Here is a 57,671-nt window from a genome sequence, read left to right as displayed (position 1 = left end):
ATCTTCGCGAGCCGGTTGATCGCCTTGAAATCGATCCGCTCTCGTTCCATAAGCGCGTCGGTTGTGATCCGGATGTCCGTGGTGTGCGCGTTCTTGATGTTCGTCAGCACCGAACGCACTACGAAACCGACGCCGTTGGCCAGGCTGACCGCACCCGCGGTCAAGGCCGGGGTGAGCCCCATCGTGTATGCCGTGACACCAGCCGCCGCGGTGCTGGTCATCGCGGTCCAGCCCATGGTGGCGCGGCGACGCCACAACTGGTGAAGCCGGTTCATGGCGGCAGCGGATTCGTAGCGATCGCGCTCGGTGTTTTCCACATCGCGCAACACTCGCTCGATGAGTTCCTGCCGCTGCTCAGGCGTCATCCCTTCGGCGGCCTTCAACGCGTAATGCGCCGAGGCCAAGGCTTGCACGGTTTTCTCCATGCCCAGTTCCTCGGCTGTCTCCACCGGTCGCAGCCCGCCGCGTTCCTGCCGGTTCCGCCGGCCGGTGGCGGCCTTCTCCTGCCGCTGCCGCACGGAATCGGAGCGCTTGACCTTGGCGGCCTTGGCGAGTGTGAAGCCGCCGTACACGATCTGGTACGCCTTGATCGCGGACTCGATCTGCGGGTTACGTCGCCAGTCGCCACCCCATTCCCGTGGGCCCACGCCGGGGCCGAGAGCACGGGTGGGGTCGGGCTCGAAGGATTGCCGCAACCGCTGTGCCCGCTCGTGGAACGCCCGCTGGAACGACTCCGGGAATTCCGATATCAACTCCACCCACGCGTCGTGGTAATCGGAGAAGTACTCGTCGACAAACCGCTGACTGGTATCGCGCTCGGCGTCGTCCATCAGCCGCACATAATTCCCGCCGGTGATCTTGCGGACTATGTCCGCGCCGTCGGGATAGCGTTGAACGATGGTCACAAAGACCGGTTCCAACTCCGTGAAATGCCGCCACATCTGAGCACTGGGCATCATGCTGATGCCGTCCGAGCCGTACAGCAGCCGGTCCTGATGCTTGACCGCGAACTCGATGAACCGCTCGGCCACCGCCGGGTCGTCGTTGAGGTACTGCCCCAGCGGTGTCCACGAGTAGTCGTAGCGCAGCCCGGGGAAGAGGTCCAGCATCCGGTCCAGCCGGTTGATGTGGTCGACGGTCAGGTACGTCCAGTTGCCGACTCCCAGGTGTGCCCACACCAGCCGGTTGTTGCGGAACTCGGGGTGGTGCTTGAGCAGCGCCATCATCGGCATCAGGCCACGTTCATCCGGCGCCACGGACTCGAACAATCCGTTGAGCCCGACCTTTGCCCACCCGTTGTCGGAATGCAACAGCATGATCTGCCCAGTCTTCTCGTTAGCCCGCATCTTCTCCAGGAAATACGGGTTGAACATGTCCGGCACTTGTTCAGGCTGTTCAGGCAAGCTGTCGGCCAAATCGGAACGCCCCACCGATTCCAGCAATGCCCGCAGCGTCCGACCGTTGCCGACCAGGCGTTCGAAGAAATCGATCTGGCCCATTGCCGAGAGCCCGTCCGGGGCCACCACCAGGTCTCGCGCCCGTGCCGCCTCCTGCGGGTCGGTGAACCGTTTTGCCTCGAGGTCGGCCTTGATCTGCACCGCGGCGGCGACCGTGCGCTGGAGATGGGCGATCCAGTCCCGGTGGTAAATGGTGTTGGCCTGATCCCCGAGCAGTTGTCCGATGGCCTCCTTGTCGGCCGTCTGCTCCGCGCCCTTGGCGGCGCCTTCGAGCATCAGCATCAGCTGGTCGTAGCCGTGCGCGCCGGGGATGTCCCACCGCGTGCCGACCACTCCGGCGTCCGCCCGCCACCGCACGTCCTCCGGCAGCTCGCGAACCATCTTGAAGATCAACGCATCGGCCAGCTTGCCCTGCAGTTCCAGCAAGCCCTTCTTGTCGATCAAGCCCGCCCGCAGGCCATTGATCAGCCCGTAATAGGTCGCCCCACTGGCCGCCGCCAGGCCGAAGGCCCGCTCACGGATCGCCGAATACAGAATCCGGCCTTCGTCACCCAGTTCCTCCCGATACCGCAACTGCTTCTCGGCCAGGCTCTGCTTCGACCCGCCCTTGAACCACTTGAGGGCCTTCGCCACCCGAGACCACGAGCCCTCGTAACCGGCACCAAGGAACTGGAGGTCCAGCGCGTAGGACAGCAAATGATGGTGGATGTCGCTGAGGTCCTTGGTGGACAGGCGGCTGCGGAACAGCGCCGCGGCGGTGCCCCTCGTCACGCCCTTATCCACCAGCGCCTGCAACGAGTCCGGGTCGTTGGGATCAAGCGAGTCGAAGTAACGCATCAGTTCCGCGGCGTCGACACCGATCGCACGACCGAACGCGCGAATCCCGGAACGTCCCAGGAACGCCCGCGATTCCAGCACAGCGTCCACCACGGGCAACCGGTATCGCGGCGGTGTCTCCGACGTCCCCGGACTGGCCACCCGGCGAGTGATCTCCGTGACCTCGGTGTAGGTCAAGCCGGTACTCCGGGAGATCTCCCTCAACCGGGTGCCGTGATCGCTTGCCCGCACCACCGCTTCACGGACTTCCTCGACATAAACCTGATGGGCGACATCCCGATCCCGTTCGGCTACCAGGAAGCCGGTGATCGCCCGCCCCAACCGCGCCTCGTCGTCCTTGACCTGATTGGCGACTTCGCGCAGGCGCTCACCCAGGCTGCCACTCTTCGGCGGGGCGGTAGTGGTTTCCCCGGTCGCCCGGCGAGCGACCACATACCGGACCGGCAACTTCAGCGCCTTCGCCGCCGAGTCGGAGACCTCGACCCCGAGCGGTCCACGCAGCAAACCCGACGCCGCGCTCTTACGGCCGGCCAGTTTCAACCGCGCCAGCCGAAGCTCCGCCGCCGCGGCACGATATTCCCGCTCGGCACGCCGGCGCGAGGGTTCCGCGTCCTTGACCGCTTGCGCCAGCGCCCGCCGCGCCCCGACCAGGTTCCCGGCACTGTGGCCGGTCGAACCGAACGACTCCGCCAACTGGGGTTCATCCGGCTTCGGGTCGAATACCGGCCGGCTGCCCTCGTCCACGACCCGGTGTCGCGTATCCGTGACCACCCGGTCCACCGCCCACGGCACCAGACCGGCTTTGATCGCCCGGCGCTGCGCCTCATCGAGCTGCTGAAGAGCCTCGTCCCGAGCCGCGGTCCAGTCCCGTTCCGCCTCCTCCACCCGGCCGGCCGCCTCATCCGCGGCCGCCAAGAGTTGCGCCCGGTTCCCCGCGATCACGCCCAGGATGGTGTCGGCCGGCTTGCCGATGATCTGCCGGGCAACGCCCGGCGGCGGGACTGTCACAGCACGCTTCTGCAGCACATCCCGCGGTTCCAGGACCAGCGCAAGAACTTCCAGCGGGGTCATCTGATAGACCGTCGCGAGACTTGCCACGATCGGGTCGGCGTCGGCGGTAAAACCAGTGAGCGCACTCAGCTGCCGCGCTACCCACGGCAGGTGCGCCTCGTCCACATCGATCGCCCGCAAGGCCTCCGCGTAAGCGGCCCGGGCTTGTTCCATCGCTGCGCGGAGCTTGACTACACGCTCAGCGACCGCGTCGGCAACCTCCAGCAAGCCACGAGACTGCGGGAGAAGCACCTTCGCCTGCGCCGTGGCGTTCGCAACGGGTCGCTGGTCTGACGGTGGGCCCCGGCTCCGTTGGTCACTCGGCCGGACGCCGCCGGCTGCCCGGCCGCCACGGGCCGGGTCATCAGCCCGTGTCGGGGTCTGGCCGGGTTCATATGGGGGGAGAGCCGACGTGTCGGGACCGCGCGGCGTCCCGGTGGACAGGTCGCCACCCGCGGTCAACTCCGCGGTCGGCTGCTGCTCCACGGCCACGCCGGCGCGCTGGTCCACGACTCGCTGCACGGCACGGACCGCGTCGGAGACATCGCCATGACTGGCGCCGATTCCGTTGTCTGCCAGGAGCGCGTGCATCTGATCGCGAGCTTGAGCGAAGTCTCGGTTGTCCAGCGTGCCACGCTGACGCCGATCCAGACCAATGTCACCAATGGCGAAGAAGGCCTCGCGAGCCTGGTCGTTCAGTTTCCGCACCAGGTCGGTCACGTTGGACGGTGCCCGCGCCAACCACAGCACCGCGAGCGCGGCCGCGCTTGTGTACTGGTGCCTGGTCCGCTCCGCCTCATCGGTGACGCGCTGGGCCTCGATCGCGCGCACCGCCTTGAGCACCGCATCCCGGGTCGGCTTGTTCCAGCCGAGCCTGTGCACCCGGTTGAATGCCTTCATCGCGCCGGGTGCCTGCATCGACAGCAACGCCAGCCGCGACGTGGCATCCAGCTTGCCCGCCGACGCGACCACGTTCAGCGGCACACCGGCTTGCAGCAACCGCGACGGCACCGTCTCGGCTTCCCGCGCCTGCTCGGCCACGAACCGGTCTTGCGCGGTCCGCTCGCGACCCAACTGGCCAACTACAGCCAACGCCGCCTCGACGAGCACCGGGTCCCAGCCGTGCCTGACGACGAAGTCGTCCATCGCGGCGACCTGCTCGCCCTCCGGCAGCCCGCTGATTTCGAAGAACGCTCGACGGCCGATCTGGTCGAGACCATTCACGGCTCCGATCACGCCGTCCGGCGCCCCGACCCGGCGTAGCGTGTTCTCGGCCCACGCCGAGTCACCGTGATCGACATTACCGATGGGGTTGGCGTGACTGGCGGCGAGCGCCGCGGCCTCGGCGCGCAGTTGCGCGGCGCGGGCGTCCGCCTCGGCCCGCACAGCGTTTGCCTGCCGCCCGGCATTCGCGCGGATCGCGCTCGCGACAGCCTCGCCCTGCGCACGCGCCCGTGCCGCGTTGGTCCGCGCCGCAGCGGCTTGCTTGCGGCCCAGATACCATGGCTGCCCCTCGGGCTGCCGTGCCCGGGCGGCCTTCTCCGCCGCGTTCGCGCGGTCCTCGCCAAGTGTGCGCGCACGGGTCGCGCCGTTCTCACCATCCTCGGCCACCGCGTCGGCCTGGTCGTTGAGCAGTCGAGCACGTTCGGCGGACGAACCCGGGACGAACCGGCGCTGCGGGATGAGCCCTGCCACCCGCTCGGCGACGTCCCCGAGCGATGTGCCCGGAATCGCGTGCGTCAACGTCGCAATCGGGTCTGCGGCGTCGCCGCCGGTAAGCCCGTTGAGCATATGCGCCAACCGGTCTTGGGTTTCCGCGGTGACGCCCGGCACGACGACGTTCGGGTTCGTCATCGCCGCGACCGCCGAGGCCAGTTGCGCGGAGTCGATCCCGGCCAGGTTCGGACCCCAATCACCCGTCGCGATGGACGACCCGTCGTTACCGGACCGGCTCGACAGGTTGTACCAGGCACCACCGGGCTTGCGGTTCTTGCCCGGGTCCCACGGGCGCGGGTTGTCCTGCCGCCTGGTGAGCCGATCCGCCGCGGCCTTGACCAGAACGTCCGCGAACTTGGCCTCCTTACTGCCCGCGGTGATCGGGGCGAGCACGGCCTGCTCGGCCGGCCGGTCATAGCGCCAACCCTGGGCCACATCCCCGGTGAGCGAGATGTTTTGCCGCACACTTCCGTTGTCACCCTTGCGCGCCGACCGGCCACGGAACTGCTCCAGCAAGCGGGCGGAATACACGTTGTTGATCTCGGTGTGCAACCCGTCGGACACCTGCGGCTTGATGTCGAAGCCTCGCGCGGCCTGACCCGTCGCGATCGTCACCACACCCGGCTCGCCGGCCCGTTTCACCATGCCGGCCGCTTCCTCAGCCGTGGTGAAGTGGTCCATGCGCTGGATCTTCTCCGGCGACACGCCCGCATCGATCAGCCGTTGCTCATACTCGTAGAGCTCGGTGATGTACTTGATCCCGACCAGGACCGGGCGGCCGTCCTTCGCCATCTTGGCCACATCATTGGCCGAGTTCGCCAACTTGCTCGCGGTGTTCAGGTTTTCGACCGTGCCGTGGTCGGTCAGGCGTTCTTCGAAGTTGTCGAAATGCCGCTTTACCGCGACCGCACCCAGTTCGTCCCGTCCGCTGAGCTTCGCCGCCAGGCCCGCCCCGGTCGCGGTCATCCCAGCCACCTTCTCGTAACCGAGAATGTGCTGAGCGACCGTGAGACCTTCGTGTTTGGCCGGGTCCACCTGCACCAGATCCCACCGAGCCGCGTCCCCCTTGCCCGCCACGAAGTTCTGGTACTCCAGGTGGGTGTGCACCGAGTGGGCGCCGCCGGTCGAGCCCATCCAGCGCCGCCCGTTCAGCTCCACACCGGCCTCGTTGTCCAGGATGACGATCCTGCCGTCCTTGACCGCGTACTCCGGCTGGCTGTCGCGGTTCTCCTTGTTGAAGTCTTTCCAGTCCACAACGTGCTGCAGCTCGTGCCAGTCCACACCGTTCTTCAGCTTGGCCGACAGCGCGCTCTCGACCTCCGCCTTGAGCCTGCTGTCCGCGCCGAGCTCGATCCCCTCCTGGGCCCGCAGTACACGCAGATCCTCCGCGGTCAACACGGCGTGGCCGAGGTCCTTCCACTCCGACTTGGGCTCGATTCGGTTCGCGATGGCGTTGGCCTCGGCCAGCAACGCCTGATCCTGCGGGGTGGCCTTCCGGGTCAATTGATCTGACTTGAAGTGCATGGTGTGGAGGAGGTCGACCAGGGCGTTGTCGGCCTCGTCGAACAACGCGATGTCGGCCCAGCCCGACCTGGTCGCCGCCGCTGGCGTGTGCCGGTTGTTCCACGCGTCGAACATGAACCCACGGACGTCACCGACCTTCACAGACGCTTGGTGTGCCTGGAAGGTGTCCCACCACGAGGTGGTGCCCTCCCGGACCCGGCCGACCAGGAAGCGCAACCCGGTCAAGCTGTCCAGGTGGGCGAAGAAGTCTTCCAGCTCTTTGTGGAACTCGCGGGCGTTGACCTCGTTGTTGGTCCACAGCTCGATGTCCTTCGCACCGCCGCGCAACAGCCAGGTAGCGGTCGCGGCAAGCCCGTCGATCGTCTTGCCCTCACCGGTGACCACCTGCGCGATGCGGCCGTCCAGCAGCCCCTTGACACCAGCAATCTGTTCCGGCCAAACAGCGAAGTCCGGTTCTTTCCCGGTGGTGTGCTTCATGTGTTCAAGGACCTCGAACACCAGTGCCGCGACCTGATTTTCGGGCAGCTTGCTCAGGTAGTCCCGGGCGGCTTCACGCGCGGACTCCGCGTCCTCGGCGCGGTTCAGCACGTCCTGCAGCTTCCGCAGTGCACCGCTCTTCTCAGCGGTGATCTGCCCGATATCGTCGGCGTAGCGCTCGGTGGCCTCCGGCAGAACCTCGGCGCCATCCGGGCGAACCTCAGCGGGCCTAACCTCAACATCCGGGCGGACCTGAGCATCCGGGCGGACCTGAGCATCCGGGCGGACTTCAGCGCCATCCGATGGCTGGTGGTTGCCGGCGCTTTCGCCCGGGTGCCGAACCTCACTGTTCTCGCCGTCGCGACGGCGGCTGCGGCTGCTCTCGTGGTTGCCCGAGACGGACTCGTTCCGCGGCGGTGTATCCGGCAATGGCACGGGCCTGGTCCCACCGCCTTGCGGATCGACGGGCGCGTTGTTGCGTTTCGTCTTCCCGGTTGAGCCCGACTTGGTCTTTGTGCCGGTCTTGTTGCCGTTCTTCGTCTCCGCGATCTTGTTCTGGACCGCGACGTCAACGTGTTCGGGCAACCGACCGAACGCCGAGCGGCTCGCAAGGTCGTCGAGCAGGAGTCCGCGTGCCTCCCAGAGCAGGTCCAGCTCGCGTTTGACCATCTCCCACCCGCCGCGTCTCTCGGCGGCGGCCCTCAGTTGAGCCTCGTTCCGCTGTTCCTCCCGCGGGTAGTCATCGCGCTCCGCGAGTCCCCGGCGGGTGAACTCGGTCAGCTCCTTCTTCTCGAGAAGACTGTCCTGCGCGGCCTTGAAGGCTTCCTCCACCGCCGTCCTTGCCGCGAGGCCTCCCGCCGGCTTCAGCCCGCGTCGCTCGAAGACGTTCGGGGCGTCCATGCCAAGGCGGTTCTTCGCCTCCGCCAGGTCCCGGTTCTTCTTGTTCAGACCGGCAAGTCCCGAGTCGGCCTTGACCTCGTTGCGGACCGCGCGCCCGCGCAACCAGCCGGCGACCCCCCAGCGCTTGGTCAGGTTGTGCTGTTCCGCCAGGCCACCCTCGGCGGGAGCACGCCCCGGCCGGACAACACCAACATCAGCAGCCGGCCCCGCGGCATCACGCGGCCCCGCCACGCCACCCTCATCCAAGGCACGACCCGGCCGGACAACACCAACATCAGCAGCCGGCCCCGGCTCCTGCCGACTGCCATTGGCCGCCTGGATGCGCTGCTGGGAAGCCTGCACACCACGGTTTTCCACCGCCTCAGCGGCTTTCCTGTAACCGGCGGCCCGCACACCCGCAAGTGCGCGCGATACCTCGCTCGCGCCCTTGATCACCTGCTGAGAAAGACCCTCGTCGGCAAGCGTGGTGATCGTACGTCCAATAGGACCGCCGACGGCTTCGCCGGCTTCCCGCGCGAGCACCTTGCCGGCCGCGGTGAACGGCTTGAACGGAGCGGCGCCGATCCGCGCCGGCAGTTGCGCGGCTATCGCGGCCGCCTTACCGCCGTAGACCCCAACCTTCTGCCCGGCGTTCAACGCATGCTTGGCCAGCGTCGCCTGCCCCGCCGCCTTCGCCGCTGCCTCAGGCGTCTCCCACTTCGCCGAGTCCGCGATAACCTGCGCGGTCCCGTTACCGCCGACCTGGAACAAACGAACGCCCTCGCCGACCCCCTTACCGCGGCCCGCCCACTCGGCGGGCAGACCACGGTTCATCTCGGCCGGCTTCAGCGCACCGTCCGCGACACCGCGAGCGAACGTGGCCAGCGCGGAAGTGGCCGCACCCCGTGCACCGGCTTCGGCGCCGGCCCGCACCGCGGCCTCCGCACCGATCTTCAGTGCGCCGCCAACCGGGCCCGTGATCGGCAGTGCGTCGGCGAGCACGAAGATCGGGTGGGCGCTGAAGTCGGCCTTCGCCTTTTCCCAGTTCGTAATCCGGTCCCAGTCGTTCTTCAGCATGCTCGGCAATATCCCGGCAATCGGATACACCCGGGACGTGTACTCGAACCCGTCCTCACCGGCCCGCTTGGTCAGCCCCGGAGCGGCGTACTTTCCGCCGGAGATGTTGTAGGCCGCTTGACGGATCCCGTTGACCACGGTGTCCGCCGTCCCGGCGGTCAAGAAGGGAAAGACGTTACCGGCCGCGGTCGCGGCATCCTCGCCGGCGCGATGCACGAACCGAGCGCCGTTGGCGTACGTCGAGGTGTCGTGCTCGAGGTCGATACCAACCAGGTTGTTCAGGCCGACTCCGGCGTCCCACGCCAGGTTCACCGCCCCCATCAGCGGCAAGGTGAGCATCTCCCCGGATTTGTGCATCGCGTCTGCGAGGAGCGTGGGACTGTACTCGCGCTGGACCGTATTCAGGTGGTCGCGGAACTTCTCCGGCAGGAAAGCGGTGTTCTCCTCCCACCGATCCGGTTTGACCGCGCTCTGCCCGACCATGGCCTTGAGCGTGTCTTCCTTCTGCTTCGGTGTGCCGGTGATGCCGTACGCCCGCCAGAACTCGGCCTCGGTCGTCGGGTTCAGCAGCTTCGCCGTCGCGAGCGCGTTGTTCGCCTCGGTGCCCTTGGATGTCGTGGCGAAGGCGCTGGTCGCATACGCCGCGAAATTCGCCCGCTGGTCATCGGTGAGCATCGCGTTCTGCTGCAACCGCACCTCGTCCTGCGCCCGGACGGCGATGTCGAAATACTGCTTCTGGGTCTTGTCGTACCCGAGCTTCGCGGCCTCTTCATCCAGAATTCGGTCGCGATCCTTGGCCGGCGCGTTGAGGACCCGGACGACCGCCTGCTCGCGCGGGGTCAGGGACTTGACGCGCTTCCAGTCGACACCGTCGTAGTTGTCGAAGTTCGCCTTCTGCGCCTGGGACTCCAACGCCGCCGGCAGGTCGGGCAACAGCGTCGACGGCAACTTGAGCCCGTTCGCCGTGGCGTCCTTGGACAGGGTCGCCGACTCGTACTTCGCGCGCGCATAGATGTTGCCGGCGCCCACCGCCGCAGCGAGTGCGCGGTCCGCGGCGGTCTTCGGGTTGCGCACCTGCGGCAACTTCGCCAACCGATCAAAGGTGTCGATGGTCTTGCCCTCATCGACCAACTTGCGCAAGGCCGTCGAACTGTTCGGCGAGGTGCCGGTCGCCTTCGAGCCGTCGCTGGACCAGCTCTTCAGCATCTGGGCGTCGACCCCACGCAGATCATGCATTGCAGCGGCGAGTTTGCCGCGGTAAGCATCGGCCTTGCGCGGGTCCTTCGCCGCGGCCAACCCGGCCAGCGCGTCGACCTCCCGCTTCTGCATGGCCAGCACCTTGTTCTTGGCCGCGGTGACCTGCTGACTCGTCGGCGCTGTCTTCGGGTTGTAACCCGGAACGAGCGCGGCGATCAGTTGCCGGTCACCCGCCTTCGTCTGGTCGAACGCGTCGATGGGGGTGCCGGTGTAGGTGTTGCTCCGCACCTGCATCAGCGCGTTGTGCGCGGGCAAGCCGTCCTTCAAGAGATCGAACCCCTGCTTGTTGATCCGCGCTACCACGGGGGCGATCTTCTTGGCATTCTTCGCCGGGTCCTGCGCCAGCGTGGCCAGCGTCTTCAGGTCCTTGCCCAGCGGGCCCGACTGGGTGAACTCACGATCCTTCTTCTGGTCCTGCAGTTGCAGCGCGGCTGCCTTGGCTCGGTCGGCGAGGGTGATCGTCGGCAGCGATGCGTTGTACGCCTGCTTCTCCTGGTCGCTGAGGCCGGCGTACCGCCCATCGCTCATCAACGGCAGGAACGACTTGTTCCCGAGGCCATGCTCGTTCGCCGCGACCCGCTCGTCGACGGTGTAGGCGGGACGGGACTTGCCCGGCGCGTACCGCAGCGAACCATCCGGGTTCTTCGTCGCCAGCACCCCGTTGGTCGGCTCGACATAGTCGTAGACCTTTCCGCCGGGAGTCGCGCCCTTCTGCACACAGCTCGGGTTGCTACAGGCAACCAAACCGCCCTTGCCCTTGGCGTCCGGGAACACGACGGTGACACCGCCAAGCGTGTGGGTGTCCGTGCGAACCGTCTTCGCGTCACCGAAGTCGTCTGTGACCGTCTTGGCGACGGCGCCCTTGCCGCCCTTGGGCACGAACTGCCCGTCATGGATCACCGTGCCGTCGGACTCGGTCACCGTGATGTCGGCGGCATGCGCGGTCATCGACCCCGGTTGGTTCTTGTTCGGCCCGAACACCCACGCGGCGTAGCCGCCCTTGCCGGTGGAACCGTCCCGGCCGGTGACCACCTTGGCCTTGTTGCCGTAGGTATCGGCGATCTCGCCACGACCTTTGACGACCGCGGCGTCTTTCGCCCGGCCGTTGGCACCGATCGTCATTTGTACCGTGTCGGACTTGGTTTCGTCGGTACCGACCTTGACCTTCTGCCCGGCCTTGGCGGTAATACCGGTCTGCTTCCGGAAATTCGTGTATTCGTCCGCGGTCAACGTGATCCGGGTAGGGCCCTGGTCCCGCTTCGCCGGCGCATCAACCTTCAGCGAACCACCGCCCGGCACATTCGCCTCACCCAGCTTCGGATCCTTGTAACGAACCGTGCTGCCACTCACAGTGGTAGTCGTGCGACCACTCGGGCCAGGACGAATGGCGACCGTACGGTGGGTGATCGGTCCAGTCGTGTCGACCTTCGGCAGGTCCTTCCCGTGTACGGCGATGGCCCCATGCGCACCGTCGGTACTCGCGACCCGAACCGGTTTGCCCTTGTCCGTGGTGTCCACGACCTTGGTGGCCAGATTCTCCCCGTTGCTGCTGCTGGCCCGGGTCGCCGGCAGACGATTCTTACCCTTGCCGGATGCGGGGAGGTACGACGACGCCTTCCCACCAGGAAGAATTGACGCCTTCTGCTTGGTTCCGACCATCGCGTCGAGCGAGACTTTGCTCTTTGCGCACTCGGCCTGAGTCGTACAGGACACGAAGCTGACGGTGCCTTTGCCATCCGATGCCAACGCGTAGTAGCCGCCGGTCTTCAACTGACCCGTGGTGGAGATCTTCGGGTACTTCTTGCCCTTCGGGGTTACCCGCATCGAACCGGGATCGTCGAAGTTGACCGGCTTGTTGTTCGCGAACCTCGGAATCTTGGGCACAACCGTCAGACTCGACCTGCCACTGTTGATGACATCGTTGAAAGCGCGAAGATCCGGGTCCTTCCCCTTGGCCTGGTCCGCCTTCCGGGTGGCGTTTTTGCTCGCCTGTGCGCTTGCCTTCTTGGCTGCCGCGCTCTTCTGCTGCGACGCCTTCGCGACCGCTGCTTGCTTCTTGGCCGCGGCGTTGTAGGCCTTCGTGTAGTCCGCAGTCGACTTGTAACCAGCCTGCTTCGCCCGCTGCTTCACCACCTGCGGCGACAACACATACGGCGAATCCGACCCCGTCAACGCCTTCGACGACGCTTTCGGCAAGAGCGGCGAAGCAGCCGGAGCTTTCGTCGGCGTAACCGACGGCGTCTTCACCCCGGACGGCGACGACGACGGCTTCGCCTTTGACGTTGGCTTCGGCGAGGACGTCGGCTTAGGCGTAGACGTTGGCTTCGGCGACGACGTCGGCTTAGGCGTCGATGTTGGCTTAGGCGTCGATGTTGGCTTAGGCGTAGACGTCGGCTTAGGCGTAGACGTCGGCTTCGGCGTAGACGTCGGCTTCGGCGTAGACGTCGGCTTAGGCGAGGATGTCGGCTTCGGCGACGACGATGCCTTCACATCCGGCGCTTTCTTCTTGGCCGCGTCGTTGTATGCCTTCGTGTAGTCCGCAGTCGACTTGTAACCAGCCTGCTTCGCCCGCTCTTTCACCACCTGCGGCGACAACACATACGGCGAATCCGACGCCGTCAACGTCTTCGTCGGCGTAACCGACGGCGTCTTCGCCTTCGACGTTGGTTTAGGCGAGGCTGTCGGCTTCGGCGTAGACGTTGGCTTAGGCGTAGACGTCGACTTAGGCGACGATGTCGACTTCGGTGAGGATGTCGACTTCGGCGTAGACGTCGATTTAGGGGAGGATGTCGACTTGGACGACGACGTCGGCTTAGGCGTAGACGTCGACTTCGGTGAGGATGTCGACTTGGACGACGACGTCGGCTTCGGTGTCGATGTCGGCGTCGGCTTTGGCGACGGTGTCTTCGACGGCGACGACGATGGCTTGGAGGCAGACGACGAGCCGCCGTCAGCCGAAGCGTTGCTAACCGCCGACGCCGATGCGGTACCGAGTACCGAACACAAGACCCACAACACCAGCCCGCACGCCGCTCCCGCGGCGAACACCCACAGCATCCGACGCAACAACCGGGCAACGGTCATCAGACCGCCACCTGGCCGCACGCGGATCGGGGTACACGCCATCGGAAACTACGCTCCAAGAGGTCATAGCAGCGCCGGGCCGAATGGCCCATCGACCGCATCAGCAGAAGGAAGATCGAGCAGAATCCGGTCCCCGGTACATCGAGGACCACCAGGCTCTGTTGTGGCGAACTCACACAGCAGGAACCACACCGCACGACGCGCGTAAAACCAGCACGCCATCAGCGGACGCTCAACCGATCACAATCACCGCACGCGGGTCTTCAGCGCACCGTGAAATGACCTTGGGCGAGACCTTATCCACAGCAGGATCGCCCGTCAACCCCGCGCTACTGCACCGCCCCGGGTTCGATGCCAACCTCTGACGTGAGGAACAGTTGCAATGCCTATCAAGCACGTCGCGGCGCCGCCTCGAAGACAGGTGGTCTCCCACCGGCCTGCCCCGGCACCGGCGCGAGTGGGTTCTGTACCTTCCTGGTGGCCAGCTGTAGCTTGGTGGTCCAGCCGCCACCTACGACGAAGACCGATCTCAGATTCACCCCCATGATGGGCAGGTCGATGCCGGCTCGCTGGGCTAACCGGTGAAGCTACCGAGGGTTGGCGAGAACGTAGGCGCTAACCTCACCGCCGGAGTCAAGTTGTATGAGCTCGCGTGGATCACTGTCGAGTGGCGACAGATCTTCTGCACTTGTGGTAGTCATCTGGCCGGCACTCGCAATGCCGGCCCCTGACGCTTCGGGTTGGTGTTCCAGTGCGCGATGTAGTCCCGGATCTGCTTGATCAGCACCTTCACGCTGGAAAAGGCGCCCCGGCGAATCGACTGACGGGTGATGATCCCGAACCGGGTCTCGATCCGGTTGACCCGCGAGGCTCTCTTCGGGATGAAGTGAAACTGCACGCTCGGATGAGCATCCAGCCACGTCTGGGTCGGGGGTGGCGTGAATGAACAGGTTGTCCAGCACTACGAAAATCTACTTGCCCGCGTGGAATTTCACCGCTTTCGTCAAGAACACCAGAAAGTTCGCGCCGTTGCGGACCGGGTGACATTCGCCGAACACCTCACCGGCGCCGACGTCCAGCGCCACCGGGCGGCTCCAGATACAGTCCGACGATGTCGGCGACCTTGTCCGCGAATTCCGGATCGTTACTGATATTGAAGGTAGCCTGCCGGTGTGGCTGAATCACTTTGTCCCGCCACAGCTTCGCCACATAGTGATGCGACACGGACACACCCTCGGTGCGGGCGATGTAGCTGGCCATCCCCCGCGTCGACTTAACCGCGAATCGTCGCGCGACCTCGATGCCGCCGGGATCCGGCATCTGCAGGTTGAGCAGCGCCACGTCTGAGCGGCGCCACGTCGGGTCGTAGGCGCGGCGCCGCGGCGAGCGCCTCGTCGCCGGAGTCGGCCTGGCCGATGACCTCGAAAACGACCTTCAGGTCGAGCAGACCGGTGATCGCATCGCGGACGAGGTGCTCGTCGTCGGCGACGAGGATGCGGATCATCCGCGATCTCCTTCCGTGAGCGGGACGATGGCGTCGAGCAGGAACCAGTCGCCGTCGCGCCGCGTCTCGACCCGCCCCCGACTGCGTGGAGTCGTTCGGACATCGCGCGCAGTCCGGTGCCGACGTTCAGGTTGATCCCCCCGGCTACGTCTGCGACGCCGGCCATCGGAAAACCGGGCAGTGCCGGTGGGTGCCGGTGGCGCGCAACGCCACGCCCACTAAGCAATGGGGGTCTCGGTCACGACCAGGATCGGCTGTGGCCTGAGTTGACGCATGATCCCCCTGCGGATTAGGATCTTGCCCGAGGTCATCTCCTGGCACGCTGAAGACTCGCGTGCCGTGGGTGTGATCGGTTGAGCGTCCGCTGTTGATGTGCTGGTTTTCGCGCGTCGTGCGGTGTGGTTTCTGCTGTGTGAGTTGGCCGTGGCAGAGCCCGGTGGTTCTCGGTGTGTCGAGGGCCGGATTCGGTTCGTTTTCCCTTCTGTTGATGCGGTCGATGGCCGGCTGCTGATGACCTTTTGGAGCGTAGTTTCCGATGGCGTGTATCCCGATTCGCATGCGGCTGCTTCACCCTGGCGGTGGCGGTCTGATGACCGTTGCCCGGTTGTTGCGTCGGATGCTGTGGGTGTTCGCCGCGGGAGCGGCGTGCGGGCTGGTGTTGTGGGTCTTGTGTTCGGTACTCGGTACCGCATCAGCGTCGGCGGTTAGCAACGCTTCGGCTGACGGCGGCTCGTCGTCTACGTCCAAGCCGTCGCCATCGCCATCGCCGTCACCGAAGCCGAAGGCGACGTCGACACCCAAGCCGACGTCAGGGTCGAAGACGCCGTCGATCACACCAACGAAGACACCGACACCGACCAAGACACCATCACCGAAGCCAACGCCGACATCGACACCCAAGCCAACATCAGGGTCGAAGACGCCGTCGATCACACCAACGAAGACACCGACACCGACCAAGACACCATCACCGAAGCCAACGCCGACATCGACACCCAAGCCGACGTCAGGGTCGAAGACGCCGTCGGTTGCACCGACGAAGACGCCGGCCAAGACGAAGGCCGAGTCCAAGACACCGACGAAGACCAAGACATCGTCGAAGAAGTCGGAATCGGTCTCGCTCTCGGATCACTCCACGAAGAACGCGAAACAGCTCGCCGCGCTCAACCGGAAGATCCCGCACGCCACGTTGGACGACGTCCTTAAAGACACGAACCACAAGGCCAAGGCGACCAAGAACACGCCCGTCAAGGGCGCGGTCGGCTTCAAGTGGGACAAGAAGGACGGGAAGAGCAAGAAGTGGTACCCACAGGGAGTGACCGGTGACTGGGACACCAAGCCGGGCGCGACGGGCACCAATCACAAGTTCATCGCGGTCAGCTGGTACGACAAGTCGGGCAAAAGCAAGGCGGGCACTCGGGTCACGCTGGTCAACTACGACAACCCCAAAAAACCCGTTTACCGGCATGTGCTCTTGGTGGAGCCCACCAAGAACGGCAAAAACTTCAAACCGGTGAAGAGCCACGCGGGTGGGCTGACGGTGGCCGGCGACAAGCTTTATGTCGCCGATACCAAAAAGGGTGTCCGGGTGTTCAACCTGAACAACCTGTGGCGCACCGCGCCTGGCGCGACAAAGAAGGTCGGTCTGGACAGCAACGGCAAGGCACATGCAGCCGGGTACAAGTACGCGCTGCCACAGGTCGGGTCCTACACGCCGGTGAAGAAAGACATGCGGTTCTCCAGCATCAGCATCGACCACAGCACGAACTCGCTGGTCGCCGGCGAGTACCAGAAGAAACAAGCGGGCAAACCCGCCAACGAACGCGTCGTGCGCTGGCGTCTCAACGACGATGGCACCCTACACAGTGTTGGTGGGGTAGCGAAGTCGACCGATACGCGTCGCGTCTCCCACCCCGCCATGCAGGGCGTGCTCACTCAAGGTGACAAGTCCGTGATGACCACCAGCGCTGGTCAGAAGCAGCCTGGACATATCGTGCGGGAATCGGTGGGCAAGGCCGCCAAAAGCACGTCGCTTGGGGCGGCCGGTCCTGAGGATCTCAGCTACGACCCAGAGACCGACCGCGCCTGGACCCAAACCGAGTACCCGGGCAATCGGGCCGTGTTCGGGATTCCCCACGCTTTCCGCTAATGACCGCACCAGTGCTACGTCGAGGAACATTGAACAGGTAATTCTGCACTTACCTCGGACACAAGACTCGGTGGGTGCCGACCACCCGCCCGTGGCCGGGGCGGGAACTCGCGTGACTGGAGCGGGAACTCGCGTGACTGGAGCGGGAACTCGCGTGACTGGAGCGGGAACTCACGTGACTGGGGCGGGAACTCGCGTGACTGGGGCGGGAACTCGCGTGACTGGGGCGGGAACTCACGTGACTGGAGCGGGGACACGCGCACGCGCGAGGGGGTGAGGCGGGGCTGGCAGGATGGCGGCCATGTTTGCCCGCCACGTGATCGCAATTGTCGGGGCACTGGTGCTGGTCGCCGGTTGCTCACCGAAGGCGCCCCAGTCCTCGGCCGCCACCAGTTCCCCGACCGGCGCCGCGCCGGACGACTCCGGCTTCACCCTGGTGGCCACGGGAGACCTGCTGATCCATCCGGAGCTGACCGACCAGGCGACCGCCGACGGCGGCGGCAAACGGGACTACGACCAGATCCTCGCCGGAGTACGCCCGGCGATCAGCTCGGCCGACCTGGCCATCTGTCACCTCGAAACGCCGCTGGCCCCGGCCGCCGGCCCGTTCAAGGGCTACCCGGACTTCAGTGCCCCACCGGAGATCGCGACCGCGATCGCCGACACCGGTTACGACGACTGCTCCACCGCCTCCAACCACACACTCGACATGGGCGCGGACGGCATCACCCGCACGCTCGACACGCTGGACGCAGTCGGCATCCCGCACACCGGTTCAGCCCGCTCCGCCCAAGAGGCGAACACGCCGCTCCTGCTCGACGTAGGGGGCATCAAGGTCGGGCATGTGGCTTACACGTTCGGCTTCAACGGCCGGAAAGTGCCCGCCGGGCAACCATGGCTGGCGAACACACTCGACACGGATGCGGTGCTCGCGGCAGCGCGGAAGGCACGCGCCGCCGGCGCCCAGATCGTCGTCGCGAGCCTGCACTGGGGCACCGAATACAAGCAAGACGCCACCAGCGAGCAGCAGCGCATCGCAAAGGAGCTCCTTTCGGACCCGGCGATCGACCTGATCATCGGCCATCACGCGCACGTGGTGCAGCCCTTCGAGAAAATCAACGGGAAGTGGGTGGCCTACGGGCTGGGCAACCTGATCGCGCGGCACTCGGAACCCCGTGGCACCACCGAAGAAGGGGTCATCGCGCGTTTCCACTTCACCCGAACCGGTTCGAGCTGGACGGTGGACCGCGCCGAGTACCTGCCGACGTTGATCGACCTCGGCCCACCGATCCGGCTGCGCGACCTCACCACCGACCACGAGGCCGATCCGGCGCGCGCCCGGCAGGCGCTCGCTCGGACCGACCAGATCGTCCTCAGCCGCGGCGCCGCCGCTGAGGGACTCACCCGCCCCGGGCAGTGACGTCCTACCGGCAACTACGCCAGCGGTATAGCTCCGCAGGGCGCGTGCCCACAGCTGACGACTTTGGCGCGAGCGTGGTCTGGTCGGGTCATGACCGGCCGAATCGCAAAAGGGGGCCGGGGTCGCGGCCCGTGGTAATGGCGGCGACGGCCAGCACTGGAGCGGCTACCCGGCACCAGTCGGCCAGTCGTTCGCCGTCGAACCCGGTGAGGGCGACCAGGTCGTCGATTTTGCGCGACACCGGCTGGGCGCCGTCCAGCACCCAGTCAATGGCGTCGAAGCACGGCTCACCGATGCAGCTCTTCGGGTCGATAGCGACCAGGCCCCGATCCGGCCCGCAGTCGAGCAAATTGCCGTAGTGCAGGTCGCCGTGCAGCAGGACCGTCTCGGACTGGCTCGCTACCAGCCGGTCCCTTAGCCGGCGCGCTCTGGCGATGTCCTCGAGCAGCACCACGCCGGCGATACCGTCGAGCCCGAGCTTGGTTTCGGTGCGGGCCAGGAAGTGCTCAACCCCGTCCCGCAACTCGTTGTCCACCACCTCGCGCGGGGAAGCCACGGCACCGTGCAGGCCAGACAACACCTCGGCCAGTTGGACAGCCGTCGGCGTGGTCGCGGGCCCGCCGGGCAGCCGTTCCAACAGCATCGCGCCGTGCTCGGGTGCGGACCCGAACACCCTGGGCACCCGACCGCCCAGCCGGAACGCGCGCAACACCCGCTCCTGCTCGGCGATCACGTCCAGCTGCGGAGAAAGCTTGAGCACCGCGTCAGCCCCAGACTCGGTGACGCACCCGACGGTCAGCGACGTCGATCCGTCGCGGAACATCGTGTTCAAGGTCAGCCGCCACTCCAGGGCCAGCCGTTCGGCAAGAGCGGGCGCGGCCTGTACCCAGTCGACGATCTGCGGGCCGAACCGGCGCGTCAACCGATCTGCGAAGCCGGACTCGATCACGAACTGGGGCATGGCGCCCACCGTAGGCCCGAACCCGACGACCACCCAACCGACAACCACACAGTCCAAACGCGACGATCGACAATCCAGTGCCGGCCGACCAAAACAGCAAGGTTCAAAGCTGATCTGGTGCGGCTCAGCGACGTCGGCAGGAACGAGTACGCCCGCCACGGCCGATGCCGGACGACGTGCACGCCGCGTACAGCGCGTCGTCGACGCCAGTTACACGAGCCGCCTGATCGGAGTCTTGCCAACGGCCTGCTGTCTGCACCAGACTTCCTGCAAGCTATCCACGACATATGTACATAGGTCGTGAGGAGTTCACATGGGGTTCCGTTGCGCCGGCCTCGTACTGGCAGCCGTGGCCGCGACGGCCGCCTGGGTCCCGGCGCCCGCGAACGCGGCGGCGACGGCAAACATGGCGGCCGTGGTGAAGGCCGCTCAACTCGACCCACGCAAGCCGGACACCACGCCGACCGACGGGGCGAAGGCGAGCGTGTTACTCGTCGAGCAGGCGCTGCAAGCGAAATCGCTGCTCGACGAATCCTATGTGGATGGTCACTTCGGCACGAAGACCGTCGAGGCGTACGCGGCATGGCAGCGTTCGCTCGGCTACACCGGACTGGACGCGTCCGGGCTGCCCGGCCGCACGTCGCTGCGCGCGCTCGGCGAAGGCCGGTTCACCGTCACCGACGAGCTGACCCCCGGCGCCCGCGTGACCTACCACGGCGTCACGGTCAATGAGCGCACCAAGGCCATGCTGCAAGCCGCAGAAGGATTGCTGAGCAGGCAGTTCGTGCTAACACAAGGCTCGTACAACCCCGGCGGCGACCCGGCTTCCGCAGGCACGCACGACGGCGGCGGCGTTGTCGACATCTCGGTGTCGGGCATGACCGAGGCGACGCAGACGACCGTGGTGCGCACACTCCGCCAGGTCGGCTTCGCCGCGTGGCGGCGCACCCCGTCCCAGGGCGACTGGGGCTACCACATCCACGCGGTCGCGGTGTCGGACACGGACCTGTCGCCGCCGGCACAGCACCAAGTCGGCGACTACTACCTCGGCCTCAACGGTCTCGCCAACCGCGGCCCTGACGACGGTCCCCAGGTCACGAAGGTGACCTGGGAGGAATACCAGAGCACCCACTGACGAAAGCGGAGGTCATGATGCGAGTCGGCAGGGTTCGTACGTTGGTCGTAGCGGTGGCCGGGACGCTCGGCGCCTTCGGCATCACACTGGCAGGTTCGACTCCTGCTGTTGCGGCACCGAACTTCCAGGTGCCCTTCGCGTGCGGCACCACGGTCACCGCGGCGACGTTCAGCGACCACAGCCCGCAGTACGCGGTCGACTTCCAGAAGTCAGACATCACCGGGATGCCGGTGCTCGCCTCCGCCGCCGGGACGATCTCGCGGGTGCAGAACGAAGGCGACGTCAGCTACGGCAGATGGATCGAGATCGACCACGGCGGCGGTTACACCACCCGTTACGCGCACCTGTCGGTGCAGGAGGTGTCGGTCGGCCAGAACGTCTCGCTGGGCAAGGAGATCGGCAAGGCAGGTGCGACCGGCGGGGTCACCGGCCCGCACCTGCACTACGAGCAGCGGGTCAACGGCACCGTCCGCAAGGCGATCCTCGACGGCGTCGCCGTGCCCTACTACGCGCACACCGCGTTCACCAGCCACAACTCATGCGGCGGCAACCCCTACACACCGACTCAGGTGTGCGGCTCCGGCTACTCGGTGATCGACTCGCAGGCGCTGACCGGTGGCACGGTGTACCTGCTCTTCAACTCCGCCAACGGGTACAACTGCGTCACCACGATCAAGTCGACGTCGATCGGGACCGCTTCGCCGGTCTCCGCGCACTTGCAGGTGCAGGGTTCGACGGTGGTTACCGACTCGGGCAGCTTCGCCTATTACGCGGGGCCGGTGTCTCGGGCGGCCGGGTCGACTTGCGTGCAGTGGGGCGGCTCGGTGGGGTCGTCCAGTTACACGAGCCCGTATGAGCATTGCAGCTGAGGTCACGACCGGCGTTCACGCCACCAACGTGGTTGCGGCCTGCCACCCAACGGCGGCAGGTCGTCCCTCCCCCACGAACACGTCGCTCCCTCGGCTGCAGCCGTGCGCCAGCGGTGCACGAGCAAGTCACCGAGACGGTTCCGGGCTGGCGGGCACCCCGAGCATCCGGAGTCTTCGAACTTGCCAGGCGGCCCACTCGGTAATCAGGCAGGCGATTGCCGGGCCACCCACGAAGATCCTTACAAACCCGAACCGGAAAGTTTTATCCGGAAAGCGCCACTCGAAGATCCGCCGCAATGACATACCCAACGTTCCGTCATATGGCACTCGGGTGTCGGGTACGGTGGTCCCGTGATGGAGATCTGGCTGAACCCGGCGTGTTCCAAGTGCCGTACGGCCATCACCGAGCTCGATGCGGCGGACGCGAACTACACGGTGCGTCGCTATCTTGACGTGCCACCTACCGTCGCGGAGCTCGTCGCGGTGCTCGGCCGCCTCGGGCTTGAACCGTGGGACATCGCCCGAACCGGCGAGGCCGTGGCGAAGGAGCTCAATCTGGGCGAACTGCCCAAAGACGCAGAGCACCGAGACGAGTGGCTGCGCCTGATGAGCGAGAACCCGGTACTGATCCAGCGGCCGATCATCACCGCGTCCGAGGGCACGACCGTCGTCGGCCGCGACCCCGAATCCCTCAACCGAGTCATCACCGCCGAACAAAACGCCTGAATTTCGCCCGCACCAAAGATCCGGACGACACGGACACCCACTGGTCGACCCCGTCTTCCAAGCTGCGCCCCTCCGCCCGCCGCAGCATCCTCGAATTCGAACGCGACGTTCACCACTGGATCAACGAATGGAACACCCAACCCAAAACATTCGTCTGGGCCAGAACCGCTAACCAGATCCTCAAACACCCTCGCCGCATACCGCAAACGAATTAACGACTCACGACACCGGGAGATCGTCCCGGTGAAAATGAGTTGGCAGCTCGGCGGATCCGGTTCGGCCACATGACAATGGGAAATCGCCGGTGAGAACGCTTCGTACCTCGCTGGCACTCCACGGGAGCTCTTGCGATCCGCACTCGACCTGAAGCTGGGATCGAGCGCAACGTTCGCCTTGCTTACACGAAGGAAACACGCGAGGCCTTGACCCGGCTTCGCGCGCTGTTTACCGTGTGTTCGCATCTTACGAAAGGCGTTCGTATATGTCAAACACATCGCGTACCTCAAGCACCGTGGCCACCGCTCTGCGTGTGCTGCGCCTGCTCGCCGACAACCCGGGCGGCATGGGCATCACCGAGGTCGCGCGGGCGCTGGACATCGCCAAGAGCAAGGCCCACCTGTTGCTCGCCACCCTGCTCGAGCAGGACTTCGTGGAGCGGACCGCGGACAGCCGGTACCGGCTCGGGCTGACCGCGTTCGAGGTGGGCTCGGCCGTGCCGGACGCGGCGCGGTTCGGTGGTGCCCTGATCGCGCCGATGCGCGCGCTCGCGGATCTGTGCGGCGAAGCCGTTTCGCTGGCCGTGCTGCGCAACCGCGACGCGATCATGATCCAGCGGTTCGAAACCAAGCACGTGCTGCGCGCCGAGATCGGTGTCGGCACGCGGATGCCGCTGATCAGCTGCGCGTCGGGGAAGTTCCTGCTCGCGCACATGCCCGAGGAACAGGTCGACAGCCTGTACCCGGGCGAGGTGCTGCCGCACGTGACCGTGCACAGCATCCGCACCAAGTCCCAACTCAAAGCCACGTTCCCGGAGATCCGCCGTCAGGGGTACGCCCTCAACGACGAGGAGTACGCGGAAGGGATCTCCGGCATCGCCACCGGGGTCGCGGACGGTAGCGGGCACTACGTGGCCGCGCTCAGCGTGGCCGGCCCCACCAGCCGTTTCCGTGCCGAGCAGTGGATCGAACCGCTGACGGAGGCGGCCCAGAAGATGGCCGAACTGCTCTTCAGCCGGCGCTGACCGGCTGGGAAAGACCGAGGTTGACGCTACCGATGGAAATCGTTGCTGGAATCGATGTCGGTGGCACGTTCACCGACGTGCTGCTCTACCACGCGGTGACGGGGGAACTGCGCCTGGCCAAGGTGTTCTCCACCCCCGGCCGCCAGGCGGACGGCCTGCTCACCGGACTGCGGCAGTTCGACGTGCCGCTCGCGGAACTCGACGCGGTTGTGCACGGCACGACAGTGGCGACCAATGCGGTGCTCGAGCGCAAGGGATCGCGCACCGCGCTGGTGACCACGCGGGGCTTCCGCGATGTGCTGGAGCTGCGCAGGCGCGACCGGCCCACGACTTACGGGCTGACGGGGACCTACCGGCCGTTGGTGCCGCGGAGCCGGTCGTTCGAAGTGGACGAACGGGTCGACGCGCAGGGGCGGATCATCGAGCCGCTGTCTCCCGAATCGGTTCACCGGGTCGCGGCAGACCTGCGGGAATCCGGAGTGGAAAGTGTGGCGGTCTGCCTGCTCAACAGCTACACCAACGCCGACCACGAGCGGTCGCTCGCGCATGAGCTGCGCCGGTTGCTGCCGGACGTCGAAGTGACCGCGTCCTACGAGGTGTGCCCCGAGCCGGGTGAGTTCGAGCGGGCGACGACCACGGTGGTCAACGCGTTCGTCCGCGCCCCCATGTCGCGCTACCTGGGCGCGGTGCAGGAACGCCTGGCGGCCGAGGGGTTCGCCAGGGACGTGCAGGTGATGCAGTCCAACGGCGGTCTGATCCCGGCTCGCCGCGGCGGCGAGCTCGCGGTCCGCACCCTGCTGTCCGGCCCGGCCGCGGGCACGGTCGCGGCAGCCGCGTTCGGCGAGGCCGCCGGCCTCCCGGACGTGATCTCCTGCGACATGGGCGGCACGAGTTTCGACGTCGCGCTGATCCCGGGTGGCCGTCCGGCGGTGACCGCGGAAAGCGCCATCGACTACGGCGTTCCGATCAAGGTCCCGATGATCGACATCACCACGATCGGTGCGGGCGGCGGCTCGATCGCCTCGGTCGATCGCGCCGGGATCCTCCAGGTCGGCCCGGAAAGCGCCGGTTCCGACCCGGGCCCCGCATGTTACGGCCGGGGCGGCACCCGCCCGACGGTCACCGACGCCAACATCGTGCTCGGCCGGATCGCGCCGGAGCAGCGGCTGGGCACCCAGGACGGTTTCACGCTCGACCGGGACGCGGCCGTGGCAGCGATCCGCGTGCACGTCGCCGAACCACTCGGGCTGGACGTGACGGCGGCGGCGCTGGCGATCATCCGGTTCGCCAACGAGAAGATGGCCAACGCGATCCGCATGGTCAGTGTCGACAAGGGACACGACCCGCGCGAGTTCGCCCTGGTCGGCTTCGGCGGTGCCGGACCGATGCACGTCGCCGAGCTGGCGAAGGCCGTCGGCGCCACCACCGTCCTGGTCCCGCCGCACCCTGGGGCGCTGTCCGCGTACGGCTGCTTGATCGCCGACGTGAAGTACGACTACGTCACCGCGGTCGGGTCCGAAGTGGACGACTGCACCGCGGGCGGGATCGAGCGCACCCTGGCCGACCAGGCCGAGCTGGGCCGCAAGACACTGGAGGCCGACGGGTTCACCGACGCCGACATCACCGTCGAGCACATCGCCGAAATGAGCTTCAGCAAGCAGCTCTACTCGATCCGCGTTCGGCTGGGCAGCGAGCGGGACGGGTGGACCCCGGAGCGGCTCACCGAGGAGTTCCGCCGCGAGTACCTCGCGATCTACCAGGGCCGCAACCCCTCCGGCGCGATCCGCGTGATCAGCCTGCGCACCGTGGTGACCGGCCGGCGCAAACCCGTGAACCAGGTGATGGCCACCTCCTCGGAGCACCCGGAACCCACGGAGCGGACCGTCGTCTTCGCCGACGGCAGCCACCCGGTTCCCGTGCTGCGCCGCGAATCCTTCGTCCCGGGCCAGACCCTGCACGGCCCGGCGATCGTGGAACAGAGCGACACCACGATCGTGCTTCCCCCGGCAACATCCGCGACCGTTCACGAGAACGGAAGCCTCATCGTGAAGGTGGCATCGTGACCGAACTCGACCCGCTGTCCATCGCCGTCATCCGCGGCAGGCTCGAACAGATCGCGGACGAGATGGACACCGTCTTCGAACGCATGGCGTTCTCCCCGGTCATCTCCGACGCCTGGGACCGTGCCGACGGCATCTATTCGGCGACCGACGGCAGCATGATCGTCCAGGGCAACCGCGGGTTGCCGATCTTCGTGGGCACCATGCAGTACACGGTCGCGAGCGTGATCGCCGGCGCCGGTGAACTCGCGCCGGGCGACACGTTCATCGTCAACGACCCGTTCGCGGGCGGCACCCACATCATGGACACCAAGATGGTGCGGCCGTTCTTCTACCGCGGGGAACTGTTCGCCTACCTTGCCAACACCGGGCACTGGCCGGACCTCGGCGGGCGCGTGCCGGGCGGGTTCGGGGCGGCGGCCACCGACTGTTACCAGGAGGGCTTGCGCCTCCCACCGGTGAAGCTGTTCAGCGGCGACGAGCTCAACGCCGACATCGTCGCGATCCTGCAGACCAACTCCCGCCTGCCCGAAGACGTGCTGGGCGACATCGACGCGCAGGCGACCGCGTTGCGCGCCGGCGAGGCCCGCCTGACCGAACTGCTCGACGAGTACGGGCCCGAACTGGTCAGCTCGGTGATCGACGCGCTGCGCGAGCGGTCCGCACGGCAGATGCGCTCGCACATCGCCGAGATCCCCGACGGGACCTATCGCTTCGTCGAGGAGATGGACAACGACGGAATCACCGACGAGGTGCTCCGCGTCGACGCGCGGATCACCGTCGCCGGGGACGAGCTGACCATCGACTTCAGCGGGTCCTCCGCGCCCTGCCAGGGGCCGATGAACTCGGTCTACGCCGCGACGGTGTCGAGCAGCATCGTCGCGATCAAGCACCTGTTCCCGGACATCCCGATCAACTCCGGCATCTTCGAACCCATCACGTTCGTCATCCCGGAGACCGTCTTCCTCAACGCCAAACCCCCGCGGCCGGTCGCCGGGTGTGCGGCCGAGACCAGCCAGCGCATCATCACCGCGGTCATGGGCGCGCTCGCCGAAGCCGCCCCCGGTCGCGTCCCGGCGGGATCGTCGGCCACCGTCAACAATCTCTCCATCGGCGGCGTACATGAGGACGGCACCCCGTTCGTGCTGTACGTGTTCCTCGGCGGCGGCTACGGCGGCCACGCGAGCGGCGACGGGCTGTCCAACGGCTGCTCGCTGATGAGCATCGGCCGCGTGCAGTCGATCGAGACCCTCGAGCAGCGCTACCCGCTCCGCTTCCGCCGGTACGGCCTGCGCGACGGCTCGGCCGGCCACGGCAGGCATCGCGGCGGGTTCGGTGTCCACTTCGAGTTCGAGTTCACCGCCGCCGAGGGTCAGGCCAGCCTGCTCGGCGACCAGGCCAAGACCGCTCCGGTCGGCCGCGCCGGCGGCACTCCCGGGCAGACGTCGTCGCCGTGGTTCCGCATCGACGGCGAGCAGGTCACGCTGCCGATGATCAGCAAGGGCGAGAACGTCTCGCTGCGCGCCGGCGACATCGTGTGCCTGCGCACCCCGGGCGGCGGTGGGTACGGGCCGGCCGGCGAACGCGACCCCGGCGCGGTCGCCGCCGACATCGAACACGGCTACCTCGACCAGGAGACCGCCCACCGGATCTACGCCCCCACCGCCTAGCCCCTACTCCCCCGCTGGAGAAACCATGTCCGAAACAAGCACGGACACTCCCATCCGCAAGGCGATCCTCGGCAGCCTCGTCGGAACCACGCTGGAGTGGTACGACTTCTTTCTTTACGGCTCCGCCGCGGCACTCGTGTTCAACGAGGTCTTCTTCCCGACCTTCGACCCGCTCACCGGCACCTTGCTGTCGTTCCTGACCTTCGCGATCGGGTTCATCGCCCGGCCCGTCGGCGGCATCCTCGCCGGACACTACGGCGACCGGTTCGGCCGCAAGAAGGTCCTGCTGTTCACCGTGTCGCTCATGGGCGCCTCGACCGTCCTCATCGGACTGATCCCGAGCTACGCCACGATCGGCGCCGCCGCGCCCGTCCTGCTGATCCTCGTCCGGCTCGCGCAGGGTTTCGCGCTCGGCGGCGAGTGGGCCGGCGGCGCGCTGATGATCGCCGAACGCGCGCCGTCCGCGCGCCGGGGCTTCCTCACCAGCTTCGTGCAGGTGGGCGTCCCGATCGGCACGCTGGTCAGCACCGCCGTGCTGTACCTGATGTCGGGCGTCCTCTCGCGCGAGGCGTTCGTGCAGTGGGGCTGGCGGGTGCCGTTCCTGCTGTCCATCGTGGTCGTGCTCATCGGCGTCTACATCCGGCGCCAGGTCGGCGAATCACCCGTGTTCGAGAAGACCACCACCGAACGCGCCCCGATCCTGACCCTGCTCAAGACCCAGCCGCTGGACGTGCTGCGGGTCATCGGCATCCGGGCAGGCGCCGACATCGTCTACTACCTGCTGGTCACGTTCCTGCTCACCTACGTCACGACGACCCTCGGGCTGCCGCGCGGCGTCGGTCTGCTGGCCACCCTCGTCGGGGCGGGCATGCAGTTGTTCACCTATCCGGCCTTCGCCGCGCTGAGTGACCGCTACGGCCGCAAGAAGGTCACCATCTTCGGTGCCCTCGGCGCGATCGCGTGGATGTTCGCGTTCTTCCCCCTGGTCGACACCAAGAGCACCGGCCTGATCGTCCTCGCGGTGATCGGCGGCCTGTTCTTCCACTCCGCGATGTATGGGGTGCAGGCGTCGTGGATCTGCGAACTGTTCGACACCCGGCACCGCTACAGCGGTGCCTCGCTGGGCTACCAGTTGTCCGGGATCGTCGGCGGCAGCCTCGCGCCGACCATCGCGGTGGCGCTTCTGCGCGTGTCGGGCTCCACCACACTCGTGGTGGTCTACGTGTGCGCCGCGCTCGCGCTGGTGCTCGTGACCGCGCTGCTGACGCGGGAGACCCGCGGCGGCGACCTGCAAGATTCGGGCTCGGTGGCGAAGGTGAGGAGTGCGTCATGAGCGTCGTGGACCGGGCCCGGCGCGTTCTGCCGGGCGGCAGCACCCGGACGACACTGTTCGTCCCGCCACATCCGCCCTACGCCGTCCGCGGCGAGGGCGCGATCGTCACCGACGACACCGGTCACCAGGTGATCGACTGCAACAACAACTACACCTCGCTGATCCACGGGCACGCCCACCCGGAGATCCTCGACGCGGCGACCGATGCTGCCCAATGTGGCACGGCGTTCGGTCTGCCGACGCACTCGGAGGTCGCGCTCGCCGAGCACCTGCGCGACCGCACCGGAATCGAGCAGTGGCGGTTCTGCAACTCGGGCACCGAGGCGGTGCTCATGCTCCTGCGCGCGGCCCGGGCGCACACCGGCCGCGACCTGATCGTGCGGTTCGAGGGCAGCTATCACGGCACCGGGGACGCCGTCGTCTCCCCCACCGCGCCAGGGGTGGTGCCCGGCTCGGTGCTCGTCCTGCCGCAGAACGACCTCGGCGCGCTGACCGCCGCGATGCGGGAACACGGGGACCGGGTCGCGGCGGTGCTGATCGACCTCATGCCCAACCGGGCGGGCCTCATCCCAGCGGACGCCGGGTACGTGGAAGCGCTTCGCGACCTCACGCGGCAGCACGGCGCCCTGCTCGCGATCGACGAGGTCATCACCTTCCGGCTGCGTGAGGGCGGGCTGCACCAGGTGTACGGCATCCAGCCGGACCTGGTGTCCGTGGGCAAGGTCATCGGCGGCGGCTTCCCCGTCGGTGCGATCGGGGGCAGCGCCGAAGTACTGTCACCGTTCGTCCCCGCACCGGGGGCTGTGTCGTGGGGCGGCACCTTCAGCGCGAACCCGGTCACGATGGCGGCCGGCCTCACCGCGCTGCGCCTGTTCGGTCCCGCGCAGATCACGGAACTGAACCGTCGTGGCGACGAGTTGCGGTCCCGACTGCGGGCGGAAGGTGTCGAAGTCAACGGCTCCGGCTCCCTGCTCCGGTTGAGGACAGCCGATCCCACGGAACTGTGGTGGAGCCTGTACCGGCGTGGTGTCCTCGCCGGCACCAACGGCCTGCTCGCCCTGTCCACGGCCATGACACCGGCCCACCTCGACCAGATCGCCGAAACGGTCACGGCCGTGCTCGGGCGCGACGGAGCCGGGCAGCAGCGTTGATGTGGTGCCAGTCCGACGGCCGACCGTCGGACTGGCACCCGTCCCCAGGTGTCTCGTCAAGGCCCGTGGCGCTGGGCGGGCCAGTGTGGCGTCAGGTCGACGAACCGCGTCGCAAGGAAGCGAAGAGGACTCGCAGAATGCGTTCACTGGATGATCGGGACGCCACGAGACACCGACAATCGTGGGGTGAGAGGCTTCAGCGCCTCGCGATCTGCAACCACCGGACCGCGTTGCCACCCGAACTGCCGGTAATCACACCAGCGTCGTTGATCGCCGTCGCGAAGCTGATGGTGCCCTCCGGCAGGGCGGGCAGGGTGCCCAGGTCGGTGACCGCTCCCGCCGGCGCCCACAAGGCTGGGTGGAAATGTCCGTCAGCGGTCTCCGACTCGCCCACGACAGTGCCGTCGGCAGCGATCGCGTGGACTTGGCTCTGGGGATCGGGCGAACCCGGGAAGCCGCCGAGATCGGTTACAGTTCCGTCCACGTTCCAGCGAACCGCGTGGTTGACACCGTGTCCTGCCTGAAAAATCCAGATCTCACCGGCGATGGCGCCGCTGTCGTTGATTCCCTCGGCGCTGCTGTTTTCACCACCAGGCAGCGACGGAAGCTCGTCGATGGAGCCGTCGGAATTCCAGCGAACCGCCCGGTTGCCGGAAATCGGGCTGCGGGACCATCCGACGATCGTGCCGTCACGATTGATTTTCAACGCACTGCTGGCGACGTCGCCGGGCAGGGTGCCGAGGTCGGTGGCGGTGCCGTCCGGAGCCCAGCGCACGGCATGGCCGGTGGAGATTGACAGCGAGTCGGAGCAGTGTCCGGCGGCCACGCCGTTGTCGTTGATGGTCTCGGCCGTGCAATAGGTCGTTCCGGCCGGCGTGGCGAGTGCGGTGATCGTGCGATCGGGTGCCCAGCGCACGGCGTGGCGTCCGTCCGGATAGGACGAGCTGCCCACGATCGTGCCGTTGGTGTTGATCGCGGTGGCAGCGCTGCCGGTGTCACCGGGGAGGGTGCCCAGATCCTCGGCAGTGCGGCCGGTTGCCCAGCGAGCCGCATGTGACGTGGTGGCGGTGTTCGACCAGCCGACGACCACACCGGCTGCGTTGATTCCCCATGCCCCGCTTGCCGTGCCACCCGGGAGCGCGGCGAGCCGCTCCATGACCAGGCCAGCCGATGCCTGCACCGGTATGGACATGGCCAGCGTTCCGGCGACGGCCAGCACCAGGGCGCGAATCAGGTACGGTCTTCGTCTGCTCTGCACAGAATATTCCCCTTCAGCTCGAATTGGGTCACCTCCGGCGGAGTGGGGTGAGAGGCGACCCCGCGTGATCCGCTGCTGACCTTAAGCGATCACGATCTCGGTTGCCACGCTTTTCCTTGGCGGCAGGCGCGGCCTCGCATTGCGGTGACGGCCATGGCCACGCCCAGCAGGTACAGACCTCCGGCGAGCCGGGGCCAGCTGTGGGGTTTTCCGGTCTCAAGGGCGGACGGGCCCGGACAGGTACCGCCGCACTCCTTCGACAAACAGCTCCAGACCGAAATTGAACCTGGCGTCGAAGTCGAACAGCCGCCAGGCCGGGCCGGCGGCAAGGTGGCGGTAACCGCCGGCCGAAACGGCGCCCGCGAGGATGTCGGCTTCACTGCCATCAGCACCCTGCTGTTCGAGAGTTTCGCCCAGCACGAAACAGAAAACCGAACTGGCGGCCCACATGGCCGATTCGCCGGGGAGGCCGGAGTCCTGCATACAGCCGACGAGAGAGTCGATGAACGACAGGTTGTTTCGCTTCGCCGCGTAGTTCCCGCCGACTATGCGCGCCCCGTCACGTTGCGCCAGCAACGCCGACCGCAGACCGGAGGCAAGCCCTTTCACGCGGCTTGTCCAGTCGGAATCGGCCGTGTCCTGCGACGCCAGTGCCCGCGCCAGGATCGTTTCGGCCATCTCGTCCAGAAGCGCGTCCTTGTCGGCGAAAAGCCGGTAGATCGTGGGCAGGTGCGTGTCGAGTCTTTCGGTCAGCCGCCTCATCGTGAGCGACTCCAGGCCGCCCTCGTTGACCTGGTCGAGTGCTGCCTGGACCACTTTTCCGCCACGCAAGGCCGCCACCGTGCCTCGCTCGCGACCTTTCGGCTTCGTTGACACGTTAACAACGTTAGCACTAGACTTCCGCAGCTATCGAGTAACGTTGTTAACGCGGGAGTGTGCTTCGGATGAGTACCGTCGAGCACGAGGTGATCGTCCGGCAGCTGCGCTGGGAGGCGGACGGCGTGTTGTCGCTCGAACTCGGGTCGCTCGCCGGGGATCCGTTGCCACCGTGGGATCCGGGCGCGCACGTGGACCTCGTGCTGCCGACCGGGATCGAGCGGCAGTACTCGTTGTGCGGCCCGGTCGGCGACCGATCCCGCTACCGGCTGGGAATCCGGCGCGAGCGAAGGAGCCGCGGCGGCTCGGAGTACGTGCACGCGTTCCTGCGTCCCGGCCAGCGGCTGGTGATCAAGGGTCCGCGCAACAACTTCCGTTTCCGGCGTGCCGATTCCTACCTGTTCATCGCGGGCGGGATCGGGATCACGCCGCTCCTGCCCATGGTGCGCCGGGCGGAAAGCCTGGGCGTGGACTGGAAACTGCTCTACGGCGGGCACACCGAGGCGTCCATGCCGTTCCGGCACGACCTGTCGAAGTACGGCGAGCGCGTGCGCTGTTATCCCTCGGACAAGGTGGGCCGCATCCCGCTGCCGGAGGTGCTCGCGGAGTTCCGGCCTGGGCAGGAGGTCTACGCGTGCGGTCCCGAGTCGCTGATCTCCGATCTGCAGGATGCCACGGCGCACTGGCCCGCCGACACCGTGCACTTCGAGCGCTTCAAGGCACGGGCGCGCGCGTCGACCGCGGAGGACATTCCGTTCGAGGTGGTCTGCGCGGCCTCGAACAAGACGGTCAGCGTGCCGGCCGGCCGGAGCATCATGACCGCGATCGAGGAGGCCGGCATCGCCACGCCGTCGTCGTGCCGTTCCGGCATCTGCGGCTCGTGCGAGACCGCGGTGCTCGACGGCGTTCCCGAGCACCGCGACGAGATCCTCTGCGAAGCCGACCGGGCGGCCGGGGACCGGATGTTCATCTGCGTGTCCCGCGCGCGGACACCGCAACTCGTTCTCGATCTCTGAACCAGGTAAGGAGAGCTGAGATGACCGCAGTCCAGACCCGTACCGCGGCGGACTCGTATCAGCCGATCACCATGGAGCGGGTACGAGAGATCGTCGGGTTCCCGGAGCCGTTCATCGCGGAGAAGAAGGAACCCAGGCTCGGCGAGTTCGCCGCGCGGTTCATCGCGCACAGCCCGTTCTTCTGCATGTCGACGGTCGGCGGCGACGGCCAGGTCGACACGAGCCCGAAGGGCGATCCGCCCGGCTCGGTGCGCATCCTGGACCCGTGGACGCTGGCGATCCCCGACCGTCCCGGCAACAAGCTCGCCGACACCTTCGAAAACATCAGCCGGAACCCGGTGGTGGGGCTGGTTTTCTTCGTGCCGGGGCTTCGAGAGGTGTTGCGGGTCAACGGTGACGCGTTCATCACCGACGACGCCGGACTGCTCGACATGCTGGGTGCGGACGGTAAACCCGCCGTGCTGGCCACGATCGTGCGCATTCGCGAGGTGTTCGGGCAGTGCGGCAAGGCGGTCATCCGGTCGAAGCTGTGGGAAGGCGACAAGCGGGGCCTGGCGGACGCCGTGTTGCTGGGCGGGGACTACTACACCATGACCATCGCCGAGAACGCCAAGAAGATGGCGGAAAACCTCGGCGATCTGGTCAGCGGCGGCCTGCACACCATCATCGACGACCACTACAAGCACACGCTCTACTAGAAGCGCTGTCCTGATCAGACAGGGCACCTTTCGCCGCCGGCTCGGTTTTACCGGCCGGCGGCACGATGACCAGAGCCGAGCCGAGTAGTTCGGCGTGACGTACGAGCTCTGAAATACCTGCGGCGGTCAGCGTGACCGCAGCGTCTTGTCCTCCAGCGCCCTCGTGCCTGCCACCAGGCGCGCGCCGTCGCGCCCCGAAAAAGCGTGCGTTGATCGTCGGCACCGCGGCCGTCGTTCTCGTTGTGAAACCGCCGAAACAGGCAATCGAGTGAGGCGCGGTCAGCACAGTGTCCACAGTGGAGCGCTTTGTGCACGGCGCACAGCCGTCCGGTCCGGGGTTCGTCACCGTGCCCGAAGCGCACAGAGCCCACCGGTTCGTAGCGTCGAACACCGACGTTGGAATCCGGCCCGTACCACAGGGGAGCCCGTCCCATGACCCAACCCGCGCGCAGCCGGCTGGGCGTGCTGCTCGGCAGCACCACCCCGCCAGAACAGATCGGCAAGCAGTCCGGGGCCGTGGAAGCCGCCGGCTACGGCGAACTGTGGCTCCCGGAGGATTACTTCTTCCTCGGTGGCGTGGCGGGTGCCTCGCTCGCCCTCGGTGCCACGTCACGCATTCCGGTGGGTATCGGCGTCGTCTCCTCGGTCGTGCGCCATCCGGCGCTGCTCGCCATGGAAATCGGCACCCTTGCCCGCGCCTACCCCGGCAGGCTCATCCCCGGCATCGGACACGGCGTGCCCGGGTGGACCGCGCAGATGGGGCTGACCCAGAAGTCGCCGATGAGCGCACTGCGCGAAACGCTGACCAGCGTCCGTGCGCTGCTGGCCGGCGAAACGGTCCACGACGAGGGGCGGTTCGCCACCTTTCGCCAGGTCGCGCTCACCCACCCGGTCCCCGAGCCGGTCCCGCTGTTCACCGGGGTGCTCGGCGACAAGGGCCTCGAACTGACCGGGCAACTGGCCGACGGCCTGCTCGTCAGCGCCCTTGCACCGGTCGAGTACGTCCGGGCCGCGCGGCGGAAACTCGACGCGGCGGCCGAGGCGGCCGGGCGCGACGAGCACATCACGATCAACGTGCTGGCCGCTGCCAACGTCACGCGCGACCCGAACCGGGTGGTCGCCACGAGAGAGGCACTCAGGGCGGCACTGGCCTTCTACCTCGCCGCGTCGGGCCCCGGGCCGCTGTTCGACGCGGTCGGTGCCAACGAACAACTCGCGGACATGCTCTCCCGCGGCGGTCTGGACACCGTTGCCGCGGAGATGCCTGACGAATGGATCGACGTCTTCGGCGTCGTGGGCGACCAGAACAAAGCGCGGGCGCGTATCGGCGAGTACCTCGACGCCGGTGCGGACAACGTCACCATCGCCACCGTGGTCGCAGACGGAGCAGACGAGACCCTCACCGCCGTCGGTGAACTCACCGGTGAATTCACTTACTGAAAGGGAAATCATGAGCACTGACCTCGAGCAGATCCTCGAAGTGCACAAGGGCTGGTACGAGACGAACGTGGGCCTCGTCGCCGACAAGATGCTCGCGTACTTCCCGGAAGGTGACGGGTACCACCAGTTCAACCTCAATGGCCACACCTACCACGGCGTGCTGGACAAGCATCGCCTGTGGGTCAACTCCGCGAAGATCGGGCTGGACATCACCGCGATCAGGGACACCGTCGGGCCCGACGTCCAGGTGTTCGGCGACGTCGCGCTGCTCACCGCCGAGGGCGTCGCGGATCTCCTCATGCCCGGGGAGTCCGAGTCGGTGCCCACCCCGTTCCGCACGACCGAGTTCTACCGGCGCGATGACGGCAAGGGCAACGCCGTCTGGCGGATCTGGCACATGCACTGCAGCGTCATGGACCAGCAGATGCCCAAGTACGGGACGGAATGACGATGGCGCTGGAACGTGTGAGCGTCAAAGGGGAAACGGGCCGGTTGTCGGTGTTGCGTACCACTGACGACCGCCCCGGCACCCCGCTCGTACTGGTTCACCCCATCAACTCCGCCGCAGTGGTCTGGACCGAGGCGGCGGAGCGCCTGGACCGGCCGGTCGTTGCACTGGACCTGCGTGGGCACGGGCTCTCGGGCCAGGTGGGCCCGTTCACCGTCGAGGACGGTTACGTCCTGGATGTCCTCGCCGTCCTCAACGGCCTCGGGCTGGACCGGGTGCATCTCGGCGGCGGTTCGCTCGGAGGCACCATCTCGGTGGCACTGGCCGCGCTGTGCCCGCAACGGGTCCGCAGTGTCACGGCATTCGGCTCGACCCTGGGCACCGGGGCACCGCCCGAAGCCATCGACGCAATGGTGACCGAACTCGAGGCCAAGGGGACCGTCGGATACTTCGCGGACCTCGTGCCGCAGATCGTGGGTTCGGCACATCGGGAGTCCTCCCGGATCCGGGCGGTGATGGCGGAGGCGGTCGGCACCCGGCCAGAAGCGGTGATCGCCCGGATCCTGCACGGAGCCTTCGGTGCGGACATCCGCCATCTCACCGGCAAGGTCGCGGCCGCAGGCATTCCGGTGTTCGCGGTGGCCGGAACGGAGGATCCGACCTGTCCGCCCGCGATGTCGCAGGAAATGGCCGAGGCCACCGGGGGCGGCGCGATGACGCTGCCGGGGGTGGGTCACCTGCCGATGCTCGAAGAACCGGAGCAGGTGGTGGACATCCTGCGGGAGCACATCGCGAAGGCCGAGGGGGCGGGCGCGTGACGTACTCGATCGTCGCGCGAGATCCGGCCACCGGTCAGCTCGGCGTCGGGGCCCAGACCCACTTCTTCGGTGTCGGCGCGTTGCTGCCGTGGGCGGAGGCGGGTGTCGGGGCGGTCGCTACCCAGGCGTTCGTCAACGTCGATCATGGACCGCGCGGCGTGGAGTTGCTGCGCGCCGGCGCATCCGCATCGGCCACAGTGGACATTCTGATGGCCGGTGACCCCGATTCCCGATACCGCCAGCTGGGCGTCGTCGACGCCGCGGGCTCGGCCGCCACGTACACCGGGAAATCCTGCGCGCCACACGCCGCCAGCGCTTCGGGACACCAGGTGACGGTGCAGGGAAACATGCTCGGCGCACCGGATGTCTGCCATGCCGCACTCGCCGCCTTCGAGTCCGGCGAAGGTGATCTCGCCGACCGGATCCTGGCCGGGCTCCGGGCTGGGGAGGCGGCCGGAGGTGACGTGCGCGGTGCACAGTCAGCCGCGCTGCGAGTGGTGTCGGGTCATCGCGGCCCGACACCGTGGAAGGAGGTGATCGTCGATCTGCGGGTCGACGACCATCCCGACCCTCTGGCCGAACTGTCGCGGCTGTTGCCCCGTTCGCGTGCGTTCGGTGCCGTCGGTGGGGTGATGTTCGCGCGCGGGCTGACCCTCGGGCCGTTCGAGGGAGTCGAACCAGAGGAGTTGGACGAACGCCTGCGCACGCTCGCGGCCGCGGCGGAGGTCATCGGGCCGGACAATCGCGAAGCCGACTTCTGGCGCGCGGTGCTGCTCGCTCGCGCCGGACGACACGGAGAGGCAGCCGACCTCTTCGCGGAGGTCGTCATGTTCCGGCCGGCGCTGTTGCGGTTCGCCGAAGGGCTCGCCCCGCTGGGCTTTCTCGACAGCGAGGCACTCGCCGCGATCACCTCTCGCGCCAGGGAGCTGGTATGAGCGCCGAGGCGGCCGCGGCCGCCGTCCGTACCGACCGCGTGACCGCGCTGGCCGCGGAGCTGATTCGGTGCGACACCAGGAATCCCCCCGGCGGCGAGCAACCGGCGGTCGAACGGTTGTCCGTGGTACTGCGCGAACTGGGCGCGGGCATCGAGGTCGTCGAGCCGGAGCCAGGGCGGCCGTCCGTACTGGCCCGCGTCGGCTCCGGCGACGGCCCCACCTTGTTGGTCAACGGCCATATCGACGTCGTTCCCGTGGCCGAGGCGGACTGGTCCGTGCCACCGTTCGGCGGGCATGTGCGAGATGGCCTGCTCTACGGCCGGGGCGCCTGCGATATGAAAGGCGGGATCGCCGCGGCGCTCGAGGGGCTGCGGGCCTGCCGTGAGGCCGGCGTTATACCTCCGGCCGCCATCGCGTTCCACCTCGTGGCCGACGAAGAGACCGGTGGTCGGGTGGGCACCGAAGCTCTGGTCAAGTCCGGGCTCGTGAAGGCCGATGCCGCGGTGGTGCCCGAGCCCAGCGAACTGAAGGTGGGGGTGGCTGAGCGAGGCTCGCTGATGGCCGAGATCGTCGTACGCGGCCGCGCCGCGCACGGCAGCGATCCCGCCGCCGGGCGTTCCGCGGTGGCCGACGCCGCGCGGATCGTCTCCGCCCTGCACCTCGCCGACTTCGGCATCGACGCGCATCCGTTGCTGGGCTCGCCCACCTGCAACGTGGGGACGATCGCGGGCGGCACCGCGGTCAACATCGTGGCCGCCGAATGCCGGTTGCGGGTCGATCGCCGGGTCTTGCCAGGCGAGACCCGCGAAGAGGCGCTGGCGACGGTGACCCGGCTGATCGACGCGGCGGGCGAGTTCGACTACGACGCGACAGTGCTCGCATTCGCCGAGGGATCCAAGCTCGACGCGGGGCACCCGTTCATCACCGAAGTACGGCAGGCCGCGGAACACGCGCCGGTGCGGGGGCTGAAGCTCGGCACGGACGCACGGTTTCTCCGCAACCAGCTTGGCATCCCGTCCGTGGTGTACGGCCCCGGCTCGATGACCGTCGCACATACCGCCGACGAGTACGTGCCGGTCGCCGAACTGGCCACGGCCGCCCGCACCTTCGCCAGGCTGTACGCGACTTTTCGGGGAGTGACCAGCAACGACGGCTAGAGGTGATCTGGTAGGACTGCTGGCCAAGGCAAGTCGCACACGCGCCCCCCGAAGGTAGCCGATGTCGGGGGCAGGGCTCCGAACAGAACAAGCGCAAGATCGCTGTCCAGGCGAGCCCTGGCCACGAGATCGGCTGGGCGCGTAGGCCAACAGACTCTAGAGTTCCCGGATGGAGCACGTGGCCGAAGCCGAAGTCGACGACGTCGTGCGTGGGGCACTGCATTTCGGCAGCGGCGGCGGTGGCGACCCGTATTTGGGGCAGCAGTTGCTGGCCGCCGCCGTCCGGCGGCACGGGCCGATCCCGCTCATGACGCCACAGGCGCTCGACCCGGACGCGCTCGTGCTACCGGTCGTGTCCGCCGGCGCGCCGTACGCCCTTATCGAGAAGGCGCACAGCACGCTTGAGGCGGAGACGCTGCGTTCGGCGGTAGAAACCCGGACCGGGCGTACGTTCGCGGCGATCCTCCCGATCCAGCTCGGCGCCGTCAACGTGGCGGTGCCGCTGGTCGTGGCCGCCGAACTCGGCCTGCCGTGCCTGGACAGCGACCTGATGCGGCGCACTCTGCCGTCGATCGACATGACACTGCTGCGGCTGTCCGGACATCCCGTCCCACCCATCACCGTGGTCGGCGGCGCGGGGGTCGTGGCGGAGTTCAGCCGGGGTGAGGACACCGTGCTGGGCGAGTTGGTCCGTGCGGTCATGCCCAGCCTCGGCCTCGTCGCGCTGGTGAGCGCGTACCGGGTGACTGCCCGCGACTGCGCCGGCCTCGGCGCCGCGAGATCGATCAGCGAGTGCGCCCGGATCGGCGCAGCGCTCGCCGCCGTCTCGCCCTCGCTCCCGGGCGGGTACGAGCCGTACCTGCGCGCCTGCGGTGGCCGGCTGCTGTGCACCGGCACGGTCGCCGAGGTCGTGCAGCACTCCACCGACGGCTGGCCGCGTGGTGTCGTCTCACTGCAGACCTCCGGCGGTTTCGTGCGGATCGACTTCCAGAACGAGAATCTGATCGTCAGCCGGGAGGGCACGGTGCTCGCGACCGTGCCGGACCTCATCGGCCTGGCGGACGCGAACACCGGCGCACTGATGCAAAGCACCGACCTCGCGCTCGGGCAGGACGTCCACGTGATCACCGCCCCCGTCGACCCGCGGTGGCACACACCCGAAGGACACGCGATGGTGGGACCGCGCGCGTTCGGCTACGCCGTCGATCCAGTCCCGTTCGACGGCGTCGCAGCCGTAGCGAGCGCTTGATGACGGCGTCGACGGGAACCCGCCTGCGCATCGGGGTGGACGGCGTCCGGGCCCGCGCGGTGGCGATCGGCAAGGAAGGTCGGATCGTCGGGGCCTATCGCGGACGGCCGCAACGAGACTCGCCCGCGCGGTTGCTGGACGCATTGGTCGCCCGCGGGGTCGAAACCACGGCGATCGACCGGATCGTGGCGATCCTGCCGGACCTCACACCGGCGGACGTGCCCGGCGGGTCCCGCGTGGGCGTGTTGCGTATCGGTGTTCCCGCGGCGACGGCGGTGCCACCGCTCGCCGGCTGGCCGACCCCGCAGCGCGAGGCGCTGGTGGGACCGGTGACGATGGTGCGCGGCGGGCACGAGTACGACGGGCGGATCTCGGCGCCGCTGGATCTTGCCGCGGTAGCCGAGTTCGCGCGGGCGTGCGCCGGGAAGGTCAGCGCCGTCGCGGTCTCGGGCGTGCACGCGCTGGAGAATCCCGAGCACGAGCAGCTGGCCGCGGCGGTGATCACGGACGAGCTCGGGCCGGACGTACTGGTGGTGCGGGGCGCCGAGACGGAGGCGCCCGGGTTGCTGGAGCGGGAACACACCGCCGTGCTGGACGCGGCCCTGGCCCGGACCGCCGGCGCCCAGCTCGACGAGCTGGGCGCGGCGGTGCGCGCGCACAACCCGGACGCGGAGCTGTACGTCGTCCGCGGTGGTGGAACGGTGCTGCCCGCGCTCGACGCGCCACGCCATGCCACGGCATGGCTCGGTGCCGCGCAAGGAAGCCTGGTCCACGGCGCGGCGTGGCTGGCCGGCGTTAACTCGGCCGCCGTCGTGGAGGTGACAGCCGACCGCGCGGTGGTCACCACCACGCATGCCGGACTGCTGCCGGATTCCGGGCTACCACGCGAAATCGCCGGTATCCGGACGGGTTTGCGCACTCCCCGGCTGACCGCGATCTACCGGCGCGAAGGCGAGTTCACGTCCCGGCTCCTCGCGGCGCTCGCTCGGGCACGGTATGGGCTGGACGAGCTGCCGATCGTGCTCGTCGGCGATCAGGCCGACGACCTGGCAGACCCGCCGGGCGCCCCGGTGATCCGGCTACCGGAGCGCGATCTCGCCTCGGCGGTCGGTGCCGCGGTCGCCGAGGCCGCCGGTTCGGTCGACCGGATCTTCTGGCACGGCACCGGTGGCCGGCCGGACTCGGTGGCCCGCGCCAGGCGGCTGGCGCTCGACGCTGCGGTGCGTGCCGGCGCGGATCCGCGCGCGTTGCGGGAGACTCCGGTGCGGGAGGCGCTGATGACCTACGTGCCGGTACCCGCCGCGCGTCTACAGGTGACGGCCGTCGGGCCACTGCTGGAGCCGGCCGAGGCGGTGGTGACGCGATGACGAGCGCGACGGTCACCCTTGGCCAGCTACTGGAGCTGGACCTGTTGAAGCACTACGAGGTGCTCGGCGGTGAAGCGGGACTGCAGCGACCGGTCCGGGTGGTCGTCACCGGCTCCACGGTCCACGAGATCTCGGAGCTCGCGCCGGGCAGCATCGTGGTGTTCGGCCGTGAGCAGCTCGCTCTCGACGACCTGGCGGTGGATCTCGCGATCCGCCTGGCCGGCAGCGCGGGTCTGTCCGGCATCATCGCCGCCCGTTCCACCCGGCAGGTCCCGTTCGTCACCCGCCGGCTGGCGGACCGGCTGGCGCTGCCGCTCATCGGCGTCGAGGATGTCGCCCCCGCCGGAATCGTCGCCGCGTTCGACCCCTACGTCCGTGCCCCCGAGATCGCAGGACTGCGGGTGCTCGGCGACGCGGCCCGCCGCTTCCAGCGTCCCCCGGCCAACGCGAACGCGCTCACCTCGCTGCTGGCGGCGACGCTCGGCGAACCGGTCGCGCTTCTCGACGCGGAATCCCGGTTCGTGGCAGGCGACCCGGCGGTGCACGCGCTGCTGGACGTCCACGCGAGCGCGGAGGAGCTTGGCGATCCGCACCCGGTCGCCCTGACCGTCGAGACGGACGGCGACGGCCTGCTGCTGCAACCGGTGCAGGTCGATCCGGCCGGGCCGGCGGCCTACTGGATCGCGGTGCGCCGGCCCCGCTTCGCATCGGGGGGCCTGCTCGAACCCGTGCGGCGCGCGGTCGCGATCGCGGCACTGTCCTTCGCCGTGCACGTGGCGGGCGAGGCCGTCCGGGTGGAACGGGAACACCGGCGGCGTTCCTTGCTGCTGAACGAAATTCTCGAGCAACCCGACGATCCGGGACGCCGCACGGTCGAGCGGGCCACCGCGCTGGGCTGGCGGCTCGCCGGCTGGCACACCGCGGTGCAGGTGCAGGTCTCGGCCGCTCCGGCGACCGTCCGGTTGTCCGCGCTGGGAGCCGAACTGGAGGAGCAACTCGCCGAGCGTGGTGTGCGCGCGACCCTGGTGGAGCGTGCCGAGGGCTGGGTGTTCTGGTCGACGACCGAGGCGCAGGCCGACGCGGCGGATCCCGGGCCGTTGACCGAGCGGCTCATCAGCACGCTCGCGGCCGTCGAAGCGGAGCACCCGGGACTGCGCCTGTGCGCGGGCATCGGCGGCGCGCACGTGGGCACGCCGGGGATTGGCCGGTCCGTTGACCAGGCACGCCAGGCCGCGCTGCTCGCCCGCACCACCTACCGCGCGACGGCCGTCGAGCACATCGACGCCGTCAGCACACGAAGGCTGCTGGCCGGCTGGTACGGCTCGGCTCCGCTGCGCAGTGCCGCGGCCGCCCTGCTGGCGCCCCTCGACGAGGCCGACCCGTCCGGAGAGCTGGTGCGCACGCTGCGCTGTTACCTTGACTGCCAGTCCTCGGCGAAGGCCGCCGGGGTCGTTCTCGGCGTTCATCGCAACACGGTCATGCAGCGCATGGAACGGATCGGCGAGCTGCTGCCCGCCCACCTCGACGACCCCGACGACCGGCTGGCCGTGCACCTGGCCACCCGCGCCGTGGACGTCGAGTGGGACGACCCGCGGTAACGTGATCTTGGCTCATCGCCCTGTTGAACGGCTTTCACAGGGCTATGCGCCCACTGACGGCGGCCCTGTCCGTACTTAGCCTTTCTCCAACGCGACGTGGCGTGGACGGAAGGAGTGGTCCGATGACGGTCGTTGACAACCGACCAGGAGAATCGACTGTCGCAGAGGTCCTTCCACTGCCCGTGGCGGGTGGGCCCGTCCGGCTGCCGCAACTCGTCGGAGCCCGGCGCGGCTGGCTCATGGTGGTGGCCCCGGCGGCAGGCATCGATCAGCCGCTGGCCGGGGCGACGATCTGGGACCCCGCCTGGCCGCCGGGACGGCATCAGCTGGTGCTGGTGACCACACCACGTCCGACCGGCGCCGAGATCGCCGAAGCGTTGGCGGCGGCCGGTCACGCGGGGGCGGCCGCGCTCGTGGTGCGGAACGGCTGCCTGCCGCCTGATCTCGATGTCACAGCGGCCGCGGCGCGGACGGGAGTGCCGGTGCTCGCGGTGAATGAGCAGGTCAGCTGGGAGGAGATCGGCACACTGGTGCGGTCGCTGGTGTCCGGTGCCCGGTTCGGCGCGCGAGGCGCCACGCCCACCGCGAGCGGCCTCTACGAACTCGCCGAAAGCGCGGCGCTCGCGCTGAGCGGCGCTATCGTGCTCACCGACGCGGACCTGCGCGTGCTCGCCTTCGCCTGCCGTGACACCGTCGACGACCTGACCAGCGAAACGATCCTCGCCCGCCGTGCCCCGCTGTCGTTGCGGGCGCAACTCGGGTCGGCGAGGAACCGGCGGAACGTCGCCTGGATCGACGTGGCCGGCACGGGTCCGCGGCTGGTCGCACCGATCCGGGTCGGAAACGTGGTGGTCGGCTACGTGCTGCTGGCGCCCGGTCCGGACACGCCCGATTCCGCACCGCGCGTGCTCGGCGACGTGTCGGCTGCCGCTGCCGCGTGGTTCATCGACGAGCAGACCGGACGCGACGACGAAGACGCGGTCCGGGCGGAGCTGCTACGCGGGCTGCTGGCCGGCGAAGGATCGTTGGCGGCACTGACCGAACGGCTCCGTCGCCCCACCACCAAGCGATGGTGCCTGATGAGCCTCGGGGGGCACGCCAAGGCGCCCGGAGTGATCCCGGACATCGAACGGTTGCTGGCACGCTGCGCGCGGATGCTGAACCCGAGCGCAGCGACGGCGGTGCTCGGTTCGGTGGCCTATGTGTTGTTCCCCTCCGCCCCCGGCTCCGGCTCGGCCGAGTTCGCAGAGCGCGTGCGGCAGCGCGCCGCCGTGCCCGCAGGCAGTCCGTTGGTGGCCTGTATCAGCCGGCCACTGGAAACGAGCCAGGACGTCCGTGCCGAATGCGGGTTGCTCAGGCGAGCAGTGGACGTCCTGGCCGCGCGTCCGGAGCCGGTCACCGCCGAGCTGGCCGAACTGCGCCCGCACGTGCTGATCGCCGAACTGGCCGGCCTGGCCACCGAACATCCGGAGTTGTTGAACGGCGCGCTCGATGTGTTGCGCTACGACGAGTCGCCTCGCGGCGCCGAATACCTGGACACGTTGCTGAGTTGGTTCGACGCCGGCTGTGACGCCACGCGCGCTGCCGCCGCCCTGCGGGTGCACCGGAACACCTTCCGGTACCGGCTCCAGCGCATCGAGAAACTCTGCGCGATCGACCTCGACGACGCCGTCCACCGCTTCACCCTCGAGCTACAGGTACGCCTCCTCGTCCTGCGCGGAGGCTGGTGACGATCAGGCGTCATGGCGAACCTGGCGATCACTGGGCTTCCGCTGTGGTGCAGGTGGTGGGATCGGGGAGGTCAGAGGGATGGAGGTGCAGGGAGGAGGTCGGCGGGAGCTGGCCGGTCAGGACCACCGATGACGCGCTCGGCGCGAGCTGGGCCGGCCGGGTCAGCTGTGCCGGCTGCGCTGGAGGCGCGTACGACTAGGTCGGGTACGAGGCGCACGGTGCGCCGCGGCTCCGGGGCGTCCTTCTGCGCGAGCCGTAGCTCCAGCAGCCGGGCAGCCTCGGCGGCCAACCCTGCGACGGGCTGCCGGATGGTCGTGAGGGCCGGCTCGGAGACGGTGGCTATGTCGGTGTCGTCGAAGCCGGTGACGGCGACCTCGTCGGGGACGCGCACGCCGAGCTGGCGCAGCCGCTGCAGGGCGCCGACGGCGATAAGGTCGTTCGCGCAGACGAGGGCGTCCGGCTGAGCCGGCCAGACCCGGTCCACCGCCGCGGCGCCCCACTCCGCCGAGAAGTCTCCCAGCTCGACGCGCCCAGGAGCCTGCGGGTCGAGCGCAGCGGCACCCGCCTCGTACGCCGCCCGCCGCTCGACGGCGGCCGAGTCCGCCCCGGCCGCCCCCAGGAAGCAGAGGCGGCGGCGGCCGGTCTGCGCCAGGTGGTCGAGGACGAGGGCCATGCCGGTCGCGTTGTCCACGGCGACCGAGTCGGCGACGCTGTGGCCGCAACTGCGGTCGAGGACAAGCAGCGGCAACTGGGCCGCGGCGGCCGCCACCGCGGCGCGGCTGCGCTGCTCGTCCACGGGGATGACCACCAGCGCGTCGACCTGCCGCGCCAGCAGCGCGTTTATCCGCGCCGCCTCGGTGTCCGGGTCGTCATCGCAGTCGGCGAGCAGCAGGGCCCGCCCGTTGGCGTGCAGGGCGTGTTCCAGCTCGCGGACGAGGGAGGGGAAGAACGGGTTGGTGATCTGCGGGAGGACGAGCCCAACGGTGCCGGTGGAGCGGCTGCGCAGGGCGCGGGCCACCTGGTTGGGCCGGTAGCCGAGGCGCTCGGCCGCGGCCCTGACCCGGCGGGCGGTCTCGGCGCCCACGGGGCGGTTGCCGACCATGACGCGGGAGACCGTCGCCACGGAGCAGCCGGCTGCCTGCGCTACATCCCTCAGGGTCGCGTCAGCCATCGATGCCCTGCCCCTTTTCTCGATTCTCGTCGGGAGAACGTTATCACTCCAGGCCATTGACGGCCTGACTTCTGCCGGGCTAGGTTTCGGAGAACGTTCTCCCAACCCTGGCTCAGGTAGCCGTACGGAGAAGCCGGCATCCAAAGGAGGTACGCCGTTGTGCCCCGCTACTCGTCCTCGACAGTCACCCCTGCGTCGACGACACCGGGGCCTTGCAGTGGACCGCCGCCGCAGCTGACGGAAACGTTGCACGTCTTGAGGTCCCGCAGGCGGGCGCCGCGGGCGGTGACCTCAACCGCTTCTCCCCCGGATCGCTGCCGGCCTGGATGACCGACGCCGTCACGCACCCCTGACCTGGTGTCCCGGCATCACCTACAACGACGCGCGCGTGCGCGAATCCGATCGAAAGTGAAGACCCCTCGTGACCCCCGCCACCCCCGCTGAGAAGAAGTCCGTCGTCGAGACCAACGGCGTGAACCCCGTCCCCGACGACGAACGGCGCGGCAGCCCGCGCGGCCTCTTCGCCGTGTGGTTCGCCTGGAACATCTCCATTCTCGGCATCGGCTACGGCATCTACGTCTTCAGCCTCGGGCTGAGCGTGCCCCAGGCGATCATCGCCGGCACGATCGGCTACCTCGTCTCGTCAACGTTCGTCGGTATCCTCGCCGTCGGAGGTCCGCGCACGGGCCTCCCGACCCTGACGCAGACCCGGTTCGCCTTCGGGTTCGTGGGCAACCGCGTGCCCGCCTTCTTCGCCTACCTGTCGAACATGGGCTGGAAGATCACGATCATCACCCTCGCGTCCACGACCGGCGCCAACCTCTTCTCCAAGCTGTGGCCGGCCGTCTTCGCCACGTCCGACGGCAGCAGTTCGACCTTCACCATCGTGCTCTGGTTCGTACTCGTGCTCGCCGTGACGATGACGGTCTCCGTCCTCGGCCACGAGCTGATCATGAAGGTGGAGGTCTGGATCTCCTGGGTGACCGGCCTGATGACGGTGGTCTTCCTCGCGCTGATCATCCCGCACATCGACTGGGCACGCCTCGGTGACGCCCCGGCCGGTGGCCCGCTCGCCGTCGTCGGCGGGGCCATCATGGCCATGACCCTCGTCGGCCTCGGCTTCCTCAACTACGGCGGCGACTTCGCGCGCTATCTGCCGCGCAAGACCCGGGCCGCGGGCGTCATCGGCTGGACGATCTCCGGTCTCTCCGTGCCGACCGTGATCCTGCTCGTGATCGGCGTGCTGCTCGCCGGGAGCGCGCCGAAGCTGGGCGAGGCGGCGGCAGCGGACCCGATCAGCGCGCTGACCGATTTGCTCCCGCTGTGGTTCTTCATCCCGTTCTCGATCGTCATCGTGATCTCGCTCGTCTCGGCCGCGATCACCGGCATCTACTCCTCCGGTCTCGCGCTGCTCGCCGTCGGCGTCCCGCTGCGCCGCTCGACCACTACGGCCATCAACGCCCTCATCATCGCCGCCGGCGCCTTCTACCTGCTGTTCATCTCGACCTCGTTCCTCGCGACGTTCCAGTCGTTCCTCTCCCTTATCGCCGTCATGATGGGGACGATGGGCGGCATCCAGATGATCGACTTCATCCGCCAGCGCCGCCTCGACTGGAACACCGATATGGCCAAGCCCTTCGGCGACGGCGGTCGCAACGGCCGGTGGACGGCGCTGGTCAGCCTCGGCGTCGGCACCATCGTGGGCCTGGGTCTGGTGACGAGCGCGGACCCGAACTTCGCCCATGTCACCGGCTTCCTCCTGACCGACGAGGCCCAGAGCGGCGTGTTCGGTGCGAGCAACATCGGCGTCGTGATCGCGATGGCCGTGGGCGCCGGGCTGTACGCGCTGCTGACGTTCGGCTTCAAGTTCGATCCGAGGTCCGACTACGTGAGTGTGCCCGCGGCGCAGGCGGTCAAGCAGTGACGATCGGGCCCGCCACCGAGAAGCTCGAGCGCTTCCGCAACCCGGACTTCTGGCATCGCCCCGCCAACTACTGGTTCTGGCACCGCGTCCCCACCGAGGACGAAATCCTCAATCAGCTCACGACGATGCGGGAGGCCGGCTACGGCTCGTTCCAGGTGGCGGTGCGCCTGTCCTGGCCGCTGCGGGAGTACCTGTCCCGCGAGTACCTCACGGCGGTCAGGACCACCGCGGACACCGCCCGGCGGCTCGGGCTCCGCATGGGCATCTACGACGACTACAACTGGCTTTCCGGTCACGCGGGCGGGAAGACCGTCGCCGGCCACGACTCCTTCCGGGAAAGCCACCTTTTCTGGACCGCGTCGACGGTCGCCGACGGTCGTGCCGAGCTGACCGTCAGCGGCATCCACGCCACCGACGTCGACTGGCTGCTGGCGCAGGGCGCGGAGTGGGTCTTCGACGGCGGGTCGCCACGCTGGGCGGACTGGGAGCTGCAAGGCGTCTTCCTGCGCTCAGACGACGGCGAAGACCAGGACGTGACCGATCGCGCCACCATCGCCCGGAGCGGCCCCGATGGGGCGACGGTCGCCGTCGAGCTGCCCGACGCCCCCGCCGGCGCGCGCGTGGCCGCCGCGCTGTCGGCGCGCTGCGTGACCTCCCGCATGATCGACTATCTGGAGCCGGCTGCGGCGCGCCGGTTCACGGAGGTCGGACTCCAGCCCTACGTGGAAGCCCTGAGCGACCACATCGGCGACACCGTGGTGTACGTGTTCTTCGATCAGCCGCATTCCTGCTTCTGGGACTGGACGGAGCGGACGGGGACGCTCGGGTCGTCGCTGATGTACTCGACAACGCTCCGCCAAGCCGCCGACCGGGAGCTCGACGGCGGGTGGCGCGGAATTTTACCGGCGCTCGTCTTCGACGATGCCGGAAAAGCGGGCGCGCGGGCGCGCTTTTTCTCTCTGTACGCCGCGACGGCGACGAAGGCCTTCTTCGGCACCGTCGCCGACTGGTGCCACGAGCACGGGCTCCTCTTCTCCGGGCACGAGGTGCTCGCCCACGTCGGGTCGTGGGACATCACCGACGTCGTGATCGCCGACGACGTGCGCTCCAACTTCGGCATGGACTACTTCGCGATCGACGCGTTCCGCGACGTGACCGCCGTGGACGCGCGGAACAACGACGCCCAACTGAGCGCCAAGTTCGGCGACTCGGTGGCGCGTGCCCACGGACGTAGCGGGTGCATCGTCGAGCAGTACTACGCGCGGGTCGAGCCGGGCACGCATTTCGGGGCGGGGCAGTGGGAGCTGCGGCTGTCTGACCTGCGCGCGCAGGCGATCCGGCATCACCTTCTCGGCGCGCGCCAGTTCCTGGAGCACGCGTTCTGGCTCACGGACGGCGACGACCGGGACGGCCGCGAAGCACTGTTCGTCAACCCGCGCTTCGACTTCCCGCCCGGGATGAACTTCGAGCCCTGGTTCGGTCATCATCGCGCGTTCGCGGACGAGTCCGCGGCGCTGTCGCAGTTCCTCGACGAGTTCGAGCCGGATACGGACGTTGCTCTCGTCTATCCACTGAGCACGGTCGCCGGGCATGGCCCGGCGCACCCCGCCGGCGCGCACTTCGCCGTGTGGGCGGAGACCATGGCGCGCCACGGGGTGCCGTACCGGATCGTGGACGAGAGAGCCGTCGCCGGCTCGCGCAGCGACAGCGGGCGCATCCGCATCGGCGATGCCAGCTACCGCTGCGTCGTCCTCCCGGGCGTACAGCTGACGCTGACCGAGGGCTTCGGTGAAGCTCTCGTCAGCGCCCGCGCGGCCGGGGTGCGGGTCGTGACGTCCGGCCCGACACTCGCCGCCCTTGACGACGGTGGCACCGGGGAAAAAGACAGTGTCGGCGCTCGTCGTCCTGCTCCCGAGGACGTGCTCGAACTCCTCCACGGCGTGCGCGGGAGCGACATGATCACAGTCACGCCGGTGGATCGGAGAACCCTCTGGACGCGGACCGGCCGTGACCGGGATGCGACCCTGTACGCGGCCGCGTTCAACGACGCGGACACGCCGGCCCATCTGGTCGTGGAGCTCCCGGAGGGGAGATGGCGCTTCTCCCGGTGGACGCCCTCGACCGGCCAGGTCGATACCCGCGACGCCGACCGCTCGTTCGTACTGCGCGTCGACGCGCAGGAAATCGTTTGTGTCAGCGCGGTGCGCGTGCCCGAGAACAAGATCTCGCTGACGGACGGATGGACGCTCGCGCTCGCCGGCCGTGAAGGGGTGCCCGTGAGCGTGGAGACGCCGCTGGAGGAGCAACTCCCCGAGCTGCTGGACGGTGCCGTCACCTACGTCCGGCAGGTGCGGATCCCGCCGGGGAACTGGGAACTCGTGCTCGACGGCGTACGGGACGCGGTCGAGGTGTTCGCCGACGGCGAGTCCGCCGGGCGGGCCGCGTGGCTGCCGTACCGCTTCGCCCTCGACCGGTTCGCCGGCCGGGAGGTGCGGCTCGAGATCGCCGTGGCGCCGAGCGCCGCGGACCGCTACTACCAGGGATCCCCGTTGCGTGGGCGCTTTTCGAGCCGGTCGGGCATCACCCGGCCGCCGCGGCTCGTGCGCCCGCCGACTGGCGAGTGAGAGGACGACATGCTCAAGAACATCCACCCGCTCATCGGCCCGGAACTCCTCTCGGCACTCGCCCGCATGGGGCACGGCGACACGCTTGCCGTCGTCGACAACAACTATCCTGCCTACGCGGCGGGCGTCCCCGTCGTCCGGCTCGACGGCGTCGACGTCGTCACCGCGGTCGACGCCATCCTGACCCTGCTGCCGATCGATGACTTCGAGCCGGAGCCCGTCGCGCGGATGGGCGTGGTCGGTGACCCGGACGCCGTCCCTCCAGTCGCGCGCGAGGTCGGCGACGTCGTGGAGCGGGTCGAGGGACGGCAGGTCCGTGTGCGGGTTGTGGAGCGGTTCGACTTCTACGCAGAAGCCCGCCGAGCCTCCGTTGTCGTCGCGACGGGCGAGACCCGGGCCTATGGATGCTTCCTGCTGACGAAGGGCGTCATCCGCCTCTGAACGCCGACTTCGCGGTCGCTCCCCCCGTGCCGACCACACCGGGCCTGCTCGGGGCCCGACTTCAACGCCTACTGCCAGGCCACCTACATCGTGCACCAACAGCGGCAACGCCCTCGAATCCCAGGACGCCTGCCAGGGCGGCCGTTGGTGTCCCTACCGGTGCTCGGGGTTTTCGTAGTCGCGGCGGCAGCCGGCGTCCCAGGCGGTGCGCTGGTTGCCGTAGGCGGGGATGCCACCGAGATCCTTCAACGCCCGGGCCAGGTGCAGCAGGTTCCAGGTCATGAAGGTGGTGTTGCGGTTGGTGAAGTCGTTTTCCGGCCCGCCCGATCCGGGGTCGAGGTACGAGGGGCCGGGACCCGCCTCGCCGATCCAACCGGCATCCGCCTGGGGTGGGATGGTGTAGCCGAGGTGTTGCAAACTGTAGAGGACGTTCATGGCGCAGTGCTTGACGCCGTCCTCGTTGCCGGTGATCAGGCAGCCGCCGACGCGGCCGTAATAGGCGTACTGGCCTGCCTCGTTGAGCAGGCTGGAGCAGGCGTAGAGGCGTTCGATCACCTGCTTCGTCACAGAGCTGTTGTCGCCCAGCCAGATGGGGCCGGCCAGCACGAGAATGTCGGCCGCCAGGACCTGCTGGTACAGGTCCGGCCATGCGTCCGTCTCCCAGCCGTGCTCCGTCATGTCGGGCCACACACCGGTGGCGATGTCGTGGTCCACCGCCCGGACGACATCGACGTGCACTCCCTGCGCGTCCATGATGGCGGTGCTGCGGTCGATCAGCCCCTGCGTGTTGCTCGTCTCCGGCGACCGTTTGAGGGTGCAGTTGATCACCATGGCGCGCAGGTCGTCGTACCGGGCCGGTGGTGCATCGGTGGCGGGTGTGGTCACGCGATCCTCCCAGTGCCCTGCCGCCGCACGCTGCGCGGCGAGTCGTCGACATCCGTGTCCAGCATGCGGGCCGTGTGCGGGAGGCGCCACCGGATCGCCTTCCCATGGCCCCGGGCGGTGCTTGCGCGTGAGAGCTCCGGTGTGGGTCATCAGCCACCCCTGCGGGCGGCTGATGAGTGGCTGGGGCGGGTCGGCTGCCCTACGTTCGTCTCATGGGCAGCGAAGGCGCGACGGGGTCGCGGAAGACGGCTGCTGTGGAGGACGTCGCCACCTTGTTGGTGGGTTGCCTGCGGGCGGAGGGCGTGGAGTACGTCTTCGGGATCCCCGGTGAGGAGAACATCCGCTTCGTTGACGCGCTGAACGACTCCGGGATCCGCTACGTCCTGGTGCGCCACGAGCAGGCCGCCTCGTTCATGGCGGAGATCTACGGGCGGCTGACCGGCCGGGCTGGAGTCTGCTCGGCCACGCTGGGTCCCGGTGCGATCAACCTGCTGCTGGGCACCGCGGACGCCATGACCAATAGCGCTCCGCTGGTGGCCGTGGCGGCGCAGGGCTCGCTGCGCCGCATCCACAAAGAGTCGCACCAGGTCATCGACCTGGTGTCGATGTTCGCTCCCGTCACCCAGTGGGCGGCGCGCATCGAGTGTCCGGACGCGGTTCCGGAGATGACGCGCAAGGCGTTCAAGACCGCGCAGGGCGAGCGCCCCGGGGCTGTGTTCCTGGCGGTGCCGGAGGACATCGAAACCGAGCGTCCCGCCGAGCCGCTGGCACCCCTGCAGATCGACACAGTGCACGCCGATGCGCCCTCGCCCGCCCAGATCGCGCGGGCCGCCAAGGTGCTCGCCGCCGCACGGCACCCCGTCGTGCTGGCAGGCCACGGCGCCGCCAGGGCCCAAGCCTCGGACGCTCTCATGCGGTTCGCCGAGCGGTTGAACATCCCGGTCGCGACCACCTTCCACGGCAAGGGCGTCTTCCCCGACGACCACCCGAACGCCCTGGGTGCGGTCGGCTTCATGCGCCACGACTATGGCAACTTCGGCTTCGACTCGGCCGACGTGCTGGTCTGCGTGGGCTACGAGATCCAGGAGTTCGACCCCAGCAAGATCAACCCGAACGGCGACAAGCGGATCCTGCACATGCACCGCTTCCCCGCCGAGGTGGACGCCCACTACCCGGTCGCGGTCGGCGTGGAAGGTGACCCCGCGCAGGCGCTGGACGCACTCGCGGCGGCACTGCCCGACGGACTCACCTACGACTCGGGAAGCAGCGAGAAGATCCGTACCCTCCTCGACGAGGAACTCCGGTACGGACGCCACAACGACGCTTTCCCCCTCGTACCACAGCGCGTGGTGAGTGATGTCCGCACCGCCCTGGACCGCCACGACATCGTGCTCGCCGACACCGGCGCCGGGAAAATGTGGATGGCCCGCCTCTACCGGACCTACGAACCGGACACCTGCCTCGTCTCCAACGGCCTGTCCACCATGGGCTTCGCGCTGCCAGGCGCCATCGCCGCCAAGCTGGCCCGGCCCGACCGACGCGTCCTTGCAGTGATGGGCGACGGCGCGTTCCTGATGAACTCACAGGAACTGGAGACCGCCATCCGCGAACACGTCCGGCTGGTCGTCCTCGTCCTGGTGGACGAGGAATACGGCCTGATCACCTGGAAAATGGAACTCGAACTCGGCCGCCACAGCCACACCCGGTTCACCAACCCGGACCTGGTCGCCTACGCCGAAAGCTTCGGCGCACGCGGCTACGCCATCGAGACCGCCGACCAGCTGTTGCCTGTACTGCGCCGTTCCCTCGACGACGACACGGTCTCCGTGATCGCCTGCCCCGTCGACTACTCCGAGAATCTGCGTCTGACCGACCGACTGGGCAGTCTCCACGGCCCGTTCTGACCCGAGAGCCAAGCCCAGCCTGGGGCGCCGGCCGTGCCCGGTGCCGGACTCGGACCCAAGGCCCGGCAGCCAGGCACCCCAGCGGGGCCCCGCCCTCCGCCAGGCCGGTCCTTGCCCACGGATATCGGTGGTGGTGACCTCAGCTGTGGCGGTATGTCCGGGTCGGGTTCCCAGCCGAACAGGCTGCGCTGGTGGCTGCACGAGCCGGAGCTCGTCGCGCGGATGGGCGTGGTCGGCGACCCGGACGCCGTCCCTCCAGTCGCGCGCGAGGTCGGCGACGTCGTGGAGCGGGTCGAGGGACGGCAGGTCCGTGTGCGGGTTGTGGAGCGGTTGAACCCTGACTCCGCCGACCGCCGTTCGGAGCAACGCGCTGGAGCCGTTCCTTATGCCGGAGTCCGCACTGTGGGGAGGCGGAGGCGGCCGTCGTGGACTTCGGCGATCTGGTCGACGGCGGTGAGGTGGGTGCGGTCGTGGGTCACCAGGACAGTGGCGGTGGCCTGCTGGTGGGTGAGGCGGGTGATCAGGTCGATGATGGCGGCGCCGCGTTCGTGGTCGAGGGCGCTGGTGGGTTCGTCGACCAGGAGGACGGTGGGGTCGTTCATCAGGGCGCGGGCGATGTTCACGCGCTGGCGCTGGCCACCGGAGAGCTGGTGGGGACGGCGGTCGGCCTGGTCGGCCAGGCCGACCGCCGCCAGCAGCTCCATCGCCCTGGGCCGGGCCTTGGCCGGGGGACGGCCGTCGAGCTTGGCCATGACCAGGAGCTGTTCGGCGGAGGTCAGGGAGGGCAGGAGGTTGGGCTGCTGGAAGACAATGCCGATCTTGTCACGGCGAAGGTCGGTCAGTTCGGCGCGAGTCATGCCGGTGGTCTCGGTCCCATCGATGGTGACGGTGCCGGCATCGGCGGCGATGAGAGTGGCGGCGACGGCCAGCAGGCTGGACTTGCCGGAACCGGAAGGGCCGACCACGGCGGTGAGGTTGCCCTCACCGACGTTCAGGGTGACGCGGTCGAGAGCGGTCAGGCGGGACTCGCCGTCGGGATAGGTGAGAGTGATGTCGGTCAGGTTCAGGCTCATCGGGCACTCCCCAGAGCAGTCAGCGGGTCGACGGAGGTGATGCGACGGACAGACAGGGCCGCCCCGAGCACGCCGAGGAGGATCATCACCGCGGCGGGAACGAGGACGGTGGCGGGTGTGAGGACGAACGGCACCGCACTGCCGGCGAAAAGCGCGCCGAGGGCGACGGCGATACCGGTGCCGATTCCGGTGCCGCCGGCCAGCAGGACGACGGCTTGGCCGAGTGCGTCCTTCAGCAGGTTGGCGGTGGAGGCGCCCAGGGCCTTCAGGACGGCGATGTCGCCGCTGCGCTGAATGGTCCACACGGTGAAGAAGGCGCCGATGACCAGGGCGGAGATGGCGAACAGGAAGCCGCGCATCAGCTGCAGGGAGCCGTTCTCGGAGGTGTAGGAGCCGATCGCGGACAGCGAGTCGTCCTTCGAGACCGTCCTGGTACCCGCGGCGGCGTCGGCGGCTTGCACGTCGGCGTCGGAGGTGGTGCTCAGGGCGATCACGGTGGCGGTCGAGCCGTCTGAGGCCCCGGTGGGTAAAGCGGTCTTCCGCCAGGTCTGAAGGCTGGTCCAGATGACGGGCGTGTGGCTGAAGGAAGCGTCGCCGTGCACGGCGGCCACCGTCAGCTTCTGCCCGGCCAGGGTGACGCTGTCGCCCGGCTGGAGGCCGAGATCGTCGGCAGCCGTGGTGGACAGCACCACCGCGCTGTTGGTGATCTTGCCGCTGTCGGGGGCCAGCCCCGAGCCAGGCTGCAGGCCGAACACGGAGACTCCAGCGCTCTTGCCGCCGGCGGTGGCTTTGGTGGTGGCGATGCCCAGCGGTTCGGCACTCGTGACGCCGGGTGTCCTGGCCCACTGCTGCCACTGCTTTTCGGTGACGGTGGAGTTCGAGTAGGACAGGTCCTCCCCGTCGCCGGGGGCGTTGAAGGCGATCTTGTCGGCGGGCAGTCCGGTGATCGCGGAGACGTTCTGCCGGCCGAGCCCGGCAGTCAGGCCCGACAACAGCCCGACCAGCAAAGTGATCAGCACGATCACGGCCCCCATCAGGGCGAAGCGCCCCTTGGCGAACCTTAAGTCTCTGACAGCGACGAACACGGCTTGGCCTGCCTTTTCAACAATGGAAGCGGTACGCCTCCACCATTGCCGCCCGCCCCGGGCGAGGGCGTCTGGCGTGGGAAAGCACTTCGCGGATCGAACGGCAGCGTGTGGGTTCTAACTTTCGATGGAGGCCGGCGTCGCAGGCAGCCACCTAATCTGGAAGGACCGTGAACGCCACCGCCCCCATCCTGACCCCGACCACCCGGACCCTGACCTGGTGCCTGCACCTGTTGATCATCGGCCTGCTCGTGCTGGCCGCGGGCCGGGCCGTGATCGGCAGCGCACCGCACGCCGGATCTGTGGTTGCGGTGTCCGTCGCACTCGTGCTGGTGTACGCGGCCGGGCCACTCCTGCCGGCGGTCAGCTCCTCGCGGCGGGCCGCGGCCCTCTGGCTGACCGCGGTAGGGGCCGTGTGGCTGGTGTTGCTGGCCTTGACCGCCGAGGGCGTGTGGGTGGCCTTCCCGCTGTACTTCCTCCAGCTGCACCTGCTGCCGCGCCGCGCCGCTCTCGCCGCCGTGGTCGCGACCGCCCTCGCGGCGATCACCACCTTCGCCGCCCACAACGGCTCCTTCACCGTGGCCACCGCGATCGGCCCGGCGCTCGGCGCCGCCGTGGCGGTCGCGGTGGTGTGGGGCTACCAGGCCCTGTACCGGGAGAGCGAACAGCGCCGCAGCCTGATCGAGGAGCTCACCGCCACCCGCGCCGACCTGGCGAAGGCACAGCACACCGCCGGTGTGTCAGCCGAACGGGAACGCCTGGCCCGGGAGATCCACGACACCCTCGCCCAGGGCCTGTCGAGCATTCAACTGCTGCTGCGCGCCGCCGAACGCGCCTTGCCCGACCAGACCGAGACCGCGGCCGGCTACGTGTGCCAGGCCCGGCAGGCCGCCGTCGACAACCTCGCCGAGGCCCGCCGCTTCGTCGTCGCCCTGACCCCGCCCTCCCTGGAGGGCACCACCCTGGCCGGCGCTCTGGAACGCCTGTGCGCCACCACCTCCACGCACCACCGGATCACCGCCCGCTTCCACCTCACCGGCAACCCGATCCCGCTGCCCACCGCGCACGAGGTCGCGCTGCTGCGTATCGCCCAGTCCGCCCTGGCCAACACCGTCCACCATGCCGACGCCACTACGGCGCAGGTGACCCTGAGCTACGTCGGCGACCACGCCGCCGTCGACGTCGCCGACGACGGGATCGGATTCGACCCGGCCCAGGTGCCCGCACCCGACCCGAACCACGGCGGGTTCGGGCTCGCCGCCATGCATGCCCGCATGCACGCCCTCGGCGGTACCCTCACCATCGAATCCGCCCCCGGGCACGGCACCGCCCTAACCGCCCAACTCCCGTTCGCCCCGCCCGTCGACGCCGAGCCCGAGGCCCACCCGTGACCGACACCCCGATCCGCCTGCTCGTGGCCGACGACCATCCCGTGGTCCGGGCCGGACTGCGTGCCGTGCTGGAGACCGAACCCGGCCTGATCGTGGTGGCCGAGGCGGCCACCGCCGAAGACGCCGTCACCCGCGCCGCCGAGGGCGACATCGACGTCGTCCTGATGGACCTGCAGTTCGGCATCAACAGAATGAACGGCGCCGAGGCCACCGCGGCGATCACTGCCCGACCGGGCGCCCCTCGCGTTCTGATCGTCACGACCTATGACACCGACGCCGACACGCTGCCGGCCATCGAGGCCGGCGCCACCGGCTACCTGCTCAAAGACGCCCCGCCCACGGACCTGGCCGCCGCCGTGCGCACCGCCGCGGCCGGCCGCACCACGCTCGCGCCCGCGGTCGCCGACCGGCTCATGAACCGGCTGCGGGCTCCTGGCAACGCCCTGACCCGGCGCGAGATCGAAGTCCTCGTCCTGGTCGCCGAGGGCCTGTCCAACCAGGCCATCGGTCAACGGCTCCACCTCACCGAGGGCACCGTCAAGTCCCACCTGTCCCGCATCTACACCAAGCTCGGCGTCGATTCACGCACCGCCGCCGTCGCCACCGCCACCGACCTCGGCCTCATCCGCCGGTGACTTCACCGAAGCGGATCGAACGAGCACGCGGTGACCGTCCTTTATAGCGACGCCACACCGTCAACCAGTGGAAACGCCATACACCATACGCAACCGCGGGCAACTAGTGCCTCGTCAAGCAACGTTGATCATGTAATTGGGTTCTCGGATGGGTGAGTTGATCGCGAAGTGGCGTTTCGGTCGAGCACGTGCGTTGCGCCAGCGGACGTAGTCAGCAATGGCCGCGTTCTGCTCGGCGTGGCTGCGGTGGTCGGTGCCGTTGAGCGCGAAGTAGCGCAGCGCGGTGAACTCGCATTCGATCCAGTTCAGCCACGAGGCGTTGGTCGGCAAGTACACCAGCTCGATGTTGTTGGCGGCGCACCAGGCCCGAA

The 57,671-nt window shown here is 68.4% G+C and carries 40 protein-coding genes and 1 pseudogene (1 of these 41 running past the window's edge); 28 read left to right on the top strand and 13 right to left on the bottom strand.

Going from position 1 to position 57,671, the window contains the following annotated elements:
- On the bottom strand, positions 1 to 12,404 hold the 5' portion of the coding sequence (locus tag A3CU_RS0125660) for a preprotein translocase subunit SecA (protein WP_211246510.1). 6,772 nt of this gene lie to the left of the window's left edge; 12,404 of the gene's 19,176 nt are visible here — the first part of the coding sequence; its start codon is at positions 12,402 to 12,404; its stop codon lies beyond the left edge, outside the window.
- 664 nt (positions 12,405 to 13,068) lie between these two features.
- On the opposite strand from A3CU_RS0125660, the gene A3CU_RS52695 reads away from it, so the two are divergent.
- Positions 13,069 to 13,566, top strand: coding sequence for a hypothetical protein (locus A3CU_RS52695; protein ID WP_156960541.1), 498 nt, complete (start codon positions 13,069 to 13,071; stop codon positions 13,564 to 13,566).
- Positions 13,567 to 14,055: 489 nt separating this feature from the next.
- On the opposite strand, the gene A3CU_RS50040 is transcribed toward A3CU_RS52695, so the two are convergent.
- The 4 genes from A3CU_RS50040 to A3CU_RS53615 form a co-directional block, all read right to left on the bottom strand.
- Positions 14,056 to 14,256, bottom strand: a complete 201-nt coding sequence (locus A3CU_RS50040; protein ID WP_027944720.1) for a hypothetical protein — start codon at positions 14,254 to 14,256, stop codon at positions 14,056 to 14,058.
- 161 nt (positions 14,257 to 14,417) lie between these two features.
- Positions 14,418 to 14,699 carry a hypothetical protein gene (locus A3CU_RS54675; RefSeq protein ID WP_245617342.1) on the bottom strand — a complete coding sequence of 94 codons (282 nt, stop codon included), beginning with the start codon at positions 14,697 to 14,699 and terminating at the stop codon, positions 14,418 to 14,420.
- Complete coding sequence (locus tag A3CU_RS0125640; protein ID WP_027944718.1) at positions 14,632 to 14,862, bottom strand: response regulator transcription factor; 231 nt, start codon at positions 14,860 to 14,862, stop codon at positions 14,632 to 14,634. The genes A3CU_RS54675 and A3CU_RS0125640 overlap by 68 nt, the downstream gene beginning before the upstream one ends.
- 567 nt (positions 14,863 to 15,429) lie before the next feature.
- The gene (locus tag A3CU_RS53615; RefSeq protein ID WP_063628887.1) at positions 15,430 to 15,951 is read right to left on the bottom strand and encodes a hypothetical protein; all 522 of its coding nucleotides are present in this window, start codon (positions 15,949 to 15,951) and stop codon (positions 15,430 to 15,432) included.
- A gap of 100 nt (positions 15,952 to 16,051) precedes the next feature.
- On the opposite strand from A3CU_RS53615, the gene A3CU_RS0125625 reads away from it, so the two are divergent.
- On the top strand, positions 16,052 to 17,011 hold the full coding sequence (locus tag A3CU_RS0125625; protein ID WP_027944717.1) for a hypothetical protein: 960 nt from the start codon (positions 16,052 to 16,054) through the stop codon (positions 17,009 to 17,011).
- Between the two features lie 301 nt (positions 17,012 to 17,312).
- Entirely contained in the window at positions 17,313 to 18,431 is a 1,119-nt protein-coding gene (locus A3CU_RS0125620; protein ID WP_027944716.1) for a CapA family protein, read from the top strand.
- Between the two features lie 88 nt (positions 18,432 to 18,519).
- Here A3CU_RS0125620 and A3CU_RS46580 read toward each other — a convergent pair whose 3' ends face one another.
- Positions 18,520 to 19,392 (bottom strand): aminoglycoside phosphotransferase family protein, encoded by an 873-nt coding sequence (locus A3CU_RS46580; protein ID WP_052372156.1) that lies wholly within the window; start codon positions 19,390 to 19,392, stop codon positions 18,520 to 18,522.
- A gap of 313 nt (positions 19,393 to 19,705) precedes the next feature.
- Between A3CU_RS46580 and A3CU_RS0125610 the strand changes: the two genes are divergently transcribed.
- The 8 genes from A3CU_RS0125610 to A3CU_RS0125575 all read left to right on the top strand — a co-directional run bounded on the left by A3CU_RS0125610 (position 19,706) and on the right by A3CU_RS0125575 (position 29,576).
- Positions 19,706 to 20,527: a peptidoglycan-binding protein gene (locus A3CU_RS0125610; RefSeq protein WP_027944715.1), complete on the top strand. Its 822-nt coding sequence runs from the start codon at positions 19,706 to 19,708 to the stop codon at positions 20,525 to 20,527.
- A 14-nt stretch (positions 20,528 to 20,541) separates the two neighbouring features.
- Positions 20,542 to 21,396, top strand: coding sequence for a M23 family metallopeptidase (locus A3CU_RS0125605; protein ID WP_027944714.1), 855 nt, complete (start codon positions 20,542 to 20,544; stop codon positions 21,394 to 21,396).
- Positions 21,397 to 21,750: 354 nt separating this feature from the next.
- On the top strand, positions 21,751 to 22,122 hold the full coding sequence (locus A3CU_RS0125600) for an ArsC/Spx/MgsR family protein (protein ID WP_027944713.1): 372 nt from the start codon (positions 21,751 to 21,753) through the stop codon (positions 22,120 to 22,122).
- A 511-nt stretch (positions 22,123 to 22,633) separates the two neighbouring features.
- Complete coding sequence (locus A3CU_RS0125595) at positions 22,634 to 23,362, top strand: IclR family transcriptional regulator (protein WP_027944712.1); 729 nt, start codon at positions 22,634 to 22,636, stop codon at positions 23,360 to 23,362.
- A gap of 32 nt (positions 23,363 to 23,394) precedes the next feature.
- On the top strand, positions 23,395 to 25,425 hold the full coding sequence (locus A3CU_RS0125590) for a hydantoinase/oxoprolinase family protein (RefSeq protein WP_027944711.1): 2,031 nt from the start codon (positions 23,395 to 23,397) through the stop codon (positions 25,423 to 25,425).
- Positions 25,422 to 27,092, top strand: coding sequence for a hydantoinase B/oxoprolinase family protein (locus A3CU_RS0125585; RefSeq protein ID WP_027944710.1), 1,671 nt, complete (start codon positions 25,422 to 25,424; stop codon positions 27,090 to 27,092). Before A3CU_RS0125590 ends, A3CU_RS0125585 begins: the two co-directional genes overlap by 4 nt.
- Before the next feature lie 25 nt (positions 27,093 to 27,117).
- Positions 27,118 to 28,425, top strand: coding sequence for an MFS transporter (locus tag A3CU_RS0125580; RefSeq protein ID WP_027944709.1), 1,308 nt, complete (start codon positions 27,118 to 27,120; stop codon positions 28,423 to 28,425).
- Complete coding sequence (locus A3CU_RS0125575; RefSeq protein ID WP_027944708.1) at positions 28,422 to 29,576, top strand: aspartate aminotransferase family protein; 1,155 nt, start codon at positions 28,422 to 28,424, stop codon at positions 29,574 to 29,576. Before A3CU_RS0125580 ends, A3CU_RS0125575 begins: the two co-directional genes overlap by 4 nt.
- 196 nt (positions 29,577 to 29,772) lie before the next feature.
- Here the strand turns inward: A3CU_RS0125575 and A3CU_RS46575 are convergent, their stop codons facing one another.
- Together A3CU_RS46575 and A3CU_RS0125565 are read right to left on the bottom strand one after the other, a co-directional pair.
- Positions 29,773 to 30,834 (bottom strand): hypothetical protein, encoded by a 1,062-nt coding sequence (locus A3CU_RS46575; RefSeq protein ID WP_156960540.1) that lies wholly within the window; start codon positions 30,832 to 30,834, stop codon positions 29,773 to 29,775.
- Positions 30,835 to 31,050: 216 nt separating this feature from the next.
- Positions 31,051 to 31,710, bottom strand: a complete 660-nt coding sequence (locus A3CU_RS0125565; protein ID WP_027944707.1) for a TetR/AcrR family transcriptional regulator C-terminal domain-containing protein — start codon at positions 31,708 to 31,710, stop codon at positions 31,051 to 31,053.
- A gap of 68 nt (positions 31,711 to 31,778) precedes the next feature.
- On the opposite strand from A3CU_RS0125565, the gene A3CU_RS0125560 reads away from it, so the two are divergent.
- The 11 genes from A3CU_RS0125560 (at position 31,779) to A3CU_RS0125510 (ending at position 44,166) form a co-directional block, all read left to right on the top strand.
- Entirely contained in the window at positions 31,779 to 32,726 is a 948-nt protein-coding gene (locus A3CU_RS0125560; RefSeq protein ID WP_043842527.1) for a PDR/VanB family oxidoreductase, read from the top strand.
- Between the two features lie 20 nt (positions 32,727 to 32,746).
- Positions 32,747 to 33,424 carry an MSMEG_1061 family FMN-dependent PPOX-type flavoprotein gene (locus A3CU_RS0125555; RefSeq protein ID WP_027944705.1) on the top strand — a complete coding sequence of 226 codons (678 nt, stop codon included), beginning with the start codon at positions 32,747 to 32,749 and terminating at the stop codon, positions 33,422 to 33,424.
- Between the two features lie 432 nt (positions 33,425 to 33,856).
- Complete coding sequence (locus A3CU_RS0125550; protein ID WP_027944704.1) at positions 33,857 to 34,864, top strand: LLM class flavin-dependent oxidoreductase; 1,008 nt, start codon at positions 33,857 to 33,859, stop codon at positions 34,862 to 34,864.
- A gap of 10 nt (positions 34,865 to 34,874) precedes the next feature.
- Positions 34,875 to 35,312, top strand: a complete 438-nt coding sequence (locus tag A3CU_RS0125545; protein ID WP_027944703.1) for a nuclear transport factor 2 family protein — start codon at positions 34,875 to 34,877, stop codon at positions 35,310 to 35,312.
- A gap of 2 nt (positions 35,313 to 35,314) precedes the next feature.
- The gene (locus A3CU_RS0125540) at positions 35,315 to 36,130 is read left to right on the top strand and encodes an alpha/beta fold hydrolase (protein ID WP_245617335.1); all 816 of its coding nucleotides are present in this window, start codon (positions 35,315 to 35,317) and stop codon (positions 36,128 to 36,130) included.
- On the top strand, positions 36,127 to 37,065 hold the full coding sequence (locus A3CU_RS0125535) for a DUF1028 domain-containing protein (RefSeq protein WP_027944701.1): 939 nt from the start codon (positions 36,127 to 36,129) through the stop codon (positions 37,063 to 37,065). Before A3CU_RS0125540 ends, A3CU_RS0125535 begins: the two co-directional genes overlap by 4 nt.
- Positions 37,062 to 38,222 carry a M20 family metallopeptidase gene (locus tag A3CU_RS0125530; protein WP_027944700.1) on the top strand — a complete coding sequence of 387 codons (1,161 nt, stop codon included), beginning with the start codon at positions 37,062 to 37,064 and terminating at the stop codon, positions 38,220 to 38,222. Before A3CU_RS0125535 ends, A3CU_RS0125530 begins: the two co-directional genes overlap by 4 nt.
- 169 nt (positions 38,223 to 38,391) lie before the next feature.
- Positions 38,392 to 39,471 (top strand): S-methyl thiohydantoin desulfurase family protein, encoded by a 1,080-nt coding sequence (locus A3CU_RS0125525; protein WP_027944699.1) that lies wholly within the window; start codon positions 38,392 to 38,394, stop codon positions 39,469 to 39,471.
- Positions 39,471 to 40,838 (top strand): hydantoinase/oxoprolinase N-terminal domain-containing protein, encoded by a 1,368-nt coding sequence (locus A3CU_RS0125520; RefSeq protein ID WP_027944698.1) that lies wholly within the window; start codon positions 39,471 to 39,473, stop codon positions 40,836 to 40,838. Before A3CU_RS0125525 ends, A3CU_RS0125520 begins: the two co-directional genes overlap by 1 nt.
- Positions 40,835 to 42,436 (top strand): helix-turn-helix domain-containing protein, encoded by a 1,602-nt coding sequence (locus A3CU_RS0125515; protein WP_027944697.1) that lies wholly within the window; start codon positions 40,835 to 40,837, stop codon positions 42,434 to 42,436. Before A3CU_RS0125520 ends, A3CU_RS0125515 begins: the two co-directional genes overlap by 4 nt.
- A gap of 122 nt (positions 42,437 to 42,558) precedes the next feature.
- Positions 42,559 to 44,166: a PucR family transcriptional regulator gene (locus A3CU_RS0125510; protein WP_027944696.1), complete on the top strand. Its 1,608-nt coding sequence runs from the start codon at positions 42,559 to 42,561 to the stop codon at positions 44,164 to 44,166.
- Between the two features lie 71 nt (positions 44,167 to 44,237).
- On the opposite strand, the gene A3CU_RS46570 is transcribed toward A3CU_RS0125510, so the two are convergent.
- Complete coding sequence (locus tag A3CU_RS46570; RefSeq protein ID WP_084143742.1) at positions 44,238 to 45,338, bottom strand: LacI family DNA-binding transcriptional regulator; 1,101 nt, start codon at positions 45,336 to 45,338, stop codon at positions 44,238 to 44,240.
- A 421-nt stretch (positions 45,339 to 45,759) separates the two neighbouring features.
- Here A3CU_RS46570 and A3CU_RS46565 point away from each other — a divergent pair, with 421 nt between their 5' ends.
- The 3 genes from A3CU_RS46565 to A3CU_RS0125490 are packed head-to-tail and all read left to right on the top strand — an operon-like array spanning position 45,760 to position 50,327.
- Complete coding sequence (locus tag A3CU_RS46565; protein WP_084143740.1) at positions 45,760 to 47,262, top strand: purine-cytosine permease family protein; 1,503 nt, start codon at positions 45,760 to 45,762, stop codon at positions 47,260 to 47,262.
- Positions 47,259 to 49,886, top strand: a complete 2,628-nt coding sequence (locus A3CU_RS0125495) for a hypothetical protein (protein WP_027944695.1) — start codon at positions 47,259 to 47,261, stop codon at positions 49,884 to 49,886. Before A3CU_RS46565 ends, A3CU_RS0125495 begins: the two co-directional genes overlap by 4 nt.
- Positions 49,887 to 49,895: 9 nt before the next feature.
- A complete protein-coding gene (locus A3CU_RS0125490; protein ID WP_027944694.1) occupies positions 49,896 to 50,327 on the top strand; it encodes an RbsD/FucU family protein in 432 nt (143 codons plus the stop codon).
- A gap of 153 nt (positions 50,328 to 50,480) precedes the next feature.
- Here the strand turns inward: A3CU_RS0125490 and A3CU_RS0125485 are convergent, their stop codons facing one another.
- The gene (locus A3CU_RS0125485; RefSeq protein ID WP_052372171.1) at positions 50,481 to 51,158 is read right to left on the bottom strand and encodes a flavodoxin family protein; all 678 of its coding nucleotides are present in this window, start codon (positions 51,156 to 51,158) and stop codon (positions 50,481 to 50,483) included.
- Between the two features lie 266 nt (positions 51,159 to 51,424).
- Between A3CU_RS0125485 and A3CU_RS0125480 the strand changes: the two genes are divergently transcribed.
- Positions 51,425 to 53,116 carry an acetolactate synthase large subunit gene (locus tag A3CU_RS0125480; RefSeq protein ID WP_052372152.1) on the top strand — a complete coding sequence of 564 codons (1,692 nt, stop codon included), beginning with the start codon at positions 51,425 to 51,427 and terminating at the stop codon, positions 53,114 to 53,116.
- Positions 53,117 to 53,499: 383 nt separating this feature from the next.
- On the opposite strand, the gene A3CU_RS0125475 is transcribed toward A3CU_RS0125480, so the two are convergent.
- Together A3CU_RS0125475 and A3CU_RS0125470 are read right to left on the bottom strand one after the other, a co-directional pair.
- Positions 53,500 to 54,189 (bottom strand): ABC transporter ATP-binding protein, encoded by a 690-nt coding sequence (locus A3CU_RS0125475; protein ID WP_027944691.1) that lies wholly within the window; start codon positions 54,187 to 54,189, stop codon positions 53,500 to 53,502.
- On the bottom strand, positions 54,186 to 55,274 hold the full coding sequence (locus A3CU_RS0125470; protein ID WP_027944690.1) for an ABC transporter permease: 1,089 nt from the start codon (positions 55,272 to 55,274) through the stop codon (positions 54,186 to 54,188). Before A3CU_RS0125470 ends, A3CU_RS0125475 begins: the two co-directional genes overlap by 4 nt.
- A gap of 170 nt (positions 55,275 to 55,444) precedes the next feature.
- On the opposite strand from A3CU_RS0125470, the gene A3CU_RS0125465 reads away from it, so the two are divergent.
- A complete protein-coding gene (locus A3CU_RS0125465) occupies positions 55,445 to 56,665 on the top strand; it encodes a sensor histidine kinase (RefSeq protein WP_027944689.1) in 1,221 nt (406 codons plus the stop codon).
- Positions 56,662 to 57,300, top strand: coding sequence for a response regulator (locus A3CU_RS0125460; RefSeq protein WP_027944688.1), 639 nt, complete (start codon positions 56,662 to 56,664; stop codon positions 57,298 to 57,300). The genes A3CU_RS0125465 and A3CU_RS0125460 overlap by 4 nt, the downstream gene beginning before the upstream one ends.
- Positions 57,301 to 57,414: 114 nt before the next feature.
- Here A3CU_RS0125460 and A3CU_RS53610 read toward each other — a convergent pair.
- A pseudogene (locus A3CU_RS53610) lies at positions 57,415 to 57,671 on the bottom strand (IS630 family transposase); the annotation flags it as partial.

Source organism: Amycolatopsis taiwanensis DSM 45107, from assembly GCF_000519205.1.
Lineage (GTDB): Bacteria > Actinomycetota > Actinomycetes > Mycobacteriales > Pseudonocardiaceae > Amycolatopsis_E > Amycolatopsis_E taiwanensis.
The sequence above is the reverse complement of the archived record's forward strand: the minus strand, read 5'-3'. Positions and strand labels throughout refer to the sequence as shown.

Coding starts and splice junctions, on each gene's coding strand:
- A3CU_RS0125530 (WP_027944700.1), top strand. CDS start 37,062: ATGAGCGCCGAGGCGGCCGCGGCCGCCGTCCGTACCGACCGCGTGACC.
- A3CU_RS0125525 (WP_027944699.1), top strand. CDS start 38,392: ATGGAGCACGTGGCCGAAGCCGAAGTCGACGACGTCGTGCGTGGGGCA.
- A3CU_RS0125610 (WP_027944715.1), top strand. CDS start 19,706: ATGGGGTTCCGTTGCGCCGGCCTCGTACTGGCAGCCGTGGCCGCGACG.
- A3CU_RS0125590 (WP_027944711.1), top strand. CDS start 23,395: ATGGAAATCGTTGCTGGAATCGATGTCGGTGGCACGTTCACCGACGTG.
- A3CU_RS46580 (WP_052372156.1), bottom strand. CDS start 19,392: ATGCCCCAGTTCGTGATCGAGTCCGGCTTCGCAGATCGGTTGACGCGC.
- A3CU_RS0125550 (WP_027944704.1), top strand. CDS start 33,857: ATGACCCAACCCGCGCGCAGCCGGCTGGGCGTGCTGCTCGGCAGCACC.
- A3CU_RS0125510 (WP_027944696.1), top strand. CDS start 42,559: ATGACGGTCGTTGACAACCGACCAGGAGAATCGACTGTCGCAGAGGTC.
- A3CU_RS0125480 (WP_052372152.1), top strand. CDS start 51,425: ATGGGCAGCGAAGGCGCGACGGGGTCGCGGAAGACGGCTGCTGTGGAG.
- A3CU_RS0125515 (WP_027944697.1), top strand. CDS start 40,835: ATGACGAGCGCGACGGTCACCCTTGGCCAGCTACTGGAGCTGGACCTG.
- A3CU_RS0125600 (WP_027944713.1), top strand. CDS start 21,751: ATGGAGATCTGGCTGAACCCGGCGTGTTCCAAGTGCCGTACGGCCATC.
- A3CU_RS0125485 (WP_052372171.1), bottom strand. CDS start 51,158: ATGGTGATCAACTGCACCCTCAAACGGTCGCCGGAGACGAGCAACACG.
- A3CU_RS0125520 (WP_027944698.1), top strand. CDS start 39,471: ATGACGGCGTCGACGGGAACCCGCCTGCGCATCGGGGTGGACGGCGTC.
- A3CU_RS0125605 (WP_027944714.1), top strand. CDS start 20,542: ATGATGCGAGTCGGCAGGGTTCGTACGTTGGTCGTAGCGGTGGCCGGG.
- A3CU_RS0125490 (WP_027944694.1), top strand. CDS start 49,896: ATGCTCAAGAACATCCACCCGCTCATCGGCCCGGAACTCCTCTCGGCA.
- A3CU_RS0125640 (WP_027944718.1), bottom strand. CDS start 14,862: ATGATCCGCATCCTCGTCGCCGACGACGAGCACCTCGTCCGCGATGCG.
- A3CU_RS0125555 (WP_027944705.1), top strand. CDS start 32,747: ATGACCGCAGTCCAGACCCGTACCGCGGCGGACTCGTATCAGCCGATC.
- A3CU_RS0125540 (WP_245617335.1), top strand. CDS start 35,315: ATGGCGCTGGAACGTGTGAGCGTCAAAGGGGAAACGGGCCGGTTGTCG.
- A3CU_RS0125620 (WP_027944716.1), top strand. CDS start 17,313: ATGTTTGCCCGCCACGTGATCGCAATTGTCGGGGCACTGGTGCTGGTC.
- A3CU_RS0125475 (WP_027944691.1), bottom strand. CDS start 54,189: ATGAGCCTGAACCTGACCGACATCACTCTCACCTATCCCGACGGCGAG.
- A3CU_RS0125545 (WP_027944703.1), top strand. CDS start 34,875: ATGAGCACTGACCTCGAGCAGATCCTCGAAGTGCACAAGGGCTGGTAC.
- A3CU_RS46570 (WP_084143742.1), bottom strand. CDS start 45,338: ATGGCTGACGCGACCCTGAGGGATGTAGCGCAGGCAGCCGGCTGCTCC.
- A3CU_RS0125575 (WP_027944708.1), top strand. CDS start 28,422: ATGAGCGTCGTGGACCGGGCCCGGCGCGTTCTGCCGGGCGGCAGCACC.
- A3CU_RS0125580 (WP_027944709.1), top strand. CDS start 27,118: ATGTCCGAAACAAGCACGGACACTCCCATCCGCAAGGCGATCCTCGGC.
- A3CU_RS0125560 (WP_043842527.1), top strand. CDS start 31,779: ATGAGTACCGTCGAGCACGAGGTGATCGTCCGGCAGCTGCGCTGGGAG.